A 57,051-nucleotide genomic window follows, 5' to 3' on the forward strand; every position below is an offset into this window, starting at 1 on the left:
CATACCCGTCACACCGCTCGACAAACGGGGTCCCTTTTGGACGCCGATAGGGGGTCCTTTTTGGACGCCGATTGACAATCCAGTATCTCAGCGCCCAAGTCGGTATGATGGGGATAGAGCAGCATAACGTCTCGACATCGGTACAGTCGGGCATAGGCCATCATCTGATAGACATCGGACTGCGCAACGCCGCGCTTTCTGTCTTCAGGGTTTCGTCGAATCAGCTTCCACTTGGTGTCGATCACCATCTGAACCAGCCCATTACGCTTGATCAGAATGTCCGGCGTCGTCTTGAAGCGCGGCCTGCCGCCTTCGCACTCCTCCACAAGGCAATAGCGGTGTCCACCCTGCAAATGGACGGTCAGATCGGTCCCCAACAAAGCCTTGCGCGCCAGAGCTGCGATATAGGCCTCGAACAGGTCGTTCATAGCGAACAGCAGTGTAATCCCCAGACCCGCTCTGGGATCGTGGTTGGTGCGCTGCCATTCGCGTTTTAGGAATAGCTTCGCCAGTTCGTAAAGGCTTGCCCAGCGACCGTTTGTCCGATCTATGCGCACCTGCGTCCATGGTAGCGCACCGACAGCCACGTTGCTCACATCGGCAAGGATGAAACGGAGCTCGTCCAACCGCCGCTGCGTTTCCAGCGAGCGCGCGTGACTGCGTAGCAGCGCGACACAGGCTTTCATGATCCGCAGCAAGGGGGTGTCCGCACCCAGGGTGTCGAAGCGGCAGGCAAGCCGGTCGGGTCGCACGGCGTGATGGGTGAATTGGCGGATGACATCGAGCCGCCCTCGCAGCGCTGCTAGATCGTCCTCCTGCGGGATGTATGCGCGGGGCAAGCCGCGCCGGGCCTCAGTCAGCAAGCGATCAGCAAACAGGCGGATCAGAATGTCGAGCAAGGTTTCCTTCTGCCGCGCCATGTCCAGCGCCTGTCCGTCTCCGAGTTTCAACCCAAGCGCGACATCGAGCATGGTAACAAGCCGAGTTCGGATTGTTTCATCGCTTTCATCTGCCGCGGCATCGATTTTGGGCAGAATTTCAAGACTGCAACCCGGGGCGGCAATAACTCCAACAACTTGCTGGGCTCTTATCTCGCTGTAGCGATCGACAAGGATATTGGTCCCTGACTCATTCGCCAACGCATGCGACCGCGCAGCCCGAAGCAGGGCATTCGCCTGACTCCGGGTGAAGGCGTTCTCCGGCGCTACGCCGGTATCATTGTGTACGCCCGTAGCCCCCCATTCGTGAACGGTCAGATGGGTCACGGGTGGAACCGGACGATGGCGCGATCGGTAGGATCGGTCCGGCTAGGCCGGAAACACGACAACCCTTCTCGCCACGAGCAGGCGGCAACCCGCTCGACAGGCACACCGGACGGCAGATGGGTGGCCAGCTCGGCGATCACTTGCCAAGCTCCTCCGCCGCATTGACCACTTTCCCGATCAACCGATCGAATGCATCGACCTTGAACGTTGCGAGCACCGACCAGCTCGAAACCCGGTCGCCTTCGATACCCGGTGGCGGATCAAGCTTGTCTTCCTGGATGAACCCGTCACCTAGCACCGCATGAATACGGCTCCAGTCCTCGAAAAAGTATTCTTGCAACAAGGGAATGACCTTGTCGCGCATGGCGGCGTGAACTTGCTCAGCTGTCTCGCAGCAAATGAAAAATGCGTGCCCAATCCGGTGCTCGCGATCGATGAGATACTCAATCCGCTGATTGATGGTGGCCAGAACCCGGACGAGGTTGGTCCCTGTCCGTTTGCTGGCCTCCAAAAGTAGGTCGGGATCCGGAGCCATTTCGCGAAAATTGAACCGACGTCGAAGGGCCGTGTCGAGCAGAGCGATCGAGCGGTCCGCAGTATTCATCGTGCCGATGATGTGGAGGTTTGCGGGAACACCAAAATCTCGCTTTTTTGAATACGGAAGCGTTAGCGTCAGCTCATTTGGCATGCCGAGCCGCTTGTCTGGTTCGATGAGAGTAATGAGCTCCCCAAAAGCCTTTGAGATGTTTGCGCGATTGATCTCATCGATAATCAGCACGAACTGGTCGGGAGCCCCGTCTCTCGCGGTCTCTTCGCCGTTATCGTTCTCACCGTCGCCAGCAATCAACCGCCCAAGAGCAGCCAAATTCACGCGCTTCGTCGGCAGGGAGTAGAGCGTGCGCATGGTGAAATTACCGTCGACAATTGTGTCGAGTGGCAAAGGTTCATCCAAGGTCAGAAGCCAGCGCACGTTGCGGCGATGCGCGTAATAGCCGTCAGCTGAAGGTTCAAACCGATATTCACCAGTCACTTCGGCAATCGCTCGAAAGGCGGTGTTGCCGTACGGAACTATGACAATGTCACCAATTTGCATTTCACAACGAAACGGCCAGGTCTGCGTCCAATTGCTGGGCGTTGTGTCGTCTGGGTTTTGAGCGAGCCACTCAGCCTTGATCGCGTCAAATGTGGAAAATCGCTCTTCGCTCCAATCAATAGAACCGCCCCAGCCGAGGGTTACATAGTTGTTTGCCAGGGCGGATTCATACACGTCGTCCTCAGTGCCTATGGCACCTTGTCCCATCTTCCAGAAGCGGCGACCGGAAAAGTCGTAAGCTGATGTGTCGGCCAAAGGTGCTGTGCGATTGCGCGCTTGGTCGGCCAAAGCACAAATTTCTCGAAAAATGCCAGCTCGTGCTTCAAGCCGAAAACCCGCTGAACCGCGTTCATTCTCGGCAGTCTCTGGCCTCAGACCTTCAACAAAGGTTTCATAGTCGTAGTTCTGGTGGAACGTGACGAAGGCAATCCGCTTCTCGGCTTCAAGCTCGCGGTACCGCTTCATGAGCGCCTGCCGGCCGTGCTCGGTGACAGGGTAAGCGGCTTGCGGATCACAGAGCTTCACGGCTTCGATTGCGGTGCGGTAAGTCTTACCCGTGCCTGGTGGTCCGTAGAGGATCAGATTCTGGGGGTTCGGCTTTACTTCGGCCACTGAGATGGCTCCTTCCGATAAGTCGAATGTCAGTTGCCGTGTGGTGCTTTGCTTTGGTCCCTGGGCAACTGGCGCAGGGACTTTGGCTAGCTCTAGAAACTTCCGGCCCTCAAGTGCCTGACATATGTTTGGCCAGCTCATGTGCAGGCCCATTTCATTGTTTAGCGGCCCCACAATGACCGTTACGTTGGGATTGCCATGCCTTCGGGCTGGTTCGATGTAATGTGCCAATACATACTGTCGAATTCGATCGGCTTGCGATTCGACGTCATCGGAAGCTGCTTCATCGGGCCAGAAGCCAGAACGGGTTGGCTGCGGCGGGAGCCAACGGCGGATCACTTCTTCCGCGTCTTCCATGACACTTACAAACTCATCGGCTGCCATTTTATCGAGCTGATATGTGCCCGTCAAATTCAACCGGTCGTGCTGATGGCTGAATTCCAGAAAGCCGCCGTTTTTGCGCAATTGCATACTGCCAAGAGTACCCGGCGCCTTGTCTTCGCCGGGAGACCGTCGGCCAAACCGTATCTGTGGGATGTTGGTATGGTACCAATCTAGCCCGGCGTTATGGACCGCACGCGCCATGTTGCAAAATGCCATCCGCTGTTCATCGGACCAGTTTCTGCGCGCCTCCCTGAAGCGAAAATCTCCATCGAAACGCGCGAGAAGCTCCTCGTCGGAACCCTCATCGCTGTCGATGGGATCATCACTTGCCCCGTAGTTCGGATCACGGCCGTCCAGGAAGTAACCATACTGCGTTATGGCGGCGTGCAGATTGCCTAATTGGCCTTGAGGACCCTTGGCTTCCGGCACTACCGATCGAACCGCGTCCAGATCGGCTGCAGGATTCTTCTTTAGGTCAGCGAGACGGGCTAGGAGAGCACCCCAGTGACCAGCTTCAAAGACCCCTTCCAGCGTTGTCTCTGTAAAACCCAGCCCCTGCAAGCCACGTTCAACCCGTTGGCAACGACGGCAGCGACTGATTTTGGCTGTGTCCGATAGGGGCTCGCCCTTCCACAACCGCTTGCCCAGCCAGTCACGGAAATCATCCTTGCGCATTCAATGCCCCCTTGATCGTGCCCTCAGCTACCAGCGCCATCGGTCAGGCCGTAGAATATGGCGATTTGTTTCTTCACCTCTTCGCGCAGGGTGTGGGTGTCTTTGGTCCGCAACTGCTTGATGCCCGCTAGATTGAAGCCAATGTCAACTGCGGGCTTTCCAACGGTTTCATTATGAAGCAGCAAAAAGTTCTCATCCCGCAATCCCCGGCCTCGATTAAGGCCCATGAGATAGCCAATTTCATGATGAACGTTCTTGTTGCCGCCGGAGAGATCGGCAATCATCAGACCTGAACTTTCGATAAGGTCGAGAATTTCCTCATTAATCTCATACGAATAGCCAGTGTCGAACTGGTCTACGCGGATGGGACGTAGCTTTATGTCGAGCTGGTGATCCTTATTCAAATCTCCGACCGCAGCCTCGATGGCCTCAAAGTTGGCCCTCGTGGTCTCATGAAACCACATTGAAATGAAAATCTGCCGTTTGCGGGATTCTGCAATCTTCTCAAAAATCTTGAGGAGATCGGCTGTGTTGATCGAGCGCAGTTCATATTGATGCGTTCGTAGTACCCAATTCCTGAATTGTTGACGCTGGCCGTCGCTCGCGAGCGGGTGAAGCTGCCAAAACAAGAACGTGGCGAACAGGCCCTGCGCGTGGGAACGTTGAAGGCGCGGATCGGCATAAATGTCGTTCACCACCTTGATTGCTTCGAACACCGCCGCAATCCCTGGCATGGTGCCTAGGTTCAGCCGCGCAAACTGCTCTCTCACATCCTGAAGCGACTGTGTAAGCAAAGAGCGGTGGCACTCCTGCGCACCATCCATCTTGCCGAACACTACCCGCAGGTTTGTAAGATACTCAAAGTTCAGCAGGCCGCCCAAACGCCGACACTGCAGGTACTCCTCGCCAAATTGCCCGCTCAATACTTCATCGGGAAAACCGACTTCATCGTCGATTATACCACGCAACGACTCTTCGCTCGTCAGCTTGCGGGCCTTGGAATTAATGTTGTGAAACAAGGCTTTTTCATTGCGGGCTGCATCAGTTTTGCTGAACAGGATGATGCAAAATGGCGCAACGAAGCGGTCGTACTTTTCGTCGTTCAAAGCTTCCAGCGCGCTCAGTCGGTGATTGCCGTCGATGCGCTTGAAAGGCCGGTCACCATCGGCGACGATGATGTCATACCGCGATGCGCGTGGTGTGATGCGCAGATCGTTGACGTTCGACTGGAATTTATGCCCCCGCATGACGGTGGCCAAAGGATCATCCTGCGGCGCATCAGCCTTTTCATAATCCACATCAAGCGTGGCAGACAGGATGATTTCAGGGAAGAACAGGTACTCGCCCGCTTCGAAGTATCGCTTGATCTCCTCCACGTGCTTGGGGGTCAGCTCTCGCTGATAGGCTTCGTCAGCAGTTGAGACGCGAGCGATATCGCGCAACGTCGCATAGCCACGGATGCAGGGGAAGCCGCCGAGAGAAAGACCATACTTGCCTTCGAAGGTTGTCCTCATGCCGCCTCTCCCAGTAGGATTGCCTCGATCTCGCGTTTGGCAGACTCAAGTTCGTCGTTCGCCCTTTGGCGAAGAGCCAGAGCGTCAGAAATCCGCTGTTTGCAACCTGCAACGATCTGGTGCTGCAAATCTAAACTGGGAATTGGAATTATGAGCCTTCTCAGTTCGGTGGAGGTGATCGCCGGATAGTTTCCACCACTGGACCGCTGCTCCATCTGCCTCAAGCCTATTTTTGACCGTAATACGTGGAATAGATATGCCCGATCGATCAGCTCGGAAACAACACGTCGGATCACCGCGAAACCTGTAGATGCAATAATCGGATATTCTAGACTTTCGTCCGCCAGAGTTATTGCGCCCCGACTAGGGCGGGTGGTGGAAACAAGGATATCGTGTTGCCGCACGATCATTCTGGCGCGGCTTGGTGCCTCCGAAATGAGTGTTTCGGCCACCGTGCCAATAGCGCCCGTGCCAATGTCGATCTCAGAAATTTCCAGGTAGGGAAATGTGTCGGTGAACAAACTGACCTGATCCCAATTCTCGTTCGAGAGCGTGCAAACCTCTCCCAGCCGCTTATGTGCCCTTTCTTCGAGCGCATGAGTCAGGTTGATAAATTCCTTACTGAAGAAGGTCGGATCAAACCTCGAGCCGCCGAGTTCGTGCGCGCTGACGCGAAAGGTCCGGTTCGCCAACGTGTTTTCGGTTGCCGGCGGCAATGTGATGCCGAGTTCGGACAGAAGATAATCGTCAATCGACGCCAGTAGGGCAGCGGCCTCTCCAAGGCGCTGGTTTCGCCTCTCTCGCGCTGATGCAGCAATAGGCAAAATACGCTCATCAAAAATGATCGGGATGGAGCGCAACGCCGGATAATCCAGCGCGGGTCTCGTTCCACCTGTTGCACGGCGCGTCGCCAATTGTTCGGCAATATCAGTGTTCAGATAAGCCGCCAGAACCTCGCTTGTGTGGCGATCCTTGGTTTTGATCCGAACAAGGTGCTGGTTAATATTGCCCTGAAACCCGGCTGGTGGGACCGACGACACTGCCATTCGACCGACGCCGGTTATCTTCGTCAAAAGATCATCCGGCCCAACATGGCTGCGCGCCAGCATGCCATGGTGCGTCTCGAGATCTATTAGCTTTACATCATCCAGCGAAAGCTCACCGGAAACAGAGAGATTTTGCACCCGAATGAATGGAATGCCTGTTTCTGGATCATCCGAGTAGTACTTCTCTTTTTCCTCAGCCTTAGGCGTGGCGCCGCCCGCAGATCGCCGACTATAGTCACGAAGCTTGCCGGTCGCCCGTGCCGCGACACGTTCCTCAAGCCGCGTGAACTTCGGCAGATAGTAGCGGGCGTCATGTCGCCCAGTCATTTCACCCCAACCGACGACGAAGAAACGCTCTCCGTCGAGATCGGGGCTTACACAAAAGGGCGCGTCGCTCCTGTCTCGATATGAGCGATGAAGCGACTCAGCTCTGCCGCCACGGCCTCCAGTTCATTGGTCGCTGTGGGCCGCCCGGTGGCGTCGTAACCAATGTCTTCGGCGATCGCCATGTAGATCTCATAGTCAGATACCTCTGCCTTTACCTCGGCCAAATACTGATCATTAAGTGTTTCGCGCAGGTTTTCGATGCGTTCGTTGTAATCGTCGTTGGTGTCGGCCTTCCACTGCGCGAACACACCGGTTTCCATGTGCTTGGCCTTCGCGGCCTCAGCCTCGGCCTTCAAAGCCTTGCGGATTGCCGGGGTTAGCGTGCCCTGCTCGGACAGCGCCTGGGCCTTCGTGATCACCTCCGCATCGACGCGCTGGCACTCTGCATCCCCGCGTTTAAGCACCAGCTTCTTCTCGGCAATCAACTTTTCAAGCGCGGTCCCGCCGTCCTTCGCATCATGCAGCTTATCTTGCGTCTGTTCCTTGATGCGCTGGATGGCAGCCGTCGTCTTGGCATCGTACCTTTTAAGGAAGAGGACCGAGCTTTTCACGCCCGCGCCATTCGCGGCGAAGGCGAACTGCGGAAGCGACACAACACTGACGATCCGCCAATGCTCCTCAATCCAGTTGCGGACATACTGCATCGAGGAATTTGTCAGGATGCTATCCGGGATTACCATCGCCATATAGCCACCGGGCTTCAAGAAGCGGTGACATTGCTCGAGGAAAAGAACTTCGGTTGTCTGTTGATCGCGGTTCTTTTCGGTAAAGGTCAAACGGATCACTTCACCGTTGCCCGCATCTTTCTGCACGACGCGGACATTGTTCATCTTGGCATCGATCCAGTCGATGTCCTTGCGGCCGAGATCATAGTTCTGAAGGTAGCTTTTCTCAGCCAGCTTCACCTTAGACCCAAAGGGCGGATTGGTTATGATGAAATCGAACGTCCCCGGGATGAAGCCTTGGTTGCCGGTAGCCTGCCGCATGGTTTCGATTGATTCCAGCCCATCATGCGAGATGACGTTGGTATGGCCGTCATCGTGAATAATCATGTTCATCTTCGCGGTCCGGGCGATGCCCTCGGAGATTTCGATACCGTAAAGGTTGTTCTCCGCAAAATCGTGCCAGTGTTTCCAATGCTGACGGCTGTCCCGGCTGAAGTAACCATCTTCGGCCATGGCGTCCGCTTGGCGACGCACCTTGTCGAGAGCGTGAAGTAAGAAGCCGCCACTGCCGCATGAGGTATCAATCACTGCGCTCTCGCTAGTGATCGGCAGGGCGTCGACAATAAACTTCACGATGTTGCGAGGGGTGAAATACTGCCCAAACTCGCCGCGGAAAAACCCGGTCATGAAGGTTTCAAACGCACGGCCTTTGCTATCCAGGTCCGTTTCGCTAAGGTTCGTGTCGGCCAGGTAGCCGACCACGGTCTGCAGCTCCGCGTTGGACAGGCGAATGTTATCCTGGAACACCTCCTTGTCCCTGGCGCGTCCCTGTTCGTAGATCGCCTGAATGCGCTTTTTCAGGTCGTCTCCCCTATCCCGGTCATTCTTAAAGACCTGGAAATCGTATGGCTCACCAGGTTTGCGGTTCGCGCGCTCGTCCCAGATTTTGCAGAAAATCAGTTTGTCGAGCTCGTCGAACGCTTCTGCCGGATTTCGCTTACCTCCCGCCCAGAGCGCATCATGAGCTTGCTTGAATTTGCGCGTAAGGTCGGTTTCCTGGACTATCTTGAGGTCGAACCCATTCACTCCGCCCTTGGTGAATCGAGCGGCTGCGACATCAGCTTTGCCGTGGCGCGGGATGTCTGGCTCGCGATTCTGTTCGCGCTCCATCCCTCCGAAATTGCCAACTTTGAAGTAGTCGTTGCGGATGCCTGACGTCATCCACATGAATTCTGCCTTCAGTGAGTTGGCGTAACCGAAGCCCTGCTCCACTGCGTGGTCCAGTTCGCCTTTGCTCGCTTCCTCCCTCTTGCACTCGACCACAATAAAGGGCGTAGTGCGGGCCTTATCCTTGAATACGACAATGTCGGCCGTCAGGCTCGGAACGCGGTGAGGTACAGGGAATTCGATATCGATCTGGTCGGCCGGGTACCCGTATTCGGAAATCAAGGTCACGTACGCGCGAGCGCGAACGAGTTCTTCCGGGTCGCTTAGACGATATTTCTTGTTTAATGCTCGGTACAGTATGCTTTTCCGCTCGACGTCAATTGAGATAAGCTTTGCCTCAATCCCGCGCTGGATAAGGTCTGTAACCTGCATCTATCGCCCCCTAAGCGCATTCCCCGCGATTGAACGTCGAACCCAGGGGCATGCAAACCTGAATTTTGCGCCCCAAACGAAACGCCTCTTTTCGTGTCACGGACTGCCTTGGTGGACCTAGCCGCAATAAACCCGGACTAGCACTCCCGCTGCGATGTTCCAATTCGGTCTAGGGTATGCCGGTTCAAGATGTTGGGCGGAATGTTGGTCAGAAATGGCCACCAACCGATTTCATGAATAAAATCAATGACCTAGGCAGGCAGATGGCGGAGCGGGAGGGATTCGAACCCTCGATACGGTTTTGCCGTATACTCACTTTCCAGGCGAGCGCCTTCGACCACTCGGCCACCGCTCCGCATATCGCTGGGTGGGGACGCCTACCGGGCCTGCGCGGCTTGTGCAAGCGGTTGCTTGTTCACCCAGGCACCTGCACGATGGTGAAATGCTGTCGCTGTTCATCGCCGCTTTGCCGCTCGTAGCCATCGATGCCGAAGTACCGGCGCCGAGCCCCGGCCAGATCGCGCAAGCCGCACCTGCCGGCGAGTGGATGACCATCGCCGACGACGACCTGCTGATCATGTCGCTCGAAGATGGAGCCGCCAAGCAAGCCACACGCAAGCGGATCGTCATTCAACTGATGCCTAATCCGATCGCGCGTGAATGGGTCACCAACATCAAACAGCTGGCGATCGCGCATTGGTGGGATGGGACGAGCGTTAACCGGGTGCAGGACAATTATGTCGCGCAATGGGGTGATGCCAGCGAGAAGAAGCCGCTGCCGTCCGGGTTGGTGGCGACCTCAGAACGCGACTATGATCTGAGCTGGACGGCGCTTGCCGGCTCGGCAGCGGGCAGGCCTGCGGAGCCGATCGTGCGTTGGGCGCCACCGGGCGACAAGGACACCAAGCCGGCCGACGTCTACGCGCGCGGCGTGCTGTGGTACCGTGGCTTCCCGCTCGCCACCGACGCGGCATTGGTGAGTGCTGGGCGCCGGGTCTGGCCGATACATTGCTACGGGAGCGTGGGCGTGGGTCGCAATCTGTCGCCCGATGCCGGCTCCGGCGCGGAGTTGTACGCGGTGATTGGTCATGCGCCGCGCCACCTTGATCGCAACATCGCGGTCGTGGGCCGCGTGGTCGATGGCATGGAGCACCTGTCCAGCCTGCCACGTGGCACCGGCGACCTGGGCTTCTACACGCGCCCGAGCGAGCGCGTGACGATCAGCAGCATCCGCCTGGCGAGCGAATTGCCTGCTGCCGAGCGTCCGCGGTTCGATTATCTGTCCACCGCCGGCACGACCTGGCCGCGCTACGTGGCGGCGCGGCGCAACCGCGAACTGCCGTTCTTCATCCGTCCGGCGGACGCGGCTGACGTGTGCAACATCCCTGTCCCCGTCAGGCCAACGCCGATCAGGCCTGCCCCGCGCCCGTTAGTGTCGACCGCGATGAAGGCTGCAACCGCTAGATAGCGCAGCTACCATACCCTACCCCGCGGCGCGGCATAGCCGTTGTGCCGGTCAGCGACCTCCAACCCAGGTAGCGACCTCTGCGGCGACCTGATTGGCCGCCTGGTTGAGCGCCGTGCCGGCCGACACGGCCTCGATTGCCGCGATCGGGACGCGAGCCTCGAACCGACGCTTCTCGACGGCGGTGGCGTTCACGCGCGTCAAGGCGGCATCATAAACCACGACGGCCTGCTGCGCGGTCGCGTCGATGCCGAAGGTACGCAACTCGCCAGCCAGGTTGCCGCTGGGATCGCTGACCGATTGCGCGGGCGACAGCACCACCATGTCCGCCTGAGCGGTCAGCGTGTCGGACAACAGGCGCGCGAACAGCCGGTTGGGCGGCTCGCTCCACTGCGCATCCTTGACGTAGGCGATCGTGCCCGCGGTTGCCTGCACCGGTACGCGCGCGGTGGCGAGTGCGGTCGGTACGGCGGGCGTTTGCACCACGATGGAACGCGCGGTGGCGGAGGATTGCGTGCGCCCCGGCTGCGGTTGCGCGGTCGCGTTGAGCGTCAGCAGCGATTCCGGTGGCTTTGCACCGAAGCTGATGCACCCCGACAGCGCCACGGAGGCCGCGAGCGGTGCGAGACGGAGGAGAGAGTGTCGCACGCTTATTTCCCCTTGTAGTCAGGCAGTTTCTGCTGGCCGATCAGCGAGCTCGCGCCACCCTGCTCGACGCGCTCCGCGATCGTCGACAGCGACGCCGAGGTGACGCGCAGGTCGCGCACCAATTGGTTGATCTGCGGGATCGTCTGCTTCGAGAAGGTGGTGAGCCCAGGACGCGCGTCGCCGATCGCGCTGTTCAGCGTGTCCGCGCTCGCCTGCGCCGATTTGATCGCACCGTTCAGATTCTGGATCGTCGGCTGGATGTCGTTGGCGAGCACGCCGTTGGTGGTCTGCGCCAGGTTACCGATCTGCTCCGCCGCGACGCCGGCCTGCGCGATCGCGACGCGCGTCTGCGCCAGCGTCGCCGCAATCTCCGGCCCGCGGTCGGCGAGCGCAGCCGACAAGCGGTTGGTGTTGTCGAGGATGCCCGCGATCGACGCCTGATTGCGGTCGGAGAGCATGCCGGTCAGCCGCTCGGTGAGGGTCGACAGCCGCTCGAGCAACTGCGGGGCGGAGTTGAGGATCGCACCCAACCCGCCGGTCTTGGTCGGGATCACCGGCTTGCCGAGCGGGCAGACCTGATTGGGATCGGGTTCGGGACAGGTGATTGCCGGCTGCCCTTTGACCGCGCCGTCGAGGCTGACGGTACTGGTGCCGGTGAAGCTGCCTTGAATCGTCGCGGTGGTGCCGCGCAGCACCGGCGTGTCCGGATTGAGGCTGACGCGCACGCGGACGTATTGCGGATCGGGCTGCCACAAGGAAATCGACTTTACCTGACCCGAGGGCACGCCCGAGAAGGTCACCGACGACCCCTTTGCAAGGCCGTCAACCGCCTGGCGGAAGAAGATGTCGTACTCGCGCTCCTCCGTGCCGCCGAAGCGCGCGATCCACACGGTGAAGATCGCCAGCATCGCCAGCAGGATCAGCACGACGGCCCCGACGAGGACGTGGTTCGATCGCGTTTCCATCAATTCGTCCCTGTTGTGCGGGCGGCATCGGTGTGCGCGAGCGTGCGCGAGGGATCACCCGCGGGCGCGCCACGCGCGGCATTGTCGGCGACCGAGCCCTGCGTGCGCTGGCCGCTGGTTTCGCGCGGCACCTCGGTGGGGTGCGCCCGTGCGTCGTCATCGGCGGAGCCCGCCTGCCCCGCCTCTTGTGCGGCAACGGCGTTGCGCCCGCGCGGACCGTTGAAATATTCCTGGATCCACGGATGGTCGGTGGCGAGCAGTTCGGGGATCGTGCCGACCGCGATCACCTTCTTGTCGGCGAGTACCGCGACGCGGTCGCAGATGGCGTATAGCGTGTCGAGGTCGTGCGTGATCAGGAACACGGTGAGGCCGAGCGTGCGCTGCAATCCCTTGGTCAGCGCGTCGAACGCCGCCGCGCCGATCGGGTCGAGCCCCGCGGTCGGCTCGTCGAGGAACAGCAGTTCGGGATCGAGCGCCAGCGCGCGGGCGAGCCCGGCACGCTTGCGCATGCCGCCCGACAGTTCGGCCGGGTATTTGGGACCGGCATCGGCGGGCAACCCGGTCATCACCACCTTGTACGAGGCGATCTCGTCGAGAAGTGCGAGATCGAGGTCGGGGTAGAATTCGCGCAACGGCACTTGCACGTTCTCCGCGACCGTCAGCGTCGAGAACAAGGCGCCGCCCTGGAACAGCACGCCCCAGCGCTTGCGGATGTCGACCGTCTCGACCTCGTCGCGCCCGAGCGTCGGCTCGCCGAACACCTCGACCTCGCCCGCTACGGGTGCCTGCAATCCGATGATCGAGCGCATCAGCACCGACTTGCCCGTGCCCGATCCGCCGACCACGCCCAGAATCTCACCGCGCCGCACGTCGAGGTCGAGGCCGTCATGCACTGTCTGGTCGCCGAACCGGTTGCGCAGCCCCTTGATGCGGATGATGTGATCGTCGTCCGCCATCACAGCCACCCGATCTGTTCGAAGAACACCGCGAAGAAGGCGTCGAGCACGATCACCATGAAGATCGCCTGGACCACCGCGGAGGTGGTGCGAAGCCCGACCTGCTCCGCATCGCCCTTGACCTGCATGCCCTGGAAACAACCCGCCACCGCGATGATCGCGCCGAAGACGGGCGCCTTGATGAGGCCGACGAACAGGTCGGTGATCGGCACGACCTCGCGGATGCGCGAGATATAGGCGGCGGGTGGTATGTCGAGCGACAGCCAGCACAGCAAACCGCCACCGATGATCGAAATCACCGAGGCGTAGAAGCCGAGCAACGGCATCAGGATGATCGACGCAATTGTGCGCGGCAACACCAGCGCTTCCATCGGCGACACGCCGATCACGCGCAACGCGTCGATCTCCTCGGTCAGCTTCATCGTGCCCAGCTGCGCGGCAAAGGCCGAACCCGAGCGCCCCGCAACCATGATCGCGGTCATCAGCACGCCCAGTTCGCGCAAGGTGATGCGCCCGACCAGGTTGATCGTGAACGCTTCGGCACCGAATTGGCGGAGCTGCACCGCACCCTGTTGTGCGATCACGATGCCGATCAGGAAGCTCATCAATCCGATGATGCCGAGCGCGGAGACGCCGACCACCTCGAAGCGCTGCACCACCGCGTTGAAGCGGAAGCGGCTAGGATGGCGCATCACCGTCCAGAACGAAATCACCGTCGCGCCCATGAAGGCGAGCAGACCCAGCGCCGTCTGCCCGGCGAGTACCACCGCGTCGCCGATCTCACCCATTACGCGGCGGAACGGCGTGACGCGTGTCGGGCGCATCTGAACCGGCTGGTCGGCCGCTTCGACATGCTCGAACAAGGCACGGCTGTTGCCGGTCAACCCTTCGACCTGCGTGTTCTTCTCGCGCGCGAACCGGTGGATCAGCCAGGCGCCGATCGTGTCCATGCGATCGACCCGCGACAGATCAATTGCACGCACCGCACCGTCGTGACCGTTCAAGCGATCGGGCAGATTGCCGAGCTGCGCCAGCGACAGATCGCCCGAGAAGCGCAACACGCCCCCGTCGTCGGTGAAATCGGCAGCCGCACTCATGCAACGATCCATGCGGCAAAGCTCATCGGGTCACAAGCGATTCAAGTGAACGATCGTTCCGGAGCATGGATCGTTTCGGAGCGGGGATCGTCGTGCGTCACAGCAGGACGTCGACGCCGTGGATCACGACGCCGACCAACCCGCCGACCAGCGTACCGTTGATGCGGATGAACTGCAGATCCTTGCCGACCGCATTCTCCATCCGCTCGGTGATCGTCTGCGCATCCCAGCCGCGCACCGTTTCCGACACCAGCCGCACGATCGTGTCGCCATAATCGGCCGCCGCGCCCACCACCGCACGACGCACGAAGCGGTTGATGGTGCGGCCGAGCCGCGGATCGCTTTCCAGCGTGTGGCCGAGTTGCTGCAACGCTTCGCCCAGCTTGCCCGACAGCAGGCGTTCGGGGTCGCGCGCCATCCGCAGCATCGCGGCGCGCGCCTGTTCCCACAGGCCATTGATCCAGTCCTGCATCGCCGGGTTCTCGAGCAACTCGATCTTCAGCCGCTCCACCTTGTCGCGCATGGTCCCGTCGTGTTGCAGGTCGTGCGCGAGGCGTGCGAGCCCCTCCTCCGCCTTGATCCGCAGCGGATGTTCGCGATTTTCGGCGATCTCGCCAATCAGCTTGTCGAGGCCGTCGATGATCTTGTTGGCGAGCGTTTCGTCGAGCCCGGTCCAGCGCAGGATCGATCCCGCACGATCGTGCACCATGGCGCGGACGAGCTGCTCGTTGCTTTTCAGCGCGTCGCGCGCCCACACGATCAGGCTGTCGAGCACCGGCAGGTGGCGATCCTCCGACACCGCCGCCGACAATGCGCGCCCGACCATCGGCGCGAGCTCGGTTTCGCGCACGCGCGCCACCATCATCGCGCGCACCATGCCGCCCAATCGCTCCTGGTCGAGCGATTGCAGCACCTCCACCGCCAACCGCGAGGTGCCGCGCGCCAGCCGGCCACCCGCGCCCTGCGGGTTGGCGAGCCACCGTCCCGCCGCACCCGCGACGTCGATGCGCGCCATGCGGCGGGCGACGACCGAGGGGATCAGGAAATAGTCGCGCAGGAAGGTCGCGAGCTGGTCGCCGATCCGGTCCTTGTTGCGCGGAATAATCGCGGTGTGCGGGATCGGGACGCCAAGCGGGTGGCGGAACAGCGCGGTGACGGCGAACCAGTCGGCGAGACCGCCCACCATCGCCGCCTCGCTGAACGCGCGCACGAAGCCCCAGGCGGGATGCAGCGATTGCAGCGAGCGCGTGACGACAAAGGTCGCCGCCATGGCGACGAGCAGCCCGGTCGCGATCAACCTCATGCGACGCAGACCGGACGGAACAGATTGCCGTGGCAGTTTACGGCGGACGGAAGCGATCATCCTCCGGTGAAAGCGCGAGCGAAGCGAAGGTTCATGCCCGCTCTTCGCTCGCGATCGCCCGTGACGCGCCCATCGTTCATTCCGCCGGATGCGTGCCTTCGCTGTGATAGCCGATACGGCCAGCGGTGCCGGGCAACGCGCCGACCGGTGCGTCGTGCTCGATCACTGGCTGGCCGTCGTCGCCGGGACGGTAGGTCAGCAGGCGGCGACCGATCCACGGGCCGATGCGGCGCTCCGCCCCGATCGCGAGGCTGAACGCGGCGGGCACGATCAGCAAGGTCAGCACCGTCGAGAGCGACAGACCGCCGATCACCACGATCCCCATCGGCGCGCGGAACGAATTGTCGCCCGACAGCGATAGCGCGGTCGGCACCATGCCCGCGACCATCGCGATCGTGGTCATCAGGATCGGCTGCGCGCGCTTGTGCCCGGCGTCGATGATCGCGGCGCGAAGCGGTACGCCCACCTGCATCTCCTCCAGCGCGAAATCGATCAACAGAATCGAATTCTTGGCAACGATGCCGAGCAGCATCAGCAGCCCGATGAACACCGGCAGCGACAAGGGTTGTCCCGCGATCATCAGGGCGAGCAGTCCACCCAGCGGCGCCAGCAGCAGCGATCCCATGTTGACCACCGGCGGCAACAGACGGCGGTAGAGCAGGATCAGCACCGCGAAGACCAGGAACACGCCCGCCATCACCGCGAAGACGAAATTGACCAGCATCTCCATCTGCCATTTCGCCTGTCCGACCTGCAGTTCCTGCACGCCGATCGGCAGGTTGCGCATGACAGGCACCGCCTTGATCTTCGCCATCACCTCACTGGCGACGAGCCCGGGCGCGAGGTCGGCGCCGACGGTCAACTGCCGCTGCTGGTTCAACCGAGTGATGCGCGTCGGGCCGGAGCCGAAGCCGATCTCCGCAACCAGGCCGAGCGGTACCGATCCGCCGGTCGCGGTCGGCACCGGCAGGTTCTGGATCGTGTCCAGATGCGAGCGCGACGATTGCGCCAGCGCGACACGGATCGGGATCTGGCGATCGGATAGCGAGAAGCGTGCGCTGTTCTGGTCAAGGTCGCCGAGCGTCGCGATCCGGATCGCGTTCGACAGCGCCGCGGTCGTCACACCCAGGTTGGCGGCGAGATCGAGCCGTGGCTTGATCTGGATTTCGGGCCGCTTCAGATCGCCCGCGATGCGCGGCGCAACGACGCCGCGCACGCTCGCCATCTCGCGGACCAGCGTGTCGGCGGTGCGTCGCAGCACGGCGGGATCGTCGCCCGCGAGCGTCACCGACAGATCGCGGTTGTTGTCGCCCCAGCCGAATTGCGATTCGAAATTGACCCGCGCGTCGGCCACCTGTGCCAATTGCGGCGTCAGCGTGCGCTCGAACTCGGTCGAGGTCACGTCGCGCGGCTTCTTCAATTGCAACACGAGCCGGCCCGAGCCGACGTTGGTGGTGGCGTACACGCTCTCGACCAGCGGCTGACGGTGGACCAGCGCATCGACCTGGTCGACCACGGCCTGCGTGCTTTCCAGTGTGGCGCCAGGCGGCATGGTGATGGTGACGACACTGCGGTCGCGGTCCTGCGCGGGCTGGAACGTCATCGGGATCTGCGTGAACAGGAACAAGGTCAGTGCGAACGCCAACGCCCCGATCCCGACCGTCCATACGCGGTGGTCGCGCAGGTAGCCGATGGCGCGTCGCCACTTGCTCCGTGCACGCACGATCGGCGACTTGCCCTCGGTCAGCGTCCAGACGAGAATACGCTGGTAGATGTCGAGCCAGCGTCCGCCGCCGTGTTCGGCATGGCCCGACGCTTTCAGAAAATAAGCCGCGATCATCGGCGTGATGAGGCGCGCGACCGCGAGGCTCATCAGCACGGCGACCACGACGGTCAGGCCGAAGTTCTTGAAGAACTGACCCGAAATACCGGGCATCAGGCCGACGGGGAAGAACACCGCGACGATCGCCATCGTGGTCGCAAGCACCGCGAGACCGATCTCGTCCGCGGCGTCGATCGACGCCTGATAGGCCGACTTGCCCATCCGCATGTGCCGGACGATGTTCTCGATCTCGACGATCGCGTCGTCGACCAGCACGCCTGCCACCAAGCTGAGCGCGAGCATGGTCATGTTGTTGAGCGTGAAGCCCAGCATGTCCATGAACCAGAAGGCTGGGATCGCGGACAAGGGGATAGCGAGTGCGGCGATGAACGTCGCGCGCCAGTCGCGCAGGAACAGGAACACGACCAGCACCGCGAGCAGCGCGCCCTCGATCATCGCGTGGATCGCGGCCTTGTACTGGACCAGCGCATATTCGGAGCCGTCGACGCGCAGGCGGAACTTGACCTTGGGGTTGCGCTTCTCGAGCGCCTCGAGCTTGGCCTTGGCCTCGCGGAACACGGTGACGTCCGACGCGCCCTTCGCACGCTTGAAGTCGAACGAGATCACCGAACGGCCGTCGACCGCCGCGCCACTGCGCCGCTCGCCGTAAAGGTCGCGGACGACCGCGATGTCGGCGAGGCGGATGGTGCGACCGCCGCCGACGTTGATCTGCGTTTGGCTGAGCGTGTAGGCGGTGTCGGCGTTGCCGATGACGCGCACCGATTGTTCGGCGCCCGCGATCTCCGCGCGCCCGCCCGGCGCGTTCAGGTTCACCTGGCGCAACTGCTGGTTGATCTGGCTCGCGGTCAGACCTTGGGCCGCGAGCTTGGCGGGATCCAGGATCACGCGGATCTCGCGGTCGACGCCGCCGTTGCGCGTCACGCTGCCCATGCCCGATACCGACAGCAGCTCTTTCGCCACCGTGTTGTCGATGTACCAACTCAGGTCCTCGATCGACATGTCGGTGCCGACCGCGGTGTAGCTGCCGAGGTTGAAGTCGTTCGCCTTGATGCGGCTGACCTGCGGCTCGGTGATGCCGTCGGGCAGATCGGCGCGGATCTGCGTGATCGCGTCACGCGCTTCGTTCACCGCGCGGTCGACCGGTGTGCCGATCGCGAGCTGCACCACCGTGGTCGAATCGCCCTCGCTGACGTAGGAGTTGATCTCGTCGATCCCCTCCAGGCTGCGGATCGCGGCTTCGACGCGCTGCGTCACCTGGGTTTCCAGCTCGCTCGGCGCGGCACCCGGCTGGTTGATCGAGATGATCACGCCGGGAAAGTCGATGTCCGGTTGCTGGTTGATGTCCATGCGAATGAAGCTGACCACGCCCATCACGGTCAGGATCAGGAACAGGACGATCGACGGCACCGGATTGCGGATCGACAGCGCCGAGATGTTGCGGAAACCCATGTGCCGTCAGCTCCCCCGCCGCAGGATCGGCGTCACCTTCTGCCCCGAATTGAGGAACGCGCCGGCGGACAGCACCACCCGCTCGTTGCCGGTCAGCCCGGTGGCGATCGCAACCTTGTTGTTGTCGACCGGTCCCAGCGTCACGTTGCGGCGCTGCGCCTTGTTCGCGCGATCGACGATAAAGACGTAATTGCCATCCTCGTCGCTCTGCAACGCAGATTGCGGCAGTTCAGGCGCGCTGCCCGCGTTGGTCGTGATCGCCGCGGAGGCGAAGCCGCCGGGTCGCAGCGCCGGATCGTAGGACAGCGCGATACGCGCGATCCCCTGCCGGGTCTGCGGGTCGATGATCGGCGCCACCTGCCACACCTGCCCGGCAAAACCGCGCGTATCGCCGACCGGCATCACCGTCGCGCGTGATCCGGTGCGAACCGCCTGTAGGTCGCCCTCGGACAATTGCGCGCGCATCTCCATCTCGCCGCCTTTCGCCATGCGAAACAACACGCCGGTACCCGAGCTGACGATCTGCCCAGGCTCGACGCCGCGGGTGAGGATCAGCCCGGCGGCGGGCGCGCGAATGTCGAGCCGGGCGTTGCGCGCGCGCTGTTCGGACAAGGCCGCACGCGACACCTGTAGTCGTGCCGCCGCCGCGTCGCGCGTCGCGATACGGCGTTGCACGTCCGCCTTGGAAATGAAGCCGCGGTCGACCAGGCTCTGCGCGCGCTGCAGCTCGGCCTGCGCCAGCGTCAGGTCTGATTGCGCGACGCCGATCTGTGCGGCGAGGCTGGCGGCGGTCTGCGCCTGAACCGAGCGATCGACGGTCGCGAGCACTTGGCCTGCCCCGACCCACTGCCCCGGCTCGACCAGCACGCGCGACACCATGCCGCCTTCGCCCGCAACGCCGACCGGCATCTCGCGCCGCGCGGCGAGCGAGCCCGTCGCACTGACGGTGCGCGCGACGGCTTGGCTGCCGGGCACGACCACGGTCACGTTGGGAGCGCCAGCCTCTGATGGAGCGGCGGCGGGCGGCGCAGCCTTCTCGCGTCCGAAAACAAACCAGGCTCCCGCGGCGGCGAGCACCACCAGCAATGCGATGATCCACCGCCGGCGCCGACGTGGCCGCGCCTCGTCGCTCAGCAACTGCCGCTCGCCCTCCAAAGTGCCCGGCTCGTACGTCATGCGTGCTTCTTGTCCTTGTCCCCGTGCTGTATTATCCACCTACGTCACCGGGCGCAAGCCGGCGCGTGCGTCATTCAGCTAGCGTTGTTCGCGTGAGACTAGGATGCCTTGCGTTAATAAGCAGGAGGCGTTTGATGCGAACAGGGTTGGTGCTGGTATCGATGGGTGTGATGGCGGCAACGGCGATGCCGGTGGTGGCTCAGACGAACGTTCCGGTACAGGCCGTACCGGTCGACGGAACGGTGCTGGAGGTCAGCGCGACCGGTCGCGTCGTTCGCGCGCCCGACGTGGCGACGATCCGTGCCGGCGTAGTGACGCAGAGCGCGACCGCCGCCGCCGCGCTGGGCGACAATGCCGCGCGCATGGCGCAGGTGATCGCCAGCCTGAAAGCGACCGGTATCGCGACGCGCGACCTGTCGACCAGCAACGTGTCGCTGCAACCGCAGTATCGCTATGGCGACAACCAGCCGCCGGTGATCACCGGCTATCAGGCGAGCAACAGCGTGTCGGTCAAGTTTCGCGACATCGCGCGAAGCGGCGCAATACTTGATGCGCTGGTAAAGGCAGGCGCGAACCAGATCGACGGCCCCGCCATGTCGTTGTCGCAGCCCGATGCTGCGCTGGATGCCGCGCGTGCCGACGCGGTGAAGCGCGCGCAGGCGCGGGCGGCGCTCTACGCGCAGGCGGCGGGGATGCGGGTGGAGCGTATCCTGTCGATCAACGAAGCGGGGGAAAACGATGGCGGCAATCCGCAGCCTCCGATCATGGCGCGGATGGGTGTTTCGATGCAGAGGGCCGATGTGTCCACGACCATCCTGCCGGGCGAAACCGATGTCACTGCGACGTTGAACGTCCGCTTTATCTTGAAATAACGAAAACGGCCGCCCGATCGCTCGGGCGGCCGCTGTCGTGACGTCAACGTGATGCGATCAGCGCACGCGACCGCGACGGAACAGGTTAACGATCGCGAGCAGGACAACCGCACCCAGCAGCGAGATCAGGAACGAGTAAAGGTTGAGCGGCGCGTTGTTGATCGAGCCACCGGTGAAGATCAGGCCACCCAGAAACGCACCGACGATGCCGACGATGATGTTCAGGAAGATACCCTGCTGCGCGTCGGTACGCATGATGATGCTGGCAAGCCAACCGATAACACCGCCGACGATCAGCCAGATGATGAGGTTCATCGCAATTACTCCCCTTGGTTACTCGCCCAAGCCGGGCGCTACGGGAGAGACGCGCAACGATAAAACATTGTTCCGCAGCCGAAACCTCAACTCAATATTTCTGCTGCCGCTCGTACAGCGACTTGTAGTGCTGGATGCGGGTGACGCGCAGCCCGGGCATGCCCGAACGGTCGATCGCGCGCTGCCAGCCGGCGAATTCCTCGACCGTCAGGCCGTAGCGCGCGCAGACGTCGTCGACCGAGAGCAGCCCGCCATTGACGGCCGCGACCACCTCCGCCTTGCGGCGAACCACCCAGCGCGTCGTGTCCGCGGGCGGCAGCGTGTCCAGCGTCAGCGGCTCGCCGAGCGGACCGATGACTTTCGCCGGACGAATTTTCTGGTTCTCGATCATTCCTAACCCTCGGTTGGGAGCCTGAGCTCCCGTTCCATCGTGCGACCCCTTTTAGGGTGATGGCTTTGAACGGTACTTAAAGCGGCGCGGTAAACAGGCTCTTCACGGGTTGTGCCACGCGTTCAGCGCGGCGGCGGTCGGCGGGTCGAAGCTGCCGGTGGCAGGCGACAAGCGCGTGACCTCGCCCCCCGCGGCGTCGAGCGCGAGCGCCACGGCCGCGGTAGGCGATGTCGCGATGCGCGTGGCCGCGGCCCGGAACAGGCTTGGCGTCTGGCAGAGAGAGGGCTCGTTGGTCACGCATGGCGTCTCATGATGATCGTTCGTTACAATCACGATTATGTGGAACTGATTGAAATTCCGGTAAAGCCGGCGGAAACGCTTCGTTCACCGTTGGCGGCGGCGCACCGGAACGACTATGTCGGCACCATGCAGGAACTCGCCGATTTCCAATTGCCGCCAGGCGCGCGGCGCATCGTCGTCGCGATGTCGGGAGGGGTCGACAGCTCGGTCGTCGCCGCACTTGCTGCGCGGACCGGCGTTGAGACGATCGGCGTCACCTTGCAACTCTACGACCACGGCGAGGCGACCAAGCGCGCGGGTGCGTGCTGCGCTGGGCGCGACATCCGCGACGCGCGCGCGGTGTGTGACCGGCTGGGTATCGCGCATTACGTATTTGACCATGAAACGAGCTTTCGCGAGCAGGTGGTCGACCGTTTCGCCGATGAATATCTCGCCGGGCGGACGCCGATCCCGTGCGTCCAGTGCAACATGGGGCCGAAGTTCACCGACCTGTTCGCGCTCGCGCGTGATCTCGGCGCTGACGCGCTGGCGACGGGGCATTACGTTCGGCGTGTCGAGGGCGCGAACGGCGCGGAGCTGCATCGCGGGGCCGATCCGGCGCGCGATCAGAGTTATTTCCTGTTCGCGACCACGGCTGCGCAGCTCGACTTTCTGCGCTTTCCGCTGGGCAACCTGCCCAAGGCGCGGGTGCGTGAGATCGCGGGCGAGATGGGGCTGCTGGTTGCGGCCAAGCCCGACAGCCAGGATATCTGCTTCGTGCCCGATGGCGATTATGCCGGGCTGGTGAAGAAGTTGCGCCCCGAAGCTGCGCAAGGCGGCGAGATCGTCGATCTTGGCGGGCGCAAGCTGGGCGAGCATCGCGGCATCATCCACTACACCGTCGGCCAGCGGCGCGGGCTGGAGATCGGCGGCAGCCCCGAGCCGCTGTACGTCGTGCGCGTCGAGCCCGAGGCGCAGCGCGTCGTCGTCGGACCGCGGCGCGCACTGGCGGTAGCGGCGGCGCGGCTGGAGGGAATGAACGTGCTCGGGCCGTTGTCGGGTGCGCTGACCGCGAAGGTGCGGTCAATGGCGAAGCCGGTGCCGGCGCGGATGCTGGGCGAACGCCTGGTGTTCGACGCGCCCGAATATGGCGTGGCACCGGGTCAGGCGGCGGTGCTGTACGACGGCGACCGGGTGTTGGGCGGCGGGTGGATCGCGGAGACCGAGGCGACGATGGCGGCGGCGTGAGCGGTTGAGGGGCTGTTTGAGATTGGGGAAGGTTGGGGTCGCCCCGGACCTGATGCGAGGTCTCGCATTTCGGTGGCCTGGGAGAAGGTAGCGGGAGCCCGGATCAAGTCCGGGATGACGATGAATTGAAGCGGTGGGATACTGCTTCGAGGTGGCATCATGCGGCAGCTGTTGATGTTCGGTTGGCTAGCGATCCGTTGCACCGGTCGCATGATGCCGATCGGAAGGTCACGCGAAGGTCACACCAATGCGCGGTCGGGCGTGCTCGTTCTGGTCGGCTGATCAGAGCGGGTTCGGACCTGTCACACTCATCCCGGACTTGATCCGGGATTCCGCTGCCTTCTCCGACCTCCCGTGAGAAGCGGGACCCCGGATCAAGTCCGGGGTGACGAAGATGAGACAAGCTGTTCGAGAAACGCTCCGGCGATCTATTAGCGGTCGGAAGGTCACGCGAAGGTCACGCCAAGGCGTGTCTCGTTGCCGGTCGCCGCGGAAACGCGAGGCGGCGTGGTACGCAGATGGAGGGCGGCCGTGTCAAAGAGCGGGACGGACGGGGCTGCGCTTCCTTTTCCTACATTGCAAGGTGTCGCGGCGGGGTGGTTGCCGAGGCTTGAGCTGGGCGCGTCCGGTAGGCGCAAACGCCCGCGGCTACGCCAGCTCGCGCGCCCAGGCGTCGAGCAGGGTGTGCGCGATCGCGTAGGGCGGCGGCGCTATAAAGGCGTCGCCGGTGCCGTTCAGTACTGCGAGCACCTCGGCACGCGACACCCATTTGGCGTCTTCGAGCTCGTTGGTGTCGAGCATGATCTGGTCGGTCAGCGCTTGTCCGATGCAGGCGATCATCAGTTGCGACGGGAACGGCCACGGCTGACTGGCGACGTAGCGGACCGCGCCGACCTCGACGCCCGCCTCCTCGCCGATTTCGCGCCGGACGGCTTCCTCGATGGACTCGCCGGGTTCGAGGAAGCCGGCGAGCGCGGAATAGCGGCCGGCGGGAAAGCTCGGCTGACGGCCGATCAGCGCGCGGCCGTTATGCTCGGCGATCATGATGACGACGGGGTCGGTGCGCGGGAAATGCTCGGCGCGGCAATTGGGGCAGCGGCGGCCCCAGCCGGCGCGGAAGATCGCGGTCGCGGTGCCGCACCGGGCGCAGAAGCCGTGGCGCGCGTGCCAGTCGAGCAGCGATCGCGCGGTGGCGAAGGTCGCCGCCTCGCCAGGCTGGAGCTGTTCGAGCGCGTTGAACAAGGTGGGCGAGCGGAACGGCGGCGGTGCGCCTTGCCCAGGCAGAAGCGCGGCGAAGCGCGGGCGGCCCCGGTCGAGCCCGAGCAGCACGAACTCGGCATCGTCGGGTGCCTCGGTCAGCATCGTCCAGCCGAGCCGGCCGTCGTCGGTGACCTCCGGCTCCCAGTTGTGGAGCACGAGCAGCCGCGCCTGCCAATTGCCCATCGCGGCGGCGAGCGCGTCGTCGTCGTGGCGCATCGCGTCGGCGCGGTCGAGCGTGCCGCCGGTGAAGCCGGGCGTCAGGATGCCGGGCGTCGAAGTGCCGGGCGTCGAGTTACCGGTCATGGGCGACGCTGCTGCGCGGGCGCGGGCGCGCGCGTGTCGGTGCGCCCGGCGGCACGTTCCGCGTCGCGGCGCAGCGCCGCGCCGACCTGCGCGGCGAGGTCGAGGCTGCCGGGGGGGAAGATGTTGGTCATCGTCGTGGCGCGGGTGCGGGTGAGCGGGTTGACGAAGGCGATCGTGTTGGCGGCACCGCTCCAGCTATAGGTGCCGCGCGGCACGCCGCCGGGCACATCCTCCAATTGCACCAGCCCGCCCGCGCCGAAACCCGCGCCCTTGATCGATCCGGGCGTGTAGCCGGAGAAGGTGACGCCGGGCGGCAGGAGGTTGGAGGTGGCGAGCCGCAACGTCTCCGGCTTCATCACCTGCACACCGTCGAGCGTGCCGCCGTTCTGGATCATGTGAAGGAAGCGGTCGTAATCGCGCGCCGACGACACCAGCCCTGCCCCGCCATAGGGAAAGCTGGGAGCAGTCAGGTAGGGCGAGGTTGCCGCGGGATCGAACGGCAGCAACCGCCCGGCCGCCGCGACGTAGAGCGTGGCGAAGCGGTTCTGCTGCCCGGCGGGCACCTGCCATCCGGTCGAGGTCATCTTGAGCGGGGTGAGCAGGCGCGTCTGAACGAATTGCTCGAACGACATGCCGCTCGCGCGCTCGATCACCGCGCCCATCACGTCGAGGCCGATCGAGTAGCTCCATTTAGTACCCGGTTGCGCGATCAGCGGCAGTTGTGCGGCGCGGTCGGCGAAGGCGAGCAGGCTGGTCGGACGGGTGCGGCGTGCGGTGCGCTCCGTCTCGGCATTGACCTGCGCGGGGACGACGCCGAGCCGCTCGGTTTCCTTGAGCAACGGCCCCTTGGCGGAGATGTTGTAGCTGAGGCCCGCCGAGTGGGTGAGCAGCATGCGGATCGTGATCGGTCGGCGCGCGGGCACGGTGTCGAGCGAGGTGTCGGGATTGGTCAGCACGCGCATGGTCGCGAAGGCCGGGATGTATTTCGACACCGGATCGTCGAGCGCGATGCGACCGTCCTGCACGAGCAGCATCGCCGCCATGCCGGTGACGGGCTTGGTCATCGAGTAGATGCGCCACAGACTGTCGGGACCGGCGGCGGGGGCGGTCGCGTCGGTGGCGATGCGGCCGGAGGAGAGGAACACCGTCGGCGCGTCGCCTTGTCCGAACGCGCCGGCGACGCCGGGCGCGCGGTTCGTCGCGACGAGACGGTCGAACAGCGCCTGCGTTTCGGACAGGGTGCGCTGCGCCGCCGTCCGAGCGGGTGGTAGCGGTGCGCGCGGCGTAACGGCGACGCGCTGTTGCGGGTTCTGCCGAGGATTGGCCTGCGACGCGGCCTCGTGCGCGATCGTCGCCCCGGCGAGCAGCGCGAGCGCGGCGGCCCCTGCGGCGGTTACCGAGCGGCGCTTCAACGATCCCTGCCTCATCCTGCCTCCATCCCCCTGATCGCGCGCGCCGCCTTGGCGAAGACGGTCGGCAGACCGGCCTCGTCGAGCGATGCCACTGGCCACCATTCGCCGGCGGCCGAAATCGGGCCATGCGCCTCACCCGTCACCAGCGCAAGATCGAGCGTGAAGTGGGTGAAGCCGTGGCTGACCTGCGCGTTGAGCGCCCGCCAGTCGGTCTCGGCGGGCGCGTCGACGAGGCCGGGCCGTGCTGGTTCCCACGGGCCGGTCGGCAGCGCGCGCATGCCGCCGAGCAGCCCGCGATCGGGGCGGCGGACGAGCAGGACCTCGGGGCCGTCATCGCCCGCGCGGGTGAGCCAGAAGATCGTGCCGTGGCGGTGCGGGCGATCGGCTTTCGGCTTCTTAGTTGGGAAGCGGTCGGGCTCACCGTGCGCGTGGCCGACGCAATGGGATGCGAGTGGGCAAAGCAGGCATTTGGGGCGGCGGACGGTGCAGATCGCCTGCCCCAAGTCCATCATCGCCTGCGCGAAGTCGCCGGCGCGGGTGTCGGGGGTGATCGTATCCGTCGCGGCGCGGATCGCGGGGCGGGCGTTCGGCAGCGGCACTTGAATCGCGAACAGGCGCGCCACGACGCGCTCGACATTGGCATCGACCACCACCGCGCGCTCGCCGAACGCGATCGCGGCGACCGCGGCGGCGGTATAGGCGCCGAAGCCCGGCAGGCGGCGCAGTGCCTCCTCGGTGCAAGGCAGCTCACCGCCGTGCTCGGCCGCGATGACGCGCGCGGCGGCGAGCAAGTTGCGCGCGCGGGCGTAGTAGCCGAGCCCCGCCCAGGCGGCCATCACGTCCGCCTCGTCGGCGGCGGCGAGATCGGCGAAGGTCGGCCAGCGCTGCGTCCAGGCGATGAACCGCGGGCGGACCGTGGCGACGGTGGTCTGCTGGAGCATCACCTCCGACAGCCAGACGCGATACGGGTCGGGCGTCTCGCCGGGTCGCGCGCGCCACGGCAGGTCGCGGCGGTGGCGGTCGTACCAGTGGAGCAAGGCGGGCGCGACCGCGTGCGGATCGGCGGGACCATCGGCTGCGGGTGCGATCGAATCCTTGGCGTCCACGGCCCCGCTATGGCATGGGCGGGCGGATGAGCAAGCGCCCGCGCGCCCCCCTTCCCCCGCCCGAGCGCCAGAACCGGTCACGCGCCGTGTCCGAGCTGCTGCCCGCCGTCGGCGGTGCCGCGTTCCGGCGCTTCGGCTTCATCCAGTCGGCGGTGGTGTCGCGCTGGCCCGAGATCGTCGGCGAGCGGCTGGCGGCGGTCAGTTCGCCCGAATCGATCCGCTTTCCGATGGGCAAGAAGCAGGACGGCACGCTGACGCTGACCTGCCGCGGCGCGCACGCGGTCATGATGCAGCACGTGCTGCCCGAGATCACCGAGCGGGTGAACCGCTTCTTCGGCTATCAGGCGGTGGCGCGGATCACGATCCGTCAGGGCGAGATCACAAAACGTGCGCCGAAGCGCGTCCTGCCCGAACTCGCGCCCGCGCCGGTCGAGCTGGGCGCGAGTTTGAAGACGATCGCCGATCCTGAGTTGAAGGCGGTGCTGGAGGCGCTGGCCTCCGGCGTCGCCAACCGCCCCAGCCTGCCCCAGGTGAAATGAAGACGGCCGATATGAAGACGCTCCTGCCCCTCATCGCCGCCGCGATGCTCGCCGCCTCCCCTGCCCCCAATGCTGCCGCCGCCGCGCCGCGCGCGTGGACCGCGGTAACGACGCCGGTCGCGACGGGCAGCTATTTGATCGGCAATCCGAAAGCCAAGGTGCGGCTGGTCGAGATATTGAGCTACACCTGCCCGCATTGCGCGCATTTCGCGGCCGAGTCCGACGCCAGCATCAAGGCAATGGTGCGGTCGGACACGCTGGCGGTCGAGGTGCGCAACCAGTTGCACGACAAGATCGACCTCGCCGCGACGATGCTGGCGCGCTGTTCGGGGCCGGCGGCGTTTCCGGCGGTGCACGCGGCCTTCCTCGACCAGCAGCGCGCGTGGATCGACCGCGCGGTGGCGTGGGATGGGGCAAATGCGGCGCGCGTGTCGACCTACCCGCAGCTGGCGCAGCTGCGCGCGCTGGCGGACGGTGCGGGGCTGACCGAGATCGCGCGAACGGCGGGCGTGTCGCCGGCGGCGATCGAGGCGTGTTTCGCCGACGAGAAGGCGCTGAACGCCGCGCTCAAGGTATCGCAGTCGACCGAAGGCGCGGCGGGGACGCCCGCGTTCGTCGTGAACGGCAAGTTGATCCAGACGGTCGCCTGGGCGCAGTTGCAGCCGATGCTGCGCGCGGCCGGTGCCAAGTAACGAAGTGGAGTTGTTCATGAAGCGTTTCGCACTTCTCGCCGGCGCGCTGGCGCTGATGACCGGCTGCGGTGGCGGCAGCAGCGACGCGCCGAGCGCGCCCGCGGGCTCGGTCAAGGCGGCGGCGGCACCTGCCGGGCAGGATTGGACGCAGACGGTGTCGCAGACGCCCGAGGGCGGGTATGTCGCGGGCAACCCCAATGCGACGCTCAAGTTGGTCGAATATGGCTCGCGACTGTGCCCGACGTGCGGCGCGTTCGCGAACACCGGCATGCGGCCGTTGATGGACAATTACGTCAAGACCGGAAAGGTCTCGTACGAGTTCCGCGAGTTCCTGGTCCACGGCGCGCCCGACTTCCCGCCGGCGCTCTTGGGCCGGTGCGGCGGCACGCAGCCATTCTTCCCGCTGCTGGAGGAAATGATGGCGGCGCAGGCGACGATCCTGCCCAAGATGGAGGATGCCGGCGCGTTTCAGCAGGCGCAGCAGGGCAAGGCGCCGGGCGTCATGTTCACCAACTGGGCCGAGAAGCTGGGCTACATCGACTTCGTCAAGCAGCGCGGCATTCCCGAGGCGCAGGCGCGCGCGTGCCTGACCGACGAGAAGCAGATCGAGGCGCTGATCAAGTATATGGACGCCGGTACCGAGAAGGGCGTGCAGGGAACGCCGACCTTCTTCCTGAACGGCAAGAAGCTCGACAATGTCGTGACGTGGGACGGGGTCGAGGGCGCGCTGAAGACCGCGGGGGCGTAATCACCCGGTAGCGCGCCGAGGCAAGCGCGCGTGCAGATCAAGCGGGTGCGGTTGACGGGGTTCAAGAGCTTCGTCGACCCCGCCGACCTCGTGATCGAGCCCGGGCTGACCGGCGTGGTCGGGCCGAACGGCTGCGGCAAGTCCAACCTGCTCGAAGCGCTGCGCTGGACGATGGGAGAGAATTCCGCGCGGTCGCTGCGCGGGGCGGGCATGGAGGACGTGATCTTCGCCGGCACCGCGACGCGGCCGCCGCGCGATTTCGCCGAGGTGTCGATCCTGCTCGACACCGATGCGGGCGAGGAAGCGGAAGTGGTGCGCCGGATCGAGCGCGGCGCGGGCTCGGCGTACCGGATCGACGGGCGCGACGTGCGCGCGAAGGACGTGCAACTGCTGTTCGCCGATGCCGCGACCGGCGCGCACAGTCCCGCGCTGGTCAGCCAGAACCGCATCGGCGCGGTGATCGCGGCCAAGCCCGCCGACCGGCGCGCGATGCTGGAGGAAGCAGCGGGGATAGCGGGGCTGCACGTGCGGCGCCGTGACGCGGAGGCGCGGCTGCGCGCGACCGAGGCGAACCTGGAGCGGCTCGACGCGGTGATCGCGGACACCGACGCGCGGGCGGGCGCGCTCAGGCGGCAGGCACGCGCGGCCGAGCGATACCGTGCGCTGTCCGAGGCGATCCGGGTGGCGGAGGCGCGCAGCCTGTTCGCGCGCTGGCGCGAGGCAGACGTGGGGGCGGAAGGCGCACGCGGCGAGGCGCGCATGGCGGACGCGCGGGTGGTGACCGCGCAGGCGTCGCACGACGAGGCGGCAAACGCGCAGGAAGCGGCAATCGCATCGTTGGCGGACATGCGCGCCGCCGCGCTCGCCGCGCGTGATCGGGCGAGCGCGGCCGCAGCGACGCTTGCCCACGCGCGCAACGATGCGACCACGGCCGAGCGGCGCGTGGCGGAGCTGGAGCAGGCGGCGGCGCGGATCGGCGAGGATCGCGCGCGCGAGGGCGCGCTGGCGAACGAGGCGGCGGCGGCGCTGACGACGCTGGCGGCGGACACCAAGGAGCTGGAGCGCACGCTGGCCGCGGCAGACGCGGGCTTGCCGGTGCTGGAGGCGGCGCTGAGCGCGGCGGAGCGAAGCGCGCGCGACGCGGAAGTGGCGCTGGCGCAAGCGCTGGCGGCGCAGGCGAGCGAGCAGGCGGAGGCGCGGGTGGCGCAGGCAGCGCTGGCGCAGGGACGCGCGCGGCTCGCCCGCGCCGAGCGTGACCGGGCGAGCGCGGCGGCGGCGCTGGCGGCGGTGGCGCAGCCGGCGCCGGTCGCGGCCGAGCGCGACGCGGCGGCGATGGCGCGAACGGCGGCGCAAGCGCGGGCTGAGGAAGCGCGCGCGGCGCTCGACACGGCAGAGGCGAGCGAACGCGGTGCGATGGTCAAGCGCAATGCGGCCGAGCAGGCGCGCGCCGTTGCTCACGCCGAGCGTGCGGCGCTGGACGCGGAAGCGGCGACGCTCGCGCGGGCGCTCCAGCGGAGCGGGCGTGATCGGTTGCTCGATCACGTCACGGTCGCGCCTGGGTACGAGCGTGCGCTGGCGGCGGCGCTGGGCGACGATCTGGCGATCGGGTTGGAGGCGGGCGGCGGCGCTTGGTGGGCGGGCGCGGCGATGCGCGACGACGACCCGGCAGCGCCCGCGGGTGCCGAACCGTTGGGGACGCACGTGGTCGCGCCGGCGGCGCTCGCGCGACGGCTGGCGCAGGTGTTCGTGGTGGACGAGGATCGCGGAACAACGCTGGCGGTCGGGCAGCGCGTGGTGACGCTGGGCGGCGCGATGCGGCGCTGGGACGGGCTGGTCGCGACGAGTGGCGGTGCGGCTGCGGCGGAGCGGCTGGAACGGCAGAACCGGTTGGCGGCGCTACAGGCGGCGTTGCCCGAGGCGCGGGCGGCGGCGGAACGGACTGCGGCGGCGGCGCAGGCGGTATCGGAGGAGATCGCGCGCGCGCAGGCGGCGGCGCGCGAGGCACGCGCGGCGATCACGCGCGCGGAGGCGGCGGAGCGCGAGGCGCAGGGATGCGAGGCGCGCGCGGGGGCGCTGCTCGACCGGATCGCGGGCCAACGCGCCGATGCCGAGGAGCGCGCCGACCGCGCGACGCGCGAGCACGACGAGGCGGCAGGTGACGTGGCGCAGAGCGAGGCGGCGGTGGCCGCGCTGCCCGACCTGAGCACGACCGCGCTGGCGATCGCCGACCTGCGCCGCGACGATGCGGCACAGCGACAGGCGGTGGATGTCGCGCGCGCCGCGCGGCAGGCGGGCGAGCGGCAGGCGGCGGTGCTGCGCGAGCGGCTGGCGGGCGCACAGGGCGACGCCAAGAGCTGGCGCGCGCGTGCGGGCGATGCGGCCAGGCGGATCGGCGACATGGCGAAGCGCGAGGGCGAGGTGGCGCGCGAACTGACCGCGCTCGCGCCGACGCTGCCGATAATGGCGGAGGCGGTCGCAGCCGCCGAGCAGGCGCACGCCGCCGCGCGGATCGATGCCGAGCGCACCGTTGCGGATGAACAAGGCGGCGAGCGCGACTTGCGCGCGGCCGAGGGCGCGGCGCGGCGCGCGGGCGAGGTGCTGGCGGCGGCGCGCGAGGCGCGTGCGGGTGCGGCGGCGCGCGTTGAGCATCACGAGGCGCGGCGGGTCGATCTGGGACGCACGTCGGGCGAGCGGTTCGCGTGTCCCGCGCCGGTGCTGCCCGAGCGGCTGGGGTTCGCGGTCGCCGACGTGGGCGCGCCCGGGGCGGAGGCGGCGGCGCACGAACGGTTGCTGCGCGAGCGCGAGCGGATGGGGCCGGTCAACCTCGTCGCCGCGCAGGAGCTGGCCGAGCTGGAAGCGGCGAGCGCGGGCAACGCCGCCGAGCGCACCGAGCTGGGTCAGGCGGTGAACCGGCTGCGCGGGTCGATCGGCACGCTCAACCGCGAAGGGCGGCAGCGGCTGCTCGCCGCGTTTGAGGCGGTCGACGGGCATTTCCGGCGGCTGTTCACGACCTTGTTCGATGGCGGCCAGGCGCATCTCGAATTGGTCGACTCGGACGATCCGCTGGAGGCGGGGCTGGAGATCATGGCGCAGCCGCCGGGCAAGCGGCTGCAGTCGCTGACCTTGCTGTCGGGGGGCGAGCAGGCGCTCACCGCGGTCGCGCTGATCTTTGGGCTGTTCCTGACCAATCCGGCTCCGATCTGCGTGCTCGACGAGGTCGATGCGCCGTTGGACGACGCCAATATCGACCGATTCTGCGCGCTGCTCGAGCGGATGACGCGTGAGACGCGGACGCGTTACCTGGTGGTGACGCACAATGCGGTGACGATGAGCCGGATGCACCGCTTGTTCGGGGTGACGATGATCGAGCGCGGGGTCAGCCGGCTCGTGTCGGTCGACCTGGGTGCGGCGGCGCAGATGGCCGCGGAATGACGCGATCGATCCAGGCAGGCGCGGGGTCGCGCACCGCCGCCCAGATGATCCACAGCACCGCGACACCGCGGATCGCCGCCGCGGTAGCGACGTCGACCTGGGTCGCCGACGGCCACGCGCCCTCCAGCCCTGCGAACAGCCAGAATTCGGCGAAATAGGCGAGCAGGTCGCCGAGCAGGAACAAGGCGAGCGGGCGCGCACGCGTCGCGGTCAGGACGAGCAGCGGCCACAGCCACAGATCGAATTGCGGCGACCACACCTTGTTGGTCAGCAGGAACCAGGCGAGCACGGGCGTGAACAACACCCAGGGATGGCGGGCGTGGCGACGCCAACCGGCGAGCACGATCGCGAACGCGCCGAGCGCGAAGGCGATCAGCGCGAGGCGGTTGCGGGTCGGAATGTCGGTGGGGTACCAGTTGAAGGTGTTGGCAAGCTCCCACACGCTCGCCGCGGTGCCGCTGCGCTGGCTCGAAAAGGCGTAGAACTCGCTCCAGTTGGTGAAGGCAGTGGCGGCGACGGGCAGGTTGACCGCACCCCAAGCGGCGACCGCGACGAGGACGAGCAGGGCGGCACGGGTTACATTGGCGCCGATTGAGTGGCCGCGGCGGAACAGCGCACCGAGCCCCAGCAGCGGGAGCAGCAGCAGCGGGAACAGCTTGGCCGCGCCACCCAGCGCCGCCAGCGCGGTGGCGCGCATGTCCTCCCCACGCCGCGCGGCAAGCAGTGCGGCAACCGCGAGGCTGGCGGCGAGCAAATCCCAATTGTGCGCGAGGTAGAGCACCAGCGGCGGCGCGAGCGCCCAGGCATATTGGCGCAGGCGGCCGACGCCGGCGCGGCGCATCATGCGCAGCACCAGAAAGGCGCAAGCGGTGTTGCCGAGCCAGACCGCCGTCAGGAAATCGGCCGTGTCGGGTCGGCCGAGCCCGAGCACACGCGCGACCAGCCCCTCGACCCAGATCAGCGCGCCGGTCAGCACCGGATATTCCATCCGTGCCTGGAAATACGGCACCTGCCCTGCCGCGACGCCGCGCAGGCCCCAGAACGGCACCGCGTCGCTGTAGCAGCCGGTGGTATATTGCTCGCCGCCGATCCAGTAGGCGCCACAGTGCAGCTTGAACGCGAGCCCGGCGACGCAGGTGAGCGCCAGCGCCCAACACGGCGCCTCGTCGCCCAGTCGGTCGGTCCATCGGTCGATCGTGTCGCGCATGGCCCCGCGTCTTGGCCGAGCGCGCGTGGGGCGACAAGGGCAGGCACGCCGGTCGAGTCGCTTATTCCGGTCGGGAGCCCACCGTGCGGCGTGAGCGGCATGTGAGCATCGTGAAGCCTAGCCTATAACCGGGAGCCGCCAAAAGCGTGGTTAGCGATGACGCATTTCGACCGTCACCCCCCCTAACCCCGCGGCGCACCTCGACAAATTGGCACCCCGAACATATATCGAACGTATGGCGCAGCTCGATGTCAAACAGAAGCTGGCGATCCTCGCCGACGCGGCGAAATATGATGCGTCATGCGCCTCGTCGGGCACGTCGAAGCGTGACAGCCGCGACGGCAAGGGGCTGGGTTCGACTGAGGGGATGGGCATTTGCCACGCCTATGCGCCCGACGGTCGCTGTATTTCGCTGCTCAAGATCCTGCTGACCAACAGCTGCATCTTCGACTGCCATTATTGCATCAACCGCAAGAGTTCAAACGTGCGGCGCGCGCGCTTCACCGCGCAAGAGGTAGTGAACCTCACGCTGTCCTTTTATCGCCGCAATTATATCGAGGGACTGTTCCTGTCTTCGGGGATCATCTCTTCGCCCAATTACACGATGGAGCAGATCGTCGAGGTCGCGCGGAGCTTGCGCGAAGACCATCATTTCCGCGGCTACATTCACTTGAAAACGATCCCCGACGCCGATCCCGAGCTGGTGCATCAGGCCGGGCTCTACGCCGATCGCGTGTCGATCAACGTCGAGTTGCCGACCTCGTCGGGGCTGAAGCGGCTCGCGCCCGAGAAGGACGAGGCGCGGATCGAGGGCGCCATGCGCGAGGTGAAGGCGTCGATCGCGGACCTGACCGACGCCAAGGCCAAGTATAAGTCGGCGCCGCGCTTCGCGCCCGCCGGGCAGTCGACGCAGATGATCGTCGGCGCCGATGCGGCGACCGATGGCGACATCGTCGGCAAGGCATCGCAGCTCTACGATCGCTTTAACTTGCGGCGCGTTTATTATTCGGCGTTCAGCCCGATCCCGGATGCGAGCGCGGTGCTGCCGTTGCAACGTCCGCCGCTGATGCGCGAGCATCGGTTGTACCAGTCCGACTGGCTGATGCGCTTCTACGAGTTCAAGCCGCACGAGGTGGTCGCAGCGGCCGATGACAAGACGGGGATGCTGCCGCTCGACATCGACCCGAAGCTCGCCTGGGCGCTGAAGTTTCGCGATTACTTCCCGGTCGACGTCAACACCGCGCCGCGCGAGGCGTTGCTGCGCGTGCCGGGGCTGGGGACGAAAGCGGTCAAGAACATCCTCGCCTCGCGGCGGTGGCGCAGGCTGCGGCTGGACGATGTCGCGCGGCTGACGGTGTCGATCGCCAAGCTGCGGCCGTTCATCGTCGCAGAGGATTGGCGACCGGTGACGCTGACCGACCGCGCCGAGTTGAAGCCGCTGGTCGCACCGAAGAAGAAGCAATTGGAGTTGTTCGCGGCCTAGCGCCGGCTAGCTGGTACCGGGTTGGGCGGCGATTCGCGCCTTGATCGTGGGGATGTCGGCTTGTGCCCAGTAGCTGACGTGTAACTCAGTGACGTCGCGCGCCCTGGCGGTCAGTGGGGCAGGTCCGAGCGTCTCGACGAAGCGGCGGGCGTGGCGATGGCCGAAGAGGATTCGATCAGGGCCGAGACGCAACGACCACGTCACCCCGAACAGCCGGCCGGTGGGCAGGTAGCCGCTCGCGAGGATCGTTCGCGCGATCGCCGCCGCATTGGCATCCGGTTCGACGTCGACGACCCCCGCGTGCGGTGCATCAATGTCTTCGGCGAGGGCGAGGCTCTGCCGCGTGACGAGCAGCGGCCATGCGCCGGCGCGGCCCGGGCGCGGATGGACGTATTCGAACAATGCGTCGGCGATGTGGCCCTGTGCCTCCGGACTTTGTTGCAGGCGGATCTGTCGCGCCGCGCCCGCGGGCGTCGTGACGTGCAGCGACAGGCCATCCTCGTGCGGCAGGAGCGTCGCGCCGCGGAAGGTCCAGGTCTCGCCGACCGGATGGGTGATGCCGTCGTGATCGGTGAACGGGTGCACGACATGGTAGGCGCGACCGGGTTCGAGATGCTGGAATGCGTCGCCTGTTCGGGTTCGATCGGGGTGGCGTGGTTTCAACCAATCGAACATCGGTGCGGCCTTCTGCTGCGGCGATCATCGGCGGATAAGTTTGGTGACGCAACGCCGCACGTCGGCTCATCACGTAGCGGCGACGGGTGACGCGCACCGTCGTGGTCGCAACCCGATCGCGTGTTCGCCGGTTGTTCGCCGTATATGCGTGTCGTCACCCTGCCCCTACCCGATGATTTCGACACCTGGCGCGACGCGGCACGCGGGCTGGCGGCGGAAGGGGTGCCACCCGACGACGTGGTGTGGCAGGTCGGCGACGTACCGGGCGATCTGTTCGCGGCGGTGGCAGAGCCCGATGCGCCCGCGCCGCGACACGATCCGCCCGCGCCGGCGCTGAAGGTGTCGCGCGCGTTCCTCGACCTGGCGCGCAGCGTGGTGCTGCACAGCGATCCCGAGCGGTTCGCGCTTCTTTACACGGCACTGTATCGCCTCAGGCGCGAGCCCAAGCTGGTCGAGGATCAGGCCGATCCGCTGGTGCGGCGACTGGATGGGCTCGCCAAGCAGGTGCGGCGCGACATCCACAAAATGCGCGCATTCCTGCGCTTCCGCGAGGTGGAGGAGGACGGCGCCGCGCGCTTCGTCGCGTGGTGGGAGCCCGACCATCATATCGTGCGCGCCAACGCCGCCTTCTTCGTCAACCGCTTCGCGTCGATGCGCTGGTCGGTGCTGACGCCCGAGGTGTCGCTGCACTGGGATGGTGCGGCGCTGTCGGAAGGGCCGGCTGCTGCACGCGGCGATGCGCCGGAGGGCGATCCGACCGAGGAGGTGTGGAAGACCTATTACGCCAGCATCTTCAACCCCGCACGCGTCAAGGTCGGCGCGATGTTGAAGGAGATGCCGCGCAAATATTGGAAGAACATGCCGGAAACCGCACTGGTCCCTGAGTTGCTGGCGACCGCGCAGGCACGGGAGAGTGGAATGATCACGCAGGCACGCGCGGCAGTGGGCGGCAACATCGAGGCGGCATGGGAAGCGCTCCGCGAGGAAGCGATGGGGTGCACGCGCTGCCACCTGTACAAGCCCGCGACGCAAACGGTGTTCGGCGAAGGGCCGGTAACTGCGTCGATGATGTTCGTCGGCGAGCAGCCGGGCGATCAGGAGGATCTGGCCGGGCACCCGTTCGTGGGTCCTGCCGGACAGGTGTTCAACCGCGCGCTGGAGGAAGCCGGGATCACGCGCGCGGAAACCTACGTCACCAATGCGGTAAAGCATTTCAAGTTCGAGCCGCGCGGCAAACGGCGCATCCACGCCAAGCCCGACGCGGGCGAGATCACCGCGTGCCGCTGGTGGATCGAGCAGGAGCAGATGCTGCTCCGCCCCAAGGTCACGGTGGCGCTGGGCGCGACCGCGGCGCGCAGCCTGTTCGGCAAGGTCATGACGATCGGGCGCGAGCGTGGCCGCGCGTTGACGCTGCCGGGCGAGGATGGCGGCACCGCGTGGATAACGGTGCACCCGAGCTACCTGCTGCGGCTGCCCGACGAGGCGGCGAAAGCGGCGGAATATGCGAAGTTCGTCGAGGATCTGAAGGCGGCGCACGCCTTGGCAGGGTAGCGGCGCGGTCGCGCGGTGCTGCTAATCGGGGGCGAGAAGAAGCGGGATCCCGGCTCAAGGCCGGGATGACGTGAGGGGGGTGGGTCTGCCAGCGCTCAGAAGGTGTCGGGGTCGGGTCCCATGCGGCCAGCGGCGTCGTCCATCGCGTCGATCGCCGACAAATCCTCCTGGGAGAGCGTCACCTCGTGGGCGGCGTAATTGCCGGCAAGGCGGTCGACGTTGCCGGTCTTGGGGATGACCGAGAAACCCTTCGCCAGGTGCCAGGCGATGATGACCTGCGCAGGCGTGGCGCCCAGGCGGTCGGCGATCGACACGATCCGCTCGTCCTTGAGCGTCTCGCCTTGCCCGAGTGGGCTCCAGCTCTGCGTCACGATGCCGTGGTCGGCGTTGTAGGCGGCGCAGTCGCGTTGCTGGAAGGTCGGGTGGAGCTCGATCTGGTTGACCGTGGGGGTGACGCCGGTCGCCTGGATGATGCGGTCGAGATGCTCGGGCATGAAGTTCGACACGCCGATCGAGCGCGTCTTGCCAGCCTCGCGCAAGTCCACGAGCGCACGCCACGCCGCGACATAATCGTCCGCCGCCGGGTGGGGCCAGTGGATCAGGTAAAGGTCGACCTCGTCGCGGCCGAGCAGCGCCAGGCTCTCGTCCAGCGCCGCAGCGGCGTCGGTGTGGCGGTCGTTCCACAGCTTGGTGGTGAGGAACACCTCGTCGTGGACGAGGCCTTCGCCGACGCCACGCTCATTGTGGTAGATCGCGGCGGTGTCGATCAGGCGGAAGCCGGCGTCGAGCCCGGCGCGGACGATCGTCGCCACCTGCGCGTCGGGGATCTGGTAGGTGCCGAGGCCGAGCTGCGGCATCGTGCGACCGTCGTTGAGGGTCAGGTTAGTCATGAAATGACGAACCATTGCTGTCGGAGCCGGTTCCGATCGGCGCTCCGAAAGCGGCTTCCTTTCGCACGCCAATTCGCGCAAGCGCGGCATTATGGTCGAGAAGATCCTGGCTACGCTCGCGGCATTCGCCATCTCCGTCATCTCCGGCATGGGATATTGGGGCATCGTGCTGCTGATGGCGATCGAGAGCGCGTGCATTCCGCTGCCGTCCGAGATCATCATGCCGTTCGCGGGCTATCTGGTGTCGACCGGGCGGTTCGAGCTGTTCGCCGCCGCGACCGCGGGCGCGATCGGGTGCAATCTGGGGTCGATCGTCGCCTATGAGATCGGACGGCGCGGCGGACGGCCGCTCGCCGAGAAGTTCGGCCGCTACGTGCTGATCGGGCCGGGCGAGCTAGACCTCGCCGATCGCTTCTTCAACAAATGGGGTAATTGGGCGATCCTGATCGGGCGGATGTTGCCGGTGATCCGCACCTTCATCGCGTTCCCTGCGGGGGTCGCGCGGATGAAGCTGATCCCGTTTCACGTCTACACGTTCGTCGGGTCGTGGCCGTTCTGCCTGCTGCTCGCCTGGATCGGCATGAAGCTGGGCGACCAGTGGAACAGCGATCCGCGGTTGAAGGCGTTCTTCCACCGCGCCGACGCGGTGATCGGCGTGGTGCTGGTCGCGGCGATCGGTTTCTACATCTCGCACCGCGTGCGGGGGCTGAAGAAGCACGCCTGAGCCCGGAAGGTCACGCTAAGGTCACACCAACGCACGGTGTTGTGCGGGCGTGGACGGATCGGAAGGTCACGCGAAGGTCACACCAATGCGTGTCTTTGCGTAAAGCTGGGCGAAGCGCACACACGCGCATGCCATAGGGAACACGCGTGGCGGCGGCCAACATTGGTCGGGCTAAGACGATAAGCAGGAGCGTGTGGCTTGCGCCTCATATCGCGGCTTAGCGGGACTGGGATTTGTAGGACAGCGCGGTGGTGTGATCCGCGAGCCGGGGAAAGAAGCGGGGCTCCGGATCAAGTCCGGGGTGACGAGACGGCCGATTACGGCAGGTCGGGTGTCTCCGCCTTCTTCGCGGCCTGGCGCTCGCGTTTCCAGGCCGATAGGTCTTGGACGTTGCAGCCCGTGGCGCCGGCCGCGCCGACGGCGGAGCAGGTGCCGACGCCCACGTTACCGACAGTGCGGTTGGCTTGTTCCTTGACCGCCCAGCTCGCATTCTCCGGCGTGACCTCAAAGTTGCGGAGTTCCTTGGGGATACGGAATTGCTCCGCGGCGGAGCGGCGGACGCAGACGACGACTTCTTCGTTATTGTTGTTGGTCGGGCAGCGTTCGTTGCCGTAGAGGACGAGCACGCCGTTGACCGGCGCGCTCTTCGACACGCCTTCCGCCGCGGTCGTCTTGGCGATGCGCGGCTGCGTCGGCGCGGGCGGGCCGAGCCCCTGGCCCGAGGCGACGGCGGGCAATGCGAGGGCCGGGACGGTCAGGGCGACGAGCGGAAACAGAAACGAACGCATCGACACTTCCTCAGATACGCTTGGCCGCGGCGATCGCGACGCGGCAGCCGAGCCGGATCGCGGCGGACATGATCGGGTAACCGAACGCCTGCTCCGCGCCGTGCGCGAGCGCGGTGTCGCGGTGTTCGAGCTCCTCGGCCTGGAACTCGCGGATCGCGTCGGACAGCTCGGGATCGCTGTCACCGAGTTCTTTCAGCTGATCCTCGTAATGCTTGTCGATCTCGGTCTCGACCGCGGCGGTGCACGCCATCGCGGCGTTGGGGCCGATCGCGGCGGTGACCGCGCCGAGCGCGAAGCCCGCCGCATCCCAGAACGGCGCGAGCAGGGTCGGGCGCACGCCGCGCTCCGCGATCATGCGGTCGAAGAAGGCGCGGTGCTTCTCCTCCTGCAAGGCCATGCCCGCGATCTCGCGCGCGAGCGGGCTGCGGTGGCCCATCACCGCGAGCTGGCCGGCGTAGATGCGCGTCGCGCCGAACTCGCCCGCCTGATCGACACGGATCATCGACTCGCTCTTGGCCGGGCGGTCCCCTGGTTTCCACGTCATGCACGCCTCCTGAGCAGCCATCCGATCATTGCCGCCCCGATGAGCGACACCGCGGCATTCCATCCCGCGAGCGAGACGCCGAACAATGTCCACTGCGCGGCGTCACAGCGTACGATGGGGGCGGCGAGCAGATCCTTCAACATCGCGTCGGTTGATCGGCCACCGCCGCTGACCGTCATGGTGCAGGCGGTGATACCCTGCCACCAGTGATATTCGACGCCGGCGTGGAAGAAGCCGATCAGCCCGGACACCGCGATCAGCGCGGCGGCGCCAGCGACCAACGTCGCGCGGGTGCGCGCGCCGCCCGCGACGAACGACAGCGCGGCGAGTGCGAGCGCGCCGTAATGCGGCCAGCGCTGCCAATGGCACATCTCGCACGGGTAGAGGTGGCCGAGCAGCTGGAACGCCCACGCGCCCGCCAGCAATGCGGCGGGAACGAGGAACGCGAGCGCGCGGGCGCGGCGTTGCGAGGCGTTCAGGATCGCGGTCACTTGCGCGGCGTTCCGGGTGCGCGCGTCGGTGTGGTGCCGGGCGCAGCGGGCTTCGCCATCGAGGCGGTGACTGCCGCCACTTGGGTCGCGCCGCCGAGCCGCGCGACGGTTTTCAGCGCGTACCAGAGCTGGAAATCCTTGATCCCCTGCTTCTCGAGGCTGGCCGGGGTCGCGGTGAAGCGCGGATCGTCCTTGGTATCCTCCTCCAGCACCGCATTGTCGGGCGACTTGATCTCGTTGATCAGGTGGCGGCGCAGATCGGCCTCACGGAAGACGGGACGCGTCTTGTAATCGGGATCGGACAGCTGCGGCACGCGGATGTCGGGCTCGATTCCGCCTTCCTGCACGCTCCGCCCCGAGGGCGTGAAGTAGCGCGCGGTGGTGAGGCGCAGCGCGGTGCGCGGCCCCAGCGGCAGCAGCGTCTGGACGGAGCCCTTGCCGAAGGTCTTCTCACCCATCACGAGGCCCCGGTGATGGTCCTGGAGCGCGCCGGCGACGATCTCGCTGGCGGATGCAGTGCCCGAATCGGTCAGGACGACGATCGGCAGACCCTTGGCATCGTCGCCGGGCTTGGCGAAATAGCGTTCGATATCAGCCTTGTCGCGGCCGCGCTGCGAGACGATCTCACCGTGGTCGAGGAAGGCGTCGGATACCGCGATCGCCTGCGTCAGCAGACCGCCGCCATTCTCGCGCAGGTCGACGACATAGCCGAGCGGCTTGTGCCCGAGCGCCTTGTCGATCCCTAGAATCGCCGCGCGCGTGTCGGCGCCGGTGTTCTCGGAGAAGGTGTTGATGTTGATGTAGCCGACGTCACCCTTCACCTCCCATTTGACCGGGCGCTGGACGATCACTTCGCGCACCAGCGTGACGTCGATCGGCTTGTCACGGCCGGGGCGGATCAGCGTCAGCGTGACCTTCGATCCGGGCTTCCCGCGCATCTGCGACGTCGCCTCGTCGAGCGTGCCGCCGTAGATCAGTTTGCCGTTGATGTGGGTGATGTAGTCGCCCGATTTGACGCCGGCGCGGCCCGCGGGCGTGTCCTCCTGCGGGGACACGACCTTGACCGCGCCGTCCTCCATCGAAACGGTGAGGCCGAGGCCGCCGTAATTGCCCTCGGTCATGATGCGGAGATTGTCGAAGTCGGACGCGTCGACGTAGCTGGAATGCGGGTCGAGCGCGGCGAGCATGCCGTCGATCGCGCCCTTCACCAATTGCTCGTCGGTGACCTTGTCGACGTAATCGCCTTTGACGCGGTTGTAGACGTCGAGGAACTTGTCGAGTTCGCGGTAGGTGCTGGTGTCGGCGGCGGCCATCGCGCCGGTGGCGACGGGCACGAGCGCGACCGTGGCGACGAGGGCGGTGGCCTGGAGCAGTTTCGACTTCATGCGGGTGGGCGCTTGATCCTCGAGGGCGAAGGCTCTGCCGTGTAGCGGAAAAGCCGGGTCGTATCAAAGCAGGACGGGGCTGAACGGCAGCTGAGTATCGGGGCCGAGCGAGCAGGTGAAAGTGCGCGGATCAGATCAGCAGCGTGATGTCGACCGGGCGGCCGCGGCGGCGCAGCTCGACGGTGACCTGGGGCGCCTCACCCCCTGCCCCCGCGGACGCGGCCGCGCCGATCGGCGTGCCGGCCGCGACCTGCTGATCGCGCGCGACCGCCAGCGTGGACAGGCCGGTCAGCAGCGTGACCCAGCCTTCGCCGTGGTCGATGATGGCGATGGAGCCGAAGCCGCGGAATGCTTGCGCGTAGACGATGCGCCCGGCGGCGGGCGCGACGACGCGCGCGGCGGGGGCGACCGCGAAGGTCAGGCCGCGTGCGCGCACGCCATTCTCGGACAGCTCGCCGAAACCGGTGACGAGCCGCCCTGCAACCGGCAGGCGGTAGGGCGCGCGCGCCTGGGCGACAACGGCGGCGATCGGTGGGCCGGGCAGCGCGGCGAGGCTGGCGAGCGTACCCTGCGCGTCGCCGACGTTGCGCAACCGATCGACGATGTCGCGCGCGCGCTCCCCGAGCGCGAGTGCCCGCTCGGACGCGGTGCCGGCGTCGAGCGGCTCGTCGCGCAAGGTCGCGAGCGCGCGGCGCGCGGCGAGCAATTGCGTGCGCCCTGCCCCGAGTTGCCCTTGCGCCGCGGCGGCGCTGGCGTGGAGCGCGCGGGTGCGCGCGAGATCGTCGCGGATCGCGGCGGTGCGCGCGCGCACGACCGGCAGCGTGCTGCCGAGCACCGCGCGGACGTGGACGAGGTCGTCGAGGCTGCCCGGCTGGACGACCGCGACCGCGGCGGGACGGCGCGCGAGCGAGGCGAGGCCGGCGAGCAGCCGCGCCACCGGGCCTTGCTGTGCGGCGAGGTCGCGGCGCTGCGTGTCGAGCGCGCGGTCGGTGGCGGCGGCGCGGATCGCGGCGATCGCGATCTCCGCCTCGGCGAGTTCGACGCGTGCCTGGATCGCCGCCTCACGCAACCGCGCGCGACGGGTGGGATTGCCCGAGGCGGCGGCGGCGCGGTCGAGCTGCGCGGCGCGGGTCTGTGCGGCGGCGCGATTGGCTTGCGCGGTGCGCAGCGCGGCGGTCGTGGCAAGCTCGGGCGCGGCGGTCGCCTGCGCGACGACGCCGAGCAGCCCGCCGGTCAGCGCCAGCGCGGCGAGCGCGGAGGCGAGGCGACGCAATGCGCTAGCCTTCGCGGTGATAGGGGTGGTTGGCGAGGATGCTGGTGGCGCGAAACAATTGTTCGGCGAGCATCGCGCGCGCGAGCAGGTGCGGCCAGGTGGCGCGGCCGAACGAGACGAGCAGGTCGGCCTCCGCACGGTCGGCGTCGTTGAAGCCGTCCGCCGCGCCGATGAGGAAGCGAGCCTCACGCACGCCATCGTCGCGCCAGCGCCCCAATCGTGCGGCAAAGGCAGTGGAGGCGAGCACCTCGCCCTTCTCGTCGAGCAGGATGCGGCGGCTGTGGGCCACGCGGTCAGGCTCGCGGCCGCCGGTGTCGGGCAGCTCGGTCACGCGGGTCGGCCAGGCGATCCGTTTCAGGTAGCGCTCGACCAGTTCGGCCTCGGGCGAGCGGCCGATTCGGCCGCGCGCGACGATGTGGAGCAGCAGGTCAGGCGTTCCCCGGTGCGGGCGCGTCCTGCGCGGAAGCGGCAGCATGATCTGTCGCTGGCGCAGCGGGGCTTTCCTGCGCTGGCGCGGCAGAACTACCCTCCGCTGGCGCGGCGGGCGCGTCGCCGAACGACCACATGCGTTCCAAATTGTAGAAGGTGCGCACCTCGGGACGGAACAGGTGAACGATCACGTCGCCGGCGTCGATCAACACCCAGTCGGCGGTCGGCAGCCCTTCGATGCGCGCGGAACGTCCGATTTCGCGCTTGACCTTCTCGGCCAGCTTGGCGGCCATCGAGGCGACCTGACGCGTCGAGCGGCCCGAGGCGATCACCATGTAATCGGCGATCGAGGACTTGCCCGCGAGCGGGATCGAAATCGTGTCAACGGCCTGATCGTCGTCGAGCGACTGTATGACGATCCGGTGCAGCGCCTCGACATGATCGGGGTCGGGCGACCGGGTCGCGAGGTTGGACGCAGGAACGGGGGTGGCGGGCAAGGTTGCTCCTCAATTTGCCGGTTCAGGTGATATGGGAGGCACGAACCGTTGGTGCCACGTTTTTGCCAGGCATGAAACGTTCATGCCAGCGGGGATCGGCGGCGCGCCTGAGCGTCGCGGAAGTCGGGTCCGGGCGGAAACGCAGCAGCACCAGTGCCGGCACACTCCAGTCGGTCCAGTTGCTGGCCAAGCGCGGCGGGTGTCCGTAGCGCCTGAGCCACGCCATCGCGGGGGCCGCGGCAGCGCGCCCGTCATATCCCGGACGCGCGACAACCGCAATCGGCATCGTGCGCGCGATGTCGCGCCAGCGGTGCCAGGCGCCGAATTGCGCGAGATTGTCCGCGCCCATGATCCAGACGAAGCGGTCGCGCGGAAAGCGGCGCGTGATCTTGCGTAGCGTGTCGACGGTGTAGCGAGTGCCGAGCCGCGTCTCGATGTCGGTCGCGCGGATACGGCTGCGCCGCGCCATCAGCCGCGCCGAGGCGAGCCGCGCGGCGAGCGGCGCCATGCCGGCGCGGGGCTTCAGCGGGTTGCCGGGCGAGACGAGCCACCACAATTCGTCGAGCGCGAGCGCGTCGATCGCGGCGAGCGAGATGCGGCGGTGGCCGGAGTGCGCCGGGTTGAACGAGCCGCCGAGCAGGCCGATGCGGCGGGTCACGTGCGGGGCGCCGAATAGACGCTCAACCGCGGACCTGCCCGGTGCCGCGGCCGATCCATTTGTAGGTGGTCAACCCTTCGAGCGCGACGGGGCCGCGCGCGTGAAGGCGGCCGGTGGCGATGCCGATCTCCGCGCCCAGGCCGAATTCGCCGCCGTCGGCGAATTGCGTGGACGCGTTCCACAGCACGATCGCGCTGTCGCAGCGCGCGAGGAAATGCTCGGCAACGCCTTCGTCGGCCGCGACGATCGCGTCGGTGTGTCCCGAGCCGTGGCGCGCGACGTGCGCGAGTGCCGCGTCGACGCCGTCGACCAGCGCGACCGAGCAGATCGCGTCGAGATATTCGGTGTCCCAATCGGTGGGGTCGGCGGGCTTCACGATCTCGCCGATCGATGCTTCCACCGGATCGCCGCGAACCTCGCAACCCGCGTGCTGCAATGCCTCTACCAGCATGACGGGATCGGCGAAGTCGCGGTCGATCAAGAGCGTCTCCATCGCGCCGCAGATACCGGTGCGGCGCATCTTGGCGTCGAGCACGATCGCGCGCGCCATCTCGGCGTCGGCGGAGGCGTGGACGTAGACGTGGTTGATGCCGTCGAGGTGCGCGAGAACGGGGACGCGCGCCTCGGCCTGGACGCGCGCGACCAGGCTTTTGCCGCCGCGGGGAATGATAAGGTCGATCAGGCCGTCGGCCGCGAGCATCGCGCCGACCGCCGCACGGTCGGTGGTCGGCACCAGCTGCACCGCGTCGGCCGGCAGTCCGGCGGCGGCGAGCCCATCGACCATCGCGGCGTGGATCGCGCGGTTGCTCTCGATCGCTTCCGATCCGCCGCGCAGGATCACCGCGTTGCCGGCGCGGACGCACAAGGCGGCGGCGTCGGCGGTGACGTTGGGGCGGCTCTCGTACACGATGCCGATCACGCCGATCGGCACGCGCACGCGGCTGAGCGCGAGGCCGTTGGGACGCGTGCTGGCGTCGATCACCCGGCCCAGCGGATCGGGGAGCGCGGCAACCGCCGCGACACCGGCGGCGATGCCCGCGACCCGCGCATCGTCGAGCCGCAACCGGTCGAGCATCGCGCCCGAGAGCCCGGCCGCCTGCGCGCGCGCGACATCGGCGGCGTTGGCGGCGAGGATCGTGTCGCGCGCCGCCCGGATCGCTTCGGCGGCCTGCGACAAAGCGGCGGCGCGCTGCGCGTCCGGGCTGATCGCCAGCGTTGCGGCGGCCGTACGCGCGAGCGCGCCCATGCGCGCGATCAGGGTCGAGGAAGCGTCGGGATCGAGCATCACGCCGCCAGCTAGCATGATTTGGCGCGCGTCGCACTGATGTGCTGCGGTGCCCCTCTGGCGTGCGGCGGGCGCGCGCTTACATCCATGTTATGACACGCCAACCGCTCGATCGCCGCCATTTCCTGACTCTTGCCGGCATGGGTGCCGCGGCCACCACGCTGATGGCGTGCGGCGCGCGATCGGCTGCGGCGGCGGAGCATTTCCCGCTGACCAAGAGCGATGCGCAGTGGCGGGCTCAGCTTGGACCGGCGGCTTATCAGGTGCTGCGTGAGGAAGGCACCGAGCGGCCGTTCTCCAGCCCGCTCAACAACGAGCACCGCGCGGGCGTGTTCGCGTGCAAGGGATGTGCGCGGCCGTTGTTCTCTAGCAAGACGAAGTTCGAGAGCGGGACCGGCTGGCCGAGCTTCTGGGCGCCGCTGCCCAAGGCGGTGGCGACGCGGCGCGACTCGACACTGGGGATGGCGCGGACCGAGGTGCATTGCCCGCGCTGCGGCGGGCATCTGGGCCACGTGTTCGACGATGGGCCGAAGCCGACCGGCCTGCGCTACTGCATGAACGGGGTCGCGATGACGTTTCGCGCTGCGTGATGCGCGTTCTCTGGTCGCCCCGGACTTGATCCAGGGTCCCGCTTTCTCGTCACGGTAGGAGAAGGTAGCGGGATCCCGGATCACGTCCGGGATGACGACGAGGTAACCGGTTAGGCCTGTGCTCGTCTTTTCAGGTTTACGGTGTTTGGGTTCAGTTCGCCGAGGCGAGCTGGACGCCAGCCGCAACCGAAACCGGCGCGTTGGTAGCGATCGTCATGGTCGGCAGCGTCGGCTCGGGTGCGGCCGGCTCGGCAGCGCGCGCGCCGTGCGCGTAGATGAAGCCCTGCACCGGGTTCACCGAGGTGCCGAGGTCGTGATTGGCGGCGAACCAGACGCGAACCTGGCTCCAGTCGCCGGCAGGCGACACGTCGATCGCGCGCACGTCGCGCTCGATCCCGCCGCGGCGCGACCAATTGGCGTGGGTGAGCAGCACTTCGCGGTCGTTGACGATGCGGCTGACCATCGCGACGTGGCCGACGCGCATCCGCGACGTCGCCTTGAACGCCATCACCGCGCCGATCGCCGGAGACGTACCGCGGTCGTAGCGGCCGGCGGCCTGACCCCACCAGGTGTTGGCGTTGCCGCGGATGTCGATGCCCGACACCTCGCGCGCGAAGGGCACGCACTGCAGATACTTGGCCGAGGCGGGAACCGCCGTCATCAGGGTGCACGAAACCACCAGCGCAAAACGCGCTGCCAAAGTCTTCAAATTCACGGGTGACCCCCCGGTCAGATGGAAGTGTTGAACGGCTGCTAGCCGGGGGTGCGGAAAACAACAAACGTCCGCGGAACCATTTAGGACGAAGTGAGTAACGGCGGCGACGAACCGGGTTTCACGTCGTCAACAGCACAGAAACACTGCCCTTTTTTCCTGACGTCAGACGGTCGGCGCGGGCGAGGCCGGGTCGATCACTGCCGTGCCGGTCAACCGTTCCATGCGCAGCGCGTGCTCGGCGCGGCCGAACGGGAAGCGCGCGTAGAAGAAGGCGGCGAGGCAGGCGAGCAATGCGTAGCAGCCGGCGTAGATCAGCGTCAGCCGATCGAGCACGGCGACGGGCACCTGCCCCGGCACTGCCTTCGCCGGGAAGTGCGCGGCGGTCAGGATCAGCCCGCCGAGGAAGATACCGATGCCGCTGGTGCATTTCTGGATAAAGAAACCGCCGGAGAAGAACACGCCCTCCGACCGGCGACCGGTGGTGACCTCCGAATCCTCCACCACGTCGGCGAGCATCGAGGCGCCCAGGATGTAGGCGGTGACCCCGCACGCGGTGCCGGCGGCGGCGATCCCGAACAGCAGCGGCAGCGCGATCGCAGAGCCGACCGCCGGAAACAGGCCGGCGAGCCGCAGCCAGTAGGGCGAGGTGCCGATCACCATGCCGAGCAGCGCCGCCGCCGCCGCGCCGCGCGGCTTGCTGCCCGCCGCGCCGATCCGCGGTGCCGCCACGAAGGCGATCGCGACGCCGCCGAACAGCGAGATGCTGAGCCACACGAAGTTGAAACCGCAAAAGCCCCACACATAGGTGTAGAGATAGTTGGTCATCGCGTAGCTGATCCCCTGCGACGTATAGGCGAACAGCCCGGCGAGCATCAGGATCGCGAACGCACGGTTCTTCACCGTCTGGCGCATCTCGCGGAAATTGTCGCCGAGCGACTGGCGCACCGCGGGCGGCTTGGGAAGGTTCGGGATCTCCTTGTGCGTGCCGAGCGCGGAGGTAAGGATCGTGACGCCCATGAACAGCGCGCCGGCGAGCGCGAAGCCGCTATAGCCGGCGCGGTTGAGCAGACCGTTGGGGTAATCGGACGTGGGGGCCAGGAACCAGACATAGGCGCCGACCAGCATCAGCAGGCCGCCCGCCCAGCCGAACAGGTAGCGATAGGCCATGATCCGCGTGCGCTCGTCGTAATCGCCCGACAGTTCGGCGGCGAGCGCCTGGCTCGGCACTTCGTACGCGCTGACTGCGGAGCGGACGAGCACTGCGACCGCGAACAGCCAGCCGAGAATGACCTGCTCCGACGCCTGCGGCGGGTTCCACAGCATGATCCAGCCGAGCATGATCGGCAGCGCGGCACCGTACATCCACGGGTGGCGCCTGCCCCAGCGCGTGCGCGTGCGGTCGGAGAAGAAGCCGACGGTGGGATCGACGAAGGCGTCGATGATCAGCGCCGCCATGATGACGAGCCCGACCGTCGCCGCGGGAACGCCGACGACCTGATTGTAGAACAGCAGCAGGAAGGTGCCGAAGCCTGAGTCCTTTACGCCGTAAGCGGCGGCACCGACGCCGTAGCTCGCCATTGCGCCTGGCGAGAGCCGGCGCGGTTTCGGTGCGGTGCTTTGGGGTGCGGTGCTCTGGGGTGCGGTGCCGGGCGGTGCGCTGCTGCGGGTGGTGCCCGCGGGATCGGCGCCGGCCGCGACGCTCACTGGAACGCTTCGAGCGCGGAGAAGAGCGACGGCTGCGTCGCGTCCCAGCTCGCGCGCGTGCCGATCGTGAGACCACCGTCGACGACGATCGACGTGCCGGTGACGAAGGCGGCGTCGTCGCTGGCGAGGTACGCCACCGCGGCGGCGATATCCTCTGGCCGACCGGCACGCTTCACCGGCTGCGCGTGCGCCGCCATCCCGGCGATCGCCTGATTGGCCTGCGCGCGCTTGTCCTCGGGTACGTCGAGGTGACGGGTGAAGATGTTGGTGGTGATGAAGCCGGGGATCACCGCGTTGACGCGGATGTCGTGCGCGGCAAGGTCGGCGGCGGCGAGCTTGGTCAGATGCAGCACGCCCGCCTTGGCGGTCGAGTAGGCGATCGGCGCGTAGCCGGAGCCGAGTGCCGACACGCTGGAGGTGTTGACGATCGCGCCGCCGCCACGGCGTGCCATTAATGGCGCGGCGTAGCGGATGCCGAGCGCTACCGAGCGGAGCAGCAGCGTCTGCGTCCGGTCCCAGTCGTCGGGCGCGATCTCGTCGATCTTCTCGCGCGCGCCGCCGGCGCCTGCGTTGTTGAACAGGATGTCGAGCCCGCCGGCGTCATCAGCGGTCTGAAGCAGCGCGGCGATCGCCTCCGCACTGGTGACGTCGGTGTGTTGGAATTGGATGCGTCCGTTCGAGGCCGCGGCCAGTTCCTCGCCGGCGGTCGCGTCGATGTCGCCGATCCATACCTCGGCGCCTTCCTCGACCAGTCGAATGGCGGTCGCGCGGCCGATGCCCGATGCACCACCCGTCACGACCGCGCGCTTACCTGCAAGCCGCATCCGCTCTCCTGTTCTCCGGTCTCTTCCATCATGAGCCGGTGTTTTCAGCATCATAGTATGGGGTATTGCGGCGTCAATCCATCGCCGTTCGAATGTCGGGTTTGGCGCGCTTGTCTCCGCTGGCACGGCGCGATAGAGCGTGACACGGCTTCACCGAATTGGGCAGGACATGGCTCTCGACACCGAAACCTTCGACGCGCTGATCGACCATCTGCGCCGCTTCGTCGCCGACCGGCTACGCCCGCTGGAGGGCGAGGTGGAGGCGAACGACGCGATCCCCGACGCGGTGGTGCAGGAGATGCGCGAGATGGGACTGTTCGGCCTGTCGATCGCGGAGGAATATGGCGGGCTCGGGCTGAACATGCTGGAGGAAGCCAAGGTCGCGATCGAGATGGGGCGTACCACGCCTGCGTTCCGGTCGACCTTCGGCACCAATGTCGGGATCGGCAGCCAGGGGCTCGTCATGGCGGGGACGCCCGAGCAGAAGCGCGAGTGGCTGCCGCGGATCGCGAGCGGCGAGATCGTCACCAGCTTCGCGCTGACCGAGCCTGATGTTGGATCGGATTCGGGAGCGGTGAAGACGCGTGCGGTGCGCGACGGCGACGTCTACCGGCTGTCGGGTACCAAGCGCTACATCACCAATGCCGATAAGGCGGACCTGTTCACCGTCATGGCGCGGACCGGCGACGAGCCGGGTGCGCGCGGCGTGTCGGCGTTCCTGGTGCCCAAGGCGCTCGCCGGGGTGACGATCGGCGAGCCGGAAAAGAAGATGGGACAGAAGGGCGCCAAGGTCGCGGACGTCAACTTCGACGATGTCGCGGTACCGGTCGCCAATCGGCTGGGCGCGGAGGGCGAAGGCTTCAAGATCGCGATGCGCGTGCTCGATCGTGGGCGGCTGCACATCAGCGCGGTGTGCGTCGGCGTGGCGGAGCGGTTGATCGCCGATTGCGTCGCCTACACCGCCGAGCGCCGCCAGTTCGGCAAGCCGCTGGCCGACCACCAGTTGATCCAGGCGATGATCGCCGACAGCAAGACCGAGGCGCTCGCCGCGCGCGCGCTGGTGCTCCAGACCGCCGCGGCCAAAGATGCCGGTACCGACGTGGTGATGGAGAGCGCGGCGGCGAAGTATTTCGCCTCGGAGATGGTCGGCCGCGTCGCCGACCGCGCGGTGCAGATCTACGGCGGGGCGGGCTATATCGCCGATTACGGCATCGAGCGGCTGTACCGCGATGTGCGACTGTTCCGCATCTACGAGGGCACGAGCCAGATCCAGCAGATCATCATCGCGCGCGAGACGATGAAGCGCGGCGGCTGAGCCGCCTGGGGAAGCGCGACGGCTGAGCCGCCTGGGGAAGCGCGGCGGCTGAGCAGCATTACACGGGAGAGGATAGCGGGTGGGGCCTCCCCTCACCCCGGCCCTCTCCCCGGTGGGGAGAGGGAGAGGCATATGGATACGAGCAAGCTGTTCCGGTTGGACGGGCGCGTCGCGCTGGTGACCGGGGGTAGCCGCGGGATCGGCAAGATGATCGCCGCGGGCTTCATCGCGCAGGGGGCGACCGTGTACGTGTCGAGCCGCAAGGCGCCGGCGTGCGACGAGACCGCGGCGGAACTGGGCGAGCGCTGCATCAGCCTGCCCGCCGACGTGTCGAGCGTGGAGGGCTGCCGCGCGCTGGCGGCGAAGCTCGCCGAGCGCGAGGAGCGGCTCGACATATTGGTCAACAATGCGGGTGCCGCCTGGGGGGCGCCGTTCACCGAGTTTCCCGAGAGCGGCTGGGACAAGGTGATGGACCTGAACGTCAAGTCGCCGTTCTTCCTGACGCAGGCGCTTCACCCGCTGCTGAAAGCCGCCGCGCGGCGCGAGCAGCCGGCCAAGGTGATCAACATCACCTCGATCGACGGGCTACGGCTCAATCCGTGGGACACGTACAGCTATCACGCGTCCAAGTCGGCGCTGATCTACCTGACCAAGCGGATGGCGGCGGAATTGGTCAAGGACGCGATCAACGTCACGTCGATCGCGCCGGGCGCGTTCGCGAGCGAGATGAACCGCGCCGCGCGCGACCACGGTAATGAGGTCGCGAAGCGTATCCCGGCGCAGCGGATCGGTGTGGAGGAAGACATGGCGGGCACCGCGATCTTCCTCGCCAGCCGCGCGGGCGATTACGTGATCGGTGATACGATCGCGGTTGATGGCGGTGTCGTCAACGCGAGCGTGGGGACGTCGATCGAGCCGTGAATGGGTGGGGTTTGACTTTCAGGCCGCCCCGGACTTGATCCGGGGACCCGCTTATCCGTCAGGTAGGAAAAGGCAGCGGGATCCCGGATCAAGTCCGGGATGACGATAAGTTAAAACAGTTGGAGGCCCTCCCACACTAACTCACACAAACGGCAGGTTCGCCTCGCGTACCGCGGCGACGTAGCGCTGCATCGCGCCGGCGGCGGTGGGGGAGAGTTTGAGATAGGCGCGGCGCTTGTCGAACGGGTCGGCCTCGCGTTCGATCAGGCCGGCGTCGGTCAGCTTGGTGATCCAGCGCAGCGCGGTGGTCGGCGGAACCGCGGCGGCGATGCACAGGCTCGACACCGATACCTGCGCGCGTTCGAGCTGCGCGGCGAGCAGGTCGAGCAGCATGTCCCAGGCCGGGTCCTCGAACAATCCGCCCTCGAAGAAGCGGTCGCGCAGGCGGCGCGCGCGGATCACCTCGCGCACCTGCGCGGCGGTGACCTGAAAGTCGATCGCCGGTGGCGCGTAGCGCAGCGCCTGCTCCCGAGGCTGGCGCGCTTCGGTGGTGCTGCGATTGCTGAGCCGCGCCACGACCTCGGCGATGCGCGCCACCTCGGCGTTGAGGCGGGCGAGACGCGCGGATTCACTCTCCCGCACGCTGCGATCGTGCAGCGCATCGTCGAAGGAGCTCGCCTCCAAGAGCGCGCTCAGCCAGTCGGCCTCGGTCGGATCGCACAGGTGATAGAGCGTCGAACCAGTGCAGATCGCGGCGACGGCGTCGATCGATGCGGCATCCGACGAGACGATCAGCGGCCAGGCACGCTGCGCCGCCAGCGCTTCCACCTGTTCGAGCCGATCGAGCGCGGCCGAGTCAGCCACGTCGCAAACGACCACCAGCTTGCCGGTGAAATGCTCAAGCGTGTCGGGCAGCGCGGCACCTGACCCGGCCTGCTCCACCCTGCCGCCGAGCGCCGCGACCAGCTGCGCCGCATCGTCGTTGCGTGCGCCCAGCAGCATTGCGGTGAAGCGTTCGCGCATGATCGCGCCATATTCAGCCTGATAGGTCGCCACCAGCCATCACTCCCGCCGTTGTCCGTGCCCCCACGAGCCAACTTGCATCAGTGATACTTACTATCTTTGTTGATTAATCAAGTGACTTAACGATCTCTTCGACCATCTTCTTGGCATCGGCGAGCAGCATCATCGTGTTGTCGCGGTAGAAGACGTCGTTGTCGACGCCGGCATAGCCGACGCCGCCCATGCTGCGCTTGATGAACAGCACCGTTTTCGCGCGCTCGACATCGAGCACGGGCATGCCGTAGATCGGCGAGGTCTTGTCGGTCTTGGCCGCCGGGTTGGTCACGTCGTTCGCGCCGATGACGAAGGCGACATCGGTCTGCGCAAATTCGGAGTTGATGTCCTCCAACTCGAACACTTCGTCATAGGGCACGTTTGCTTCGGCGAGCAGGACGTTCATGTGACCGGGCATGCGGCCCGCGACCGGATGTATGGCGTATTTGACGCGGACGCCGTGTTCCTTGAGCTTGTCGCCCATCTCACGCAGCGCGTGCTGCGCCTGCGCGACCGCCATGCCGTAGCCGGGGACGATGATGACCTGTTCGGCCTGGCTCATGAGGAAGGCGGCGTCCTCGGCCGAGCCGCGTTTCCATGGGCGGTCGACCTTGGCACCGCTCGCGCCCCCTGCGTCGGCGGTGGTGCCGAAGCCACCGGCAATGACGCTGATGAAGCTGCGGTTCATCGCGCGGCACATGATGTAGGACAGGATCGCGCCCGAGCTGCCCACCAGCGCACCGGTGATGATCATCGCGGTGTTGTGAAGCGTGAAGCCCATCGCCGCCGCCGCCCAACCCGAGTAGCTGTTGAGCATCGAGACGACGACCGGCATGTCCGCGCCGCCGATCGGCACGATCAGCAGGAAGCCGATCGCGAAGGACAGCAGCACCACGATCCAGAAGTCGAACGGCGACTGCGTGTGCCAAAAACCGAAAGCGAAGAAGGCGATCATCAACCCGATACCGAGGTCGATCGGGTGACGCGCAGGCAAGAGGATCGGCGCGCCGCCCATGTTGCCGTTGAGCTTGAGGAACGCGATCACCGAGCCGGAAAAGGTGATGGCGCCGATCGCGACGCCGAGGATCATCTCGATCCGGCTGACCGGGTGGATCGCCGCGAACGGCTGGCCGATCAGCGGGGTAACGACGTCGGCGATGCCGAAGGCGACCGGGTTGAGATAGGCGGCGACCGCGACCAGTACCGCTGCCATGCCGACGAGTGAGTGGAAGGCAGCGACGAGCTGCGGCATTGCGGTCATCGCGATCCGGCGTGCGGTGATGATGCCGATCGCCGCGCCAACGCCGATCGCCGCGAGTATCTCGAACACCGCGGACTTGTCGACGCGCGACAGAATCGCGGCGTAATCGTCGGTCTCGACGATCAGCGACACGGTGGGAATGTGGGTGACCAGCGTCGTGACCACCGCCAGCCCCATGCCGATCATGCCGTAGCGGTTACCCTGCTGGCTGGTCGTCGGGCTGGATAAGCCGCGCAGCGCCAGGATGAAGCACACGCCCGAGACGAGGTAGGCGAGCGCCACCCAGGGATTGACCGCGACCTGTTCCACTTGATTGCTCCCCCGATTATTTCGTCACTCTGCCCGCGTGCGCGGACGGTGCCGCGTCAGTGCTTGGCGGCTGCGGGCCGCTCCTTCTTCTTGTACATGGCGAGCATCCGGCTGGTGACCGCGAAGCCGCCGAAGATGTTGATGCTGGCGAGCACGACGCCGAGCAGCCCGAGCCACTTCGATCCGGTGCTGCCCACCGCCGCGCTGGCGATCAGCGCGCCGACGATGATTACCGAGGAAATCGCGTTGGTCACCGCCATCAACGGCGTGTGTAGCGCGGGGGTGACCGACCAGACGACGTAATAGCCGACGAAACACGCCAGCACGAAGATCGACAGGATCGCGACGAAGTCCATTCAAGCAGCTCCGGCTAGATCCTCCCCATGCCAGGCATGGGGAGGGGGACCGCCCGCAGGGCGGTGGAGGGGCGATGCGGTGCGCGCGACGGCGTCTGCGACCGCGTCTGGATCACGCAGCACGTCGGCGGCGGCAATGCGCAGGATGGTGAGGCCATTCGCCTGCAAGACGGCGTCGCGACGTGCGTCCCGCAACGGGCGGTCGCCACGATCATGCGCCTCGCCGTCTACCTCGACGGCCAATCGGAACGCGGGACAGTAGAAGTCGAGAACGTATCCGGCGAACGGGTGCTGGCGGCGGAATTTCACGCCGGCGCTGCGGCGGCGCAGGCGCTGCCACAGCAGCACTTCGGGAAGGCTCATTGATCGGCGCAGTTCTCGCGCCTGGCGGACGGGCGATGCCCCTCCACCGTGCTGCGCACGGTCCCCCTCCCCATGCGGGGCATGGGGAGGATTGGGGGTCACGCTGACAGCCTTGCGTTGACGATCTGGCCGCCGCGGGTCAGCCGGACCGCGTCGCCGATCTCATCATCGAGCACCGGGCGACCCTGTTCCTTGTCCCAGAAGGTCGACAGGAAATTGTACAGGTTGCGCGCGAACAGGGCCGAGGCGTCGGTGGCGAGGCGGCTGGCGACGTTGCGGTGGCCGATGATCCTGACGCCGTGACGCGTCACCACCTCACCCGCAACCGCGCCCTCAACGTTGCCGCCTTGTTCGACCGCCAAGTCGACCAGCACGCTGCCGGGCCGCATGGTGGCGAGCTGCGCGTCGCTGACGAGGCGCGGCGCGGGTCGGCCGGGGATCAGCGCGGTGGTGATGACGATGTCCTGTTTCGCAATATGCGCCGACACGAGCTCGGCCTGCGCGGCCTGGTATTCGGGGCTCATCTCGCCGGCGTAGCCGCCGCTGCCCTCGCCCTCGATGCCTTTCACGTTCTCGACGAAGATCGGCTTGGCGCCGAGCGACTGGATCTGCTCGCGCGTGGCGGAGCGGACGTCGGTCGCCGACACCTGCGCGCCCAGCCGGCGGGCGGTGGCGATCGCCTGCAGCCCGGCGACGCCGACGCCCATCACGAACACCTTGGCCGCGCTGACGGTGCCGGCTGCGGTCATCATCATCGGAAAGGCGCGGCCATATTCGGCGGCGGCGTCGAGCACCGCCTTGTAGCCGGCCAGGTTCGACTGCGACGACAATATGTCCATCGATTGCGCGCGCGTGATGCGCGGCATGAACTCCATCGCCAGTGCCTCGAACCCCGCATCGGCGTAGCTCTCGACCCGCGCGCGCTCGCCGAAGGGGTTGAGCCCGGCGACGATCCACG

51 protein-coding genes and 1 tRNA gene (1 of these 52 only partly in view) are annotated in these 57,051 nt (G+C 66.4%); 13 read left to right on the forward strand and 39 right to left on the reverse strand.

The genetic code is table 11. The features are described 5' to 3' along the window. Positions 1–8: 8 nt before the first annotated feature. The 6 genes from HRV97_RS13420 to HRV97_RS13445 all read right to left on the reverse strand — a co-directional run bounded on the left by HRV97_RS13420 (position 9) and on the right by HRV97_RS13445 (position 9,595). On the reverse strand, positions 9–1,265 hold the full coding sequence (locus HRV97_RS13420) for a 5-methylcytosine restriction system specificity protein McrC (protein ID WP_174194801.1): 1,257 nt from the start codon (positions 1,263–1,265) through the stop codon (positions 9–11). A gap of 136 nt (positions 1,266–1,401) precedes the next feature. Next, the gene (locus tag HRV97_RS13425) at positions 1,402–4,029 is read right to left on the reverse strand and encodes an AAA family ATPase (RefSeq protein WP_223176855.1); all 2,628 of its coding nucleotides are present in this window, start codon (positions 4,027–4,029) and stop codon (positions 1,402–1,404) included. A 23-nt stretch (positions 4,030–4,052) separates the two neighbouring features. Next, on the reverse strand, positions 4,053–5,543 hold the full coding sequence (locus HRV97_RS13430; RefSeq protein WP_174194802.1) for a ParB N-terminal domain-containing protein: 1,491 nt from the start codon (positions 5,541–5,543) through the stop codon (positions 4,053–4,055). Beyond that, entirely contained in the window at positions 5,540–6,916 is a 1,377-nt protein-coding gene (locus tag HRV97_RS13435) for a restriction endonuclease subunit S (RefSeq protein ID WP_174194803.1), read from the reverse strand. Before HRV97_RS13435 ends, HRV97_RS13430 begins: the two co-directional genes overlap by 4 nt. Before the next feature lie 47 nt (positions 6,917–6,963). Next, complete coding sequence (locus HRV97_RS13440; RefSeq protein ID WP_174194804.1) at positions 6,964–9,240, reverse strand: type I restriction-modification system subunit M; 2,277 nt, start codon at positions 9,238–9,240, stop codon at positions 6,964–6,966. A 264-nt stretch (positions 9,241–9,504) separates the two neighbouring features. Next, positions 9,505–9,595 (reverse strand) — tRNA-Ser (locus HRV97_RS13445). An 87-nt stretch (positions 9,596–9,682) separates the two neighbouring features. On the opposite strand from HRV97_RS13445, the gene HRV97_RS13450 reads away from it, so the two are divergent. Continuing rightward, a complete protein-coding gene (locus HRV97_RS13450; RefSeq protein WP_174194805.1) occupies positions 9,683–10,708 on the forward strand; it encodes a peptidylprolyl isomerase in 1,026 nt (341 codons plus the stop codon). Between the two features lie 48 nt (positions 10,709–10,756). Here HRV97_RS13450 and HRV97_RS13455 read toward each other — a convergent pair whose 3' ends face one another. The 7 genes from HRV97_RS13455 to HRV97_RS13485 all read right to left on the reverse strand — a co-directional run bounded on the left by HRV97_RS13455 (position 10,757) and on the right by HRV97_RS13485 (position 20,202). Continuing rightward, positions 10,757–11,353, reverse strand: a complete 597-nt coding sequence (locus HRV97_RS13455; protein ID WP_174194806.1) for an ABC-type transport auxiliary lipoprotein family protein — start codon at positions 11,351–11,353, stop codon at positions 10,757–10,759. A gap of 2 nt (positions 11,354–11,355) precedes the next feature. Next, positions 11,356–12,318, reverse strand: a complete 963-nt coding sequence (locus tag HRV97_RS13460) for an MlaD family protein (RefSeq protein ID WP_174194807.1) — start codon at positions 12,316–12,318, stop codon at positions 11,356–11,358. Further along, complete coding sequence (locus HRV97_RS13465) at positions 12,318–13,274, reverse strand: ABC transporter ATP-binding protein (RefSeq protein ID WP_174194808.1); 957 nt, start codon at positions 13,272–13,274, stop codon at positions 12,318–12,320. The genes HRV97_RS13460 and HRV97_RS13465 overlap by 1 nt, the downstream gene beginning before the upstream one ends. Then, entirely contained in the window at positions 13,274–14,371 is a 1,098-nt protein-coding gene (locus HRV97_RS13470) for an ABC transporter permease (protein WP_174194809.1), read from the reverse strand. The genes HRV97_RS13465 and HRV97_RS13470 overlap by 1 nt, the downstream gene beginning before the upstream one ends. Before the next feature lie 97 nt (positions 14,372–14,468). Next, positions 14,469–15,674 carry a DUF445 domain-containing protein gene (locus tag HRV97_RS13475; RefSeq protein ID WP_174194810.1) on the reverse strand — a complete coding sequence of 402 codons (1,206 nt, stop codon included), beginning with the start codon at positions 15,672–15,674 and terminating at the stop codon, positions 14,469–14,471. Positions 15,675–15,810: 136 nt separating this feature from the next. Continuing rightward, entirely contained in the window at positions 15,811–19,026 is a 3,216-nt protein-coding gene (locus HRV97_RS13480; RefSeq protein ID WP_174194811.1) for an efflux RND transporter permease subunit, read from the reverse strand. Positions 19,027–19,032: 6 nt separating this feature from the next. After that, entirely contained in the window at positions 19,033–20,202 is a 1,170-nt protein-coding gene (locus HRV97_RS13485; protein ID WP_174194812.1) for an efflux RND transporter periplasmic adaptor subunit, read from the reverse strand. 134 nt (positions 20,203–20,336) lie between these two features. Here HRV97_RS13485 and HRV97_RS13490 point away from each other — a divergent pair, with 134 nt between their 5' ends. Beyond that, the gene (locus tag HRV97_RS13490; protein ID WP_174194813.1) at positions 20,337–21,074 is read left to right on the forward strand and encodes an SIMPL domain-containing protein; all 738 of its coding nucleotides are present in this window, start codon (positions 20,337–20,339) and stop codon (positions 21,072–21,074) included. A gap of 57 nt (positions 21,075–21,131) precedes the next feature. Here HRV97_RS13490 and HRV97_RS13495 read toward each other — a convergent pair whose 3' ends face one another. From HRV97_RS13495 to HRV97_RS13505, 3 genes are all read right to left on the reverse strand, one after another. Further along, positions 21,132–21,389 carry a GlsB/YeaQ/YmgE family stress response membrane protein gene (locus HRV97_RS13495; RefSeq protein WP_174194814.1) on the reverse strand — a complete coding sequence of 86 codons (258 nt, stop codon included), beginning with the start codon at positions 21,387–21,389 and terminating at the stop codon, positions 21,132–21,134. 91 nt (positions 21,390–21,480) lie between these two features. Further along, positions 21,481–21,780 carry a CtrA inhibitor SciP gene (sciP, locus tag HRV97_RS13500; protein WP_174194815.1) on the reverse strand — a complete coding sequence of 100 codons (300 nt, stop codon included), beginning with the start codon at positions 21,778–21,780 and terminating at the stop codon, positions 21,481–21,483. 102 nt (positions 21,781–21,882) lie between these two features. Beyond that, positions 21,883–22,077 carry a hypothetical protein gene (locus HRV97_RS13505; RefSeq protein WP_174194816.1) on the reverse strand — a complete coding sequence of 65 codons (195 nt, stop codon included), beginning with the start codon at positions 22,075–22,077 and terminating at the stop codon, positions 21,883–21,885. 129 nt (positions 22,078–22,206) lie between these two features. Here HRV97_RS13505 and mnmA point away from each other — a divergent pair, with 129 nt between their 5' ends. Next, the gene (gene mnmA, locus HRV97_RS13510; RefSeq protein ID WP_174194974.1) at positions 22,207–23,307 is read left to right on the forward strand and encodes a tRNA 2-thiouridine(34) synthase MnmA; all 1,101 of its coding nucleotides are present in this window, start codon (positions 22,207–22,209) and stop codon (positions 23,305–23,307) included. 648 nt (positions 23,308–23,955) lie between these two features. Here the strand turns inward: mnmA and nudC are convergent. The 3 genes from nudC to HRV97_RS13525 are packed head-to-tail and all read right to left on the reverse strand — an operon-like array spanning position 23,956 to position 27,388. Next, positions 23,956–24,870: an NAD(+) diphosphatase gene (gene nudC, locus HRV97_RS13515; RefSeq protein WP_223176856.1), complete on the reverse strand. Its 915-nt coding sequence runs from the start codon at positions 24,868–24,870 to the stop codon at positions 23,956–23,958. Continuing rightward, positions 24,867–26,297, reverse strand: a complete 1,431-nt coding sequence (locus tag HRV97_RS13520) for a serine hydrolase domain-containing protein (RefSeq protein ID WP_246248738.1) — start codon at positions 26,295–26,297, stop codon at positions 24,867–24,869. Before HRV97_RS13520 ends, nudC begins: the two co-directional genes overlap by 4 nt. Continuing rightward, positions 26,294–27,388 carry an NUDIX domain-containing protein gene (locus HRV97_RS13525; protein WP_174194817.1) on the reverse strand — a complete coding sequence of 365 codons (1,095 nt, stop codon included), beginning with the start codon at positions 27,386–27,388 and terminating at the stop codon, positions 26,294–26,296. Before HRV97_RS13525 ends, HRV97_RS13520 begins: the two co-directional genes overlap by 4 nt. Before the next feature lie 26 nt (positions 27,389–27,414). Between HRV97_RS13525 and HRV97_RS13530 the strand changes: the two genes are divergently transcribed. Genes HRV97_RS13530 through HRV97_RS13545 form a run of 4 tightly spaced genes read left to right on the forward strand, consistent with a single transcriptional unit; the run spans position 27,415 to position 32,799 of the window. Next, on the forward strand, positions 27,415–27,927 hold the full coding sequence (locus HRV97_RS13530) for a DUF721 domain-containing protein (RefSeq protein ID WP_343044514.1): 513 nt from the start codon (positions 27,415–27,417) through the stop codon (positions 27,925–27,927). An 11-nt stretch (positions 27,928–27,938) separates the two neighbouring features. Continuing rightward, positions 27,939–28,619, forward strand: coding sequence for a DsbA family protein (locus HRV97_RS13535; protein ID WP_174194819.1), 681 nt, complete (start codon positions 27,939–27,941; stop codon positions 28,617–28,619). Between the two features lie 16 nt (positions 28,620–28,635). Then, entirely contained in the window at positions 28,636–29,367 is a 732-nt protein-coding gene (locus HRV97_RS13540; protein ID WP_246248739.1) for a thioredoxin domain-containing protein, read from the forward strand. 30 nt (positions 29,368–29,397) lie between these two features. Then, positions 29,398–32,799 (forward strand): AAA family ATPase, encoded by a 3,402-nt coding sequence (locus HRV97_RS13545; RefSeq protein ID WP_174194820.1) that lies wholly within the window; start codon positions 29,398–29,400, stop codon positions 32,797–32,799. Here HRV97_RS13545 and HRV97_RS13550 read toward each other — a convergent pair. Beyond that, complete coding sequence (locus tag HRV97_RS13550) at positions 32,744–34,006, reverse strand: hypothetical protein (RefSeq protein WP_174194821.1); 1,263 nt, start codon at positions 34,004–34,006, stop codon at positions 32,744–32,746. The genes HRV97_RS13545 and HRV97_RS13550 overlap by 56 nt on opposite strands. Positions 34,007–34,241: 235 nt before the next feature. On the opposite strand from HRV97_RS13550, the gene HRV97_RS13555 reads away from it, so the two are divergent. After that, the gene (locus tag HRV97_RS13555) at positions 34,242–35,489 is read left to right on the forward strand and encodes a putative DNA modification/repair radical SAM protein (protein WP_174194822.1); all 1,248 of its coding nucleotides are present in this window, start codon (positions 34,242–34,244) and stop codon (positions 35,487–35,489) included. Positions 35,490–35,495: 6 nt separating this feature from the next. On the opposite strand, the gene HRV97_RS13560 is transcribed toward HRV97_RS13555, so the two are convergent. After that, positions 35,496–36,164: a DUF3601 domain-containing protein gene (locus tag HRV97_RS13560; RefSeq protein ID WP_174194823.1), complete on the reverse strand. Its 669-nt coding sequence runs from the start codon at positions 36,162–36,164 to the stop codon at positions 35,496–35,498. 144 nt (positions 36,165–36,308) lie between these two features. On the opposite strand from HRV97_RS13560, the gene HRV97_RS13565 reads away from it, so the two are divergent. After that, on the forward strand, positions 36,309–37,715 hold the full coding sequence (locus HRV97_RS13565) for a UdgX family uracil-DNA binding protein (protein ID WP_174194824.1): 1,407 nt from the start codon (positions 36,309–36,311) through the stop codon (positions 37,713–37,715). Between the two features lie 95 nt (positions 37,716–37,810). Here the strand turns inward: HRV97_RS13565 and HRV97_RS13570 are convergent, their stop codons facing one another. Further along, positions 37,811–38,605 (reverse strand): aldo/keto reductase, encoded by a 795-nt coding sequence (locus HRV97_RS13570; protein WP_174194825.1) that lies wholly within the window; start codon positions 38,603–38,605, stop codon positions 37,811–37,813. A 91-nt stretch (positions 38,606–38,696) separates the two neighbouring features. On the opposite strand from HRV97_RS13570, the gene HRV97_RS13575 reads away from it, so the two are divergent. Next, positions 38,697–39,329, forward strand: a complete 633-nt coding sequence (locus HRV97_RS13575) for a DedA family protein (RefSeq protein WP_174194826.1) — start codon at positions 38,697–38,699, stop codon at positions 39,327–39,329. 317 nt (positions 39,330–39,646) lie between these two features. Here the strand turns inward: HRV97_RS13575 and HRV97_RS13580 are convergent, their stop codons facing one another. From HRV97_RS13580 to HRV97_RS13620, 9 genes are all read right to left on the reverse strand, one after another. Beyond that, the gene (locus HRV97_RS13580) at positions 39,647–40,117 is read right to left on the reverse strand and encodes a hypothetical protein (protein ID WP_246248740.1); all 471 of its coding nucleotides are present in this window, start codon (positions 40,115–40,117) and stop codon (positions 39,647–39,649) included. A 10-nt stretch (positions 40,118–40,127) separates the two neighbouring features. Further along, positions 40,128–40,661, reverse strand: a complete 534-nt coding sequence (locus HRV97_RS13585) for a demethoxyubiquinone hydroxylase family protein (protein ID WP_174194827.1) — start codon at positions 40,659–40,661, stop codon at positions 40,128–40,130. Continuing rightward, the gene (locus HRV97_RS13590; protein WP_174194828.1) at positions 40,658–41,152 is read right to left on the reverse strand and encodes a disulfide bond formation protein B; all 495 of its coding nucleotides are present in this window, start codon (positions 41,150–41,152) and stop codon (positions 40,658–40,660) included. Before HRV97_RS13590 ends, HRV97_RS13585 begins: the two co-directional genes overlap by 4 nt. After that, complete coding sequence (locus tag HRV97_RS13595) at positions 41,149–42,537, reverse strand: S41 family peptidase (RefSeq protein ID WP_174194829.1); 1,389 nt, start codon at positions 42,535–42,537, stop codon at positions 41,149–41,151. Before HRV97_RS13595 ends, HRV97_RS13590 begins: the two co-directional genes overlap by 4 nt. A 130-nt stretch (positions 42,538–42,667) precedes the next feature. Then, positions 42,668–43,810, reverse strand: coding sequence for a murein hydrolase activator EnvC family protein (locus tag HRV97_RS13600; RefSeq protein WP_174194830.1), 1,143 nt, complete (start codon positions 43,808–43,810; stop codon positions 42,668–42,670). Between the two features lie 4 nt (positions 43,811–43,814). Continuing rightward, a complete protein-coding gene (locus HRV97_RS13605; protein ID WP_174194979.1) occupies positions 43,815–44,237 on the reverse strand; it encodes a 23S rRNA (pseudouridine(1915)-N(3))-methyltransferase RlmH in 423 nt (140 codons plus the stop codon). A 1-nt stretch (position 44,238) separates the two neighbouring features. After that, positions 44,239–44,667 carry a ribosome silencing factor gene (rsfS, locus tag HRV97_RS13610; protein ID WP_425505786.1) on the reverse strand — a complete coding sequence of 143 codons (429 nt, stop codon included), beginning with the start codon at positions 44,665–44,667 and terminating at the stop codon, positions 44,239–44,241. Between the two features lie 91 nt (positions 44,668–44,758). Beyond that, positions 44,759–45,394 (reverse strand): nicotinate-nucleotide adenylyltransferase, encoded by a 636-nt coding sequence (locus HRV97_RS13615; RefSeq protein ID WP_174194832.1) that lies wholly within the window; start codon positions 45,392–45,394, stop codon positions 44,759–44,761. Positions 45,395–45,416: 22 nt separating this feature from the next. Further along, positions 45,417–46,679, reverse strand: a complete 1,263-nt coding sequence (locus HRV97_RS13620; RefSeq protein WP_174194833.1) for a glutamate-5-semialdehyde dehydrogenase — start codon at positions 46,677–46,679, stop codon at positions 45,417–45,419. Positions 46,680–46,771: 92 nt separating this feature from the next. On the opposite strand from HRV97_RS13620, the gene msrB reads away from it, so the two are divergent. Next, on the forward strand, positions 46,772–47,269 hold the full coding sequence (msrB, locus tag HRV97_RS13625; RefSeq protein WP_174194834.1) for a peptide-methionine (R)-S-oxide reductase MsrB: 498 nt from the start codon (positions 46,772–46,774) through the stop codon (positions 47,267–47,269). A gap of 151 nt (positions 47,270–47,420) precedes the next feature. Here the strand turns inward: msrB and HRV97_RS13630 are convergent, their stop codons facing one another. The 3 genes from HRV97_RS13630 to HRV97_RS13640 form a co-directional block, all read right to left on the reverse strand. Next, a complete protein-coding gene (locus HRV97_RS13630) occupies positions 47,421–47,930 on the reverse strand; it encodes a CHAP domain-containing protein (protein WP_174194835.1) in 510 nt (169 codons plus the stop codon). 216 nt (positions 47,931–48,146) lie between these two features. After that, positions 48,147–49,688, reverse strand: a complete 1,542-nt coding sequence (locus HRV97_RS13635) for an MFS transporter (RefSeq protein WP_343044515.1) — start codon at positions 49,686–49,688, stop codon at positions 48,147–48,149. Further along, positions 49,685–50,512: an SDR family NAD(P)-dependent oxidoreductase gene (locus HRV97_RS13640; RefSeq protein WP_174194836.1), complete on the reverse strand. Its 828-nt coding sequence runs from the start codon at positions 50,510–50,512 to the stop codon at positions 49,685–49,687. Before HRV97_RS13640 ends, HRV97_RS13635 begins: the two co-directional genes overlap by 4 nt. A gap of 169 nt (positions 50,513–50,681) precedes the next feature. On the opposite strand from HRV97_RS13640, the gene HRV97_RS13645 reads away from it, so the two are divergent. Continuing rightward, positions 50,682–51,827 carry an acyl-CoA dehydrogenase family protein gene (locus HRV97_RS13645; RefSeq protein ID WP_174194837.1) on the forward strand — a complete coding sequence of 382 codons (1,146 nt, stop codon included), beginning with the start codon at positions 50,682–50,684 and terminating at the stop codon, positions 51,825–51,827. Between the two features lie 132 nt (positions 51,828–51,959). Next, positions 51,960–52,748: an SDR family oxidoreductase gene (locus HRV97_RS13650; RefSeq protein ID WP_174194838.1), complete on the forward strand. Its 789-nt coding sequence runs from the start codon at positions 51,960–51,962 to the stop codon at positions 52,746–52,748. A 141-nt stretch (positions 52,749–52,889) separates the two neighbouring features. Here HRV97_RS13650 and HRV97_RS13655 read toward each other — a convergent pair whose 3' ends face one another. The 5 genes from HRV97_RS13655 to HRV97_RS13675 form a co-directional block, all read right to left on the reverse strand. Continuing rightward, on the reverse strand, positions 52,890–53,804 hold the full coding sequence (locus HRV97_RS13655) for a helix-turn-helix domain-containing protein (RefSeq protein WP_174194839.1): 915 nt from the start codon (positions 53,802–53,804) through the stop codon (positions 52,890–52,892). A 73-nt stretch (positions 53,805–53,877) separates the two neighbouring features. Then, on the reverse strand, positions 53,878–55,374 hold the full coding sequence (locus HRV97_RS13660) for an NAD(P)(+) transhydrogenase (Re/Si-specific) subunit beta (protein WP_174194840.1): 1,497 nt from the start codon (positions 55,372–55,374) through the stop codon (positions 53,878–53,880). Positions 55,375–55,430: 56 nt separating this feature from the next. Then, entirely contained in the window at positions 55,431–55,730 is a 300-nt protein-coding gene (locus HRV97_RS13665; protein WP_174194841.1) for an NAD(P) transhydrogenase subunit alpha part 2, read from the reverse strand. Then, positions 55,731–56,093: an endonuclease domain-containing protein gene (locus tag HRV97_RS13670; protein WP_174194842.1), complete on the reverse strand. Its 363-nt coding sequence runs from the start codon at positions 56,091–56,093 to the stop codon at positions 55,731–55,733. It lies immediately after the preceding gene. Between the two features lie 98 nt (positions 56,094–56,191). Beyond that, positions 56,192–57,051 carry the 3' portion of an NAD(P) transhydrogenase subunit alpha gene (locus HRV97_RS13675; RefSeq protein ID WP_174194843.1) on the reverse strand. The gene runs 262 nt beyond the window's last position, so only the last 860 of its 1,122 coding nucleotides appear in the window; its start codon lies off the right edge, out of view; the stop codon is at positions 56,192–56,194.

The sequence above is a fragment of the Sphingomonas hominis genome (genome assembly GCF_013328205.1).
Lineage (GTDB): Bacteria > Pseudomonadota > Alphaproteobacteria > Sphingomonadales > Sphingomonadaceae > Sphingomonas > Sphingomonas hominis.

Bases quoted from the DNA above. Each gene is read 5' to 3' on its own strand.
- HRV97_RS13520 (WP_246248738.1), bottom strand. From the start codon at position 26,297: ATGAGGCAGGGATCGTTGAAGCGCCGCTCGGTAACCGCCGCAGGGGCC.
- HRV97_RS13435 (WP_174194803.1), bottom strand. From the start codon at position 6,916: ATGACTGGGCGACATGACGCCCGCTACTATCTGCCGAAGTTCACGCGG.
- HRV97_RS13450 (WP_174194805.1), top strand. From the start codon at position 9,683: ATGCTGTCGCTGTTCATCGCCGCTTTGCCGCTCGTAGCCATCGATGCC.
- HRV97_RS13480 (WP_174194811.1), bottom strand. From the start codon at position 19,026: ATGGGTTTCCGCAACATCTCGGCGCTGTCGATCCGCAATCCGGTGCCG.
- HRV97_RS13670 (WP_174194842.1), bottom strand. From the start codon at position 56,093: ATGAGCCTTCCCGAAGTGCTGCTGTGGCAGCGCCTGCGCCGCCGCAGC.
- HRV97_RS13645 (WP_174194837.1), top strand. From the start codon at position 50,682: ATGGCTCTCGACACCGAAACCTTCGACGCGCTGATCGACCATCTGCGC.
- mnmA (WP_174194974.1), top strand. From the start codon at position 22,207: ATGCAGGAACTCGCCGATTTCCAATTGCCGCCAGGCGCGCGGCGCATC.
- HRV97_RS13425 (WP_223176855.1), bottom strand. From the start codon at position 4,029: ATGCGCAAGGATGATTTCCGTGACTGGCTGGGCAAGCGGTTGTGGAAG.
- HRV97_RS13585 (WP_174194827.1), bottom strand. From the start codon at position 40,661: ATGACGTGGAAACCAGGGGACCGCCCGGCCAAGAGCGAGTCGATGATC.
- HRV97_RS13490 (WP_174194813.1), top strand. From the start codon at position 20,337: ATGCGAACAGGGTTGGTGCTGGTATCGATGGGTGTGATGGCGGCAACG.
- HRV97_RS13555 (WP_174194822.1), top strand. From the start codon at position 34,242: ATGGCGCAGCTCGATGTCAAACAGAAGCTGGCGATCCTCGCCGACGCG.
- HRV97_RS13470 (WP_174194809.1), bottom strand. From the start codon at position 14,371: ATGAGTGCGGCTGCCGATTTCACCGACGACGGGGGCGTGTTGCGCTTC.
- sciP (WP_174194815.1), bottom strand. From the start codon at position 21,780: ATGATCGAGAACCAGAAAATTCGTCCGGCGAAAGTCATCGGTCCGCTC.
- HRV97_RS13550 (WP_174194821.1), bottom strand. From the start codon at position 34,006: ATGCGCGACACGATCGACCGATGGACCGACCGACTGGGCGACGAGGCG.
- HRV97_RS13575 (WP_174194826.1), top strand. From the start codon at position 38,697: ATGGTCGAGAAGATCCTGGCTACGCTCGCGGCATTCGCCATCTCCGTC.
- HRV97_RS13565 (WP_174194824.1), top strand. From the start codon at position 36,309: ATGCGTGTCGTCACCCTGCCCCTACCCGATGATTTCGACACCTGGCGC.
- HRV97_RS13595 (WP_174194829.1), bottom strand. From the start codon at position 42,537: ATGAAGTCGAAACTGCTCCAGGCCACCGCCCTCGTCGCCACGGTCGCG.
- msrB (WP_174194834.1), top strand. From the start codon at position 46,772: ATGACACGCCAACCGCTCGATCGCCGCCATTTCCTGACTCTTGCCGGC.
- HRV97_RS13535 (WP_174194819.1), top strand. From the start codon at position 27,939: ATGAAGACGCTCCTGCCCCTCATCGCCGCCGCGATGCTCGCCGCCTCC.
- HRV97_RS13640 (WP_174194836.1), bottom strand. From the start codon at position 50,512: ATGCGGCTTGCAGGTAAGCGCGCGGTCGTGACGGGTGGTGCATCGGGC.
- HRV97_RS13630 (WP_174194835.1), bottom strand. From the start codon at position 47,930: ATGACGGCGGTTCCCGCCTCGGCCAAGTATCTGCAGTGCGTGCCCTTC.
- HRV97_RS13540 (WP_246248739.1), top strand. From the start codon at position 28,636: ATGAAGCGTTTCGCACTTCTCGCCGGCGCGCTGGCGCTGATGACCGGC.
- HRV97_RS13495 (WP_174194814.1), bottom strand. From the start codon at position 21,389: ATGAACCTCATCATCTGGCTGATCGTCGGCGGTGTTATCGGTTGGCTT.
- HRV97_RS13475 (WP_174194810.1), bottom strand. From the start codon at position 15,674: ATGAGGTTGATCGCGACCGGGCTGCTCGTCGCCATGGCGGCGACCTTT.
- HRV97_RS13530 (WP_343044514.1), top strand. From the start codon at position 27,415: ATGAGCAAGCGCCCGCGCGCCCCCCTTCCCCCGCCCGAGCGCCAGAAC.
- HRV97_RS13430 (WP_174194802.1), bottom strand. From the start codon at position 5,543: ATGAGGACAACCTTCGAAGGCAAGTATGGTCTTTCTCTCGGCGGCTTC.
- HRV97_RS13485 (WP_174194812.1), bottom strand. From the start codon at position 20,202: ATGACGTACGAGCCGGGCACTTTGGAGGGCGAGCGGCAGTTGCTGAGC.
- HRV97_RS13620 (WP_174194833.1), bottom strand. From the start codon at position 46,679: ATGCTCGATCCCGACGCTTCCTCGACCCTGATCGCGCGCATGGGCGCG.
- HRV97_RS13580 (WP_246248740.1), bottom strand. From the start codon at position 40,117: ATGCGTTCGTTTCTGTTTCCGCTCGTCGCCCTGACCGTCCCGGCCCTC.
- HRV97_RS13440 (WP_174194804.1), bottom strand. From the start codon at position 9,240: ATGCAGGTTACAGACCTTATCCAGCGCGGGATTGAGGCAAAGCTTATC.
- HRV97_RS13665 (WP_174194841.1), bottom strand. From the start codon at position 55,730: ATGGACTTCGTCGCGATCCTGTCGATCTTCGTGCTGGCGTGTTTCGTC.
- HRV97_RS13570 (WP_174194825.1), bottom strand. From the start codon at position 38,605: ATGACTAACCTGACCCTCAACGACGGTCGCACGATGCCGCAGCTCGGC.
- nudC (WP_223176856.1), bottom strand. From the start codon at position 24,870: ATGACCGGTAACTCGACGCCCGGCACTTCGACGCCCGGCATCCTGACG.
- HRV97_RS13465 (WP_174194808.1), bottom strand. From the start codon at position 13,274: ATGGCGGACGACGATCACATCATCCGCATCAAGGGGCTGCGCAACCGG.
- HRV97_RS13460 (WP_174194807.1), bottom strand. From the start codon at position 12,318: ATGGAAACGCGATCGAACCACGTCCTCGTCGGGGCCGTCGTGCTGATC.
- HRV97_RS13560 (WP_174194823.1), bottom strand. From the start codon at position 36,164: ATGTTCGATTGGTTGAAACCACGCCACCCCGATCGAACCCGAACAGGC.
- HRV97_RS13650 (WP_174194838.1), top strand. From the start codon at position 51,960: ATGGATACGAGCAAGCTGTTCCGGTTGGACGGGCGCGTCGCGCTGGTG.